This is a genomic window from Candidatus Omnitrophota bacterium, assembly GCA_018830005.1.
Taxonomy (GTDB): Bacteria; Omnitrophota; Gorgyraeia; order JAHJTE01; family JAHJTE01; genus JAHJTE01.
Map to the genome: position 1 here is coordinate 1 of JAHJTE010000003.1, position 57,671 is coordinate 57,671.

50 protein-coding genes (1 of these 50 running past the window's edge) are annotated in these 57,671 nt (G+C 38.2%); 1 reads left to right on the forward strand and 49 read right to left on the reverse strand.

All coding sequences use genetic code 11. The features are described 5' to 3' along the window. Window positions 1-184: 184 nt before the first annotated feature. The 36 genes from infB to KJ593_06765 all read right to left on the reverse strand — a co-directional run bounded on the left by infB (window position 185) and on the right by KJ593_06765 (window position 42,215). Window positions 185-2,344 (reverse strand): translation initiation factor IF-2, encoded by a 2,160-nt coding sequence (gene infB / locus KJ593_06590; GenBank protein MBU2541551.1) that lies wholly within the window; start codon window positions 2,342-2,344, stop codon window positions 185-187. A gap of 19 nt (window positions 2,345-2,363) precedes the next feature. Beyond that, window positions 2,364-3,569 (reverse strand): transcription termination factor NusA, encoded by a 1,206-nt coding sequence (nusA, locus tag KJ593_06595; protein ID MBU2541552.1) that lies wholly within the window; start codon window positions 3,567-3,569, stop codon window positions 2,364-2,366. Between the two features lie 15 nt (window positions 3,570-3,584). Continuing rightward, complete coding sequence (locus KJ593_06600) at window positions 3,585-4,034, reverse strand: hypothetical protein (GenBank protein MBU2541553.1); 450 nt, start codon at window positions 4,032-4,034, stop codon at window positions 3,585-3,587. Between the two features lie 10 nt (window positions 4,035-4,044). Further along, the gene (proS, locus tag KJ593_06605) at window positions 4,045-5,292 is read right to left on the reverse strand and encodes a proline--tRNA ligase (GenBank protein ID MBU2541554.1); all 1,248 of its coding nucleotides are present in this window, start codon (window positions 5,290-5,292) and stop codon (window positions 4,045-4,047) included. A 49-nt stretch (window positions 5,293-5,341) separates the two neighbouring features. Further along, window positions 5,342-6,604 carry a CpaF family protein gene (locus tag KJ593_06610; protein MBU2541555.1) on the reverse strand — a complete coding sequence of 421 codons (1,263 nt, stop codon included), beginning with the start codon at window positions 6,602-6,604 and terminating at the stop codon, window positions 5,342-5,344. Beyond that, window positions 6,594-7,679: a flavodoxin-dependent (E)-4-hydroxy-3-methylbut-2-enyl-diphosphate synthase gene (ispG, locus tag KJ593_06615; GenBank protein MBU2541556.1), complete on the reverse strand. Its 1,086-nt coding sequence runs from the start codon at window positions 7,677-7,679 to the stop codon at window positions 6,594-6,596. Before ispG ends, KJ593_06610 begins: the two co-directional genes overlap by 11 nt. Window positions 7,680-7,683: 4 nt before the next feature. Then, window positions 7,684-8,763 carry an RIP metalloprotease RseP gene (gene rseP, locus KJ593_06620; GenBank protein MBU2541557.1) on the reverse strand — a complete coding sequence of 360 codons (1,080 nt, stop codon included), beginning with the start codon at window positions 8,761-8,763 and terminating at the stop codon, window positions 7,684-7,686. Between the two features lie 14 nt (window positions 8,764-8,777). Beyond that, complete coding sequence (locus KJ593_06625; protein MBU2541558.1) at window positions 8,778-9,932, reverse strand: 1-deoxy-D-xylulose-5-phosphate reductoisomerase; 1,155 nt, start codon at window positions 9,930-9,932, stop codon at window positions 8,778-8,780. Window positions 9,933-9,987: 55 nt separating this feature from the next. Continuing rightward, the gene (locus KJ593_06630) at window positions 9,988-10,788 is read right to left on the reverse strand and encodes a phosphatidate cytidylyltransferase (GenBank protein MBU2541559.1); all 801 of its coding nucleotides are present in this window, start codon (window positions 10,786-10,788) and stop codon (window positions 9,988-9,990) included. 44 nt (window positions 10,789-10,832) lie between these two features. Further along, window positions 10,833-11,549 (reverse strand): isoprenyl transferase, encoded by a 717-nt coding sequence (locus KJ593_06635; GenBank protein MBU2541560.1) that lies wholly within the window; start codon window positions 11,547-11,549, stop codon window positions 10,833-10,835. Window positions 11,550-11,682: 133 nt separating this feature from the next. Beyond that, entirely contained in the window at window positions 11,683-12,324 is a 642-nt protein-coding gene (locus KJ593_06640) for an OmpA family protein (GenBank protein ID MBU2541561.1), read from the reverse strand. A 158-nt stretch (window positions 12,325-12,482) separates the two neighbouring features. Then, window positions 12,483-13,220, reverse strand: a complete 738-nt coding sequence (locus tag KJ593_06645) for a glycosyltransferase family 2 protein (protein ID MBU2541562.1) — start codon at window positions 13,218-13,220, stop codon at window positions 12,483-12,485. 4 nt (window positions 13,221-13,224) lie between these two features. After that, window positions 13,225-14,628 carry a hypothetical protein gene (locus tag KJ593_06650; GenBank protein ID MBU2541563.1) on the reverse strand — a complete coding sequence of 468 codons (1,404 nt, stop codon included), beginning with the start codon at window positions 14,626-14,628 and terminating at the stop codon, window positions 13,225-13,227. Beyond that, window positions 14,628-15,383, reverse strand: a complete 756-nt coding sequence (locus KJ593_06655; protein ID MBU2541564.1) for a hypothetical protein — start codon at window positions 15,381-15,383, stop codon at window positions 14,628-14,630. Before KJ593_06655 ends, KJ593_06650 begins: the two co-directional genes overlap by 1 nt. A gap of 57 nt (window positions 15,384-15,440) precedes the next feature. Continuing rightward, the gene (locus tag KJ593_06660; GenBank protein MBU2541565.1) at window positions 15,441-17,534 is read right to left on the reverse strand and encodes a sodium-translocating pyrophosphatase; all 2,094 of its coding nucleotides are present in this window, start codon (window positions 17,532-17,534) and stop codon (window positions 15,441-15,443) included. 27 nt (window positions 17,535-17,561) lie between these two features. After that, window positions 17,562-18,833 (reverse strand): adenylosuccinate synthase, encoded by a 1,272-nt coding sequence (locus KJ593_06665; protein ID MBU2541566.1) that lies wholly within the window; start codon window positions 18,831-18,833, stop codon window positions 17,562-17,564. 24 nt (window positions 18,834-18,857) lie between these two features. Continuing rightward, the gene (locus KJ593_06670; GenBank protein MBU2541567.1) at window positions 18,858-20,096 is read right to left on the reverse strand and encodes a homocitrate synthase; all 1,239 of its coding nucleotides are present in this window, start codon (window positions 20,094-20,096) and stop codon (window positions 18,858-18,860) included. 27 nt (window positions 20,097-20,123) lie between these two features. Then, the gene (gene serA / locus KJ593_06675) at window positions 20,124-21,704 is read right to left on the reverse strand and encodes a phosphoglycerate dehydrogenase (GenBank protein ID MBU2541568.1); all 1,581 of its coding nucleotides are present in this window, start codon (window positions 21,702-21,704) and stop codon (window positions 20,124-20,126) included. A gap of 161 nt (window positions 21,705-21,865) precedes the next feature. Beyond that, entirely contained in the window at window positions 21,866-22,363 is a 498-nt protein-coding gene (def, locus tag KJ593_06680) for a peptide deformylase (protein MBU2541569.1), read from the reverse strand. A gap of 97 nt (window positions 22,364-22,460) precedes the next feature. After that, window positions 22,461-25,619, reverse strand: a complete 3,159-nt coding sequence (locus KJ593_06685; GenBank protein ID MBU2541570.1) for an efflux RND transporter permease subunit — start codon at window positions 25,617-25,619, stop codon at window positions 22,461-22,463. Further along, a complete protein-coding gene (locus KJ593_06690; GenBank protein MBU2541571.1) occupies window positions 25,619-27,100 on the reverse strand; it encodes a TolC family protein in 1,482 nt (493 codons plus the stop codon). Before KJ593_06690 ends, KJ593_06685 begins: the two co-directional genes overlap by 1 nt. Beyond that, the gene (locus KJ593_06695) at window positions 27,097-27,567 is read right to left on the reverse strand and encodes a MarR family transcriptional regulator (GenBank protein ID MBU2541572.1); all 471 of its coding nucleotides are present in this window, start codon (window positions 27,565-27,567) and stop codon (window positions 27,097-27,099) included. The genes KJ593_06690 and KJ593_06695 overlap by 4 nt, the downstream gene beginning before the upstream one ends. Window positions 27,568-27,721: 154 nt before the next feature. Continuing rightward, window positions 27,722-28,942, reverse strand: coding sequence for a diguanylate cyclase (locus tag KJ593_06700; GenBank protein MBU2541573.1), 1,221 nt, complete (start codon window positions 28,940-28,942; stop codon window positions 27,722-27,724). A gap of 22 nt (window positions 28,943-28,964) precedes the next feature. Continuing rightward, window positions 28,965-29,249, reverse strand: a complete 285-nt coding sequence (locus KJ593_06705) for a DUF4190 domain-containing protein (GenBank protein MBU2541574.1) — start codon at window positions 29,247-29,249, stop codon at window positions 28,965-28,967. Between the two features lie 20 nt (window positions 29,250-29,269). Beyond that, entirely contained in the window at window positions 29,270-29,689 is a 420-nt protein-coding gene (locus tag KJ593_06710) for a response regulator (protein MBU2541575.1), read from the reverse strand. A gap of 13 nt (window positions 29,690-29,702) precedes the next feature. Next, the gene (locus KJ593_06715) at window positions 29,703-32,030 is read right to left on the reverse strand and encodes a PAS domain S-box protein (GenBank protein MBU2541576.1); all 2,328 of its coding nucleotides are present in this window, start codon (window positions 32,028-32,030) and stop codon (window positions 29,703-29,705) included. 106 nt (window positions 32,031-32,136) lie between these two features. After that, complete coding sequence (locus KJ593_06720) at window positions 32,137-32,871, reverse strand: GAF and ANTAR domain-containing protein (protein ID MBU2541577.1); 735 nt, start codon at window positions 32,869-32,871, stop codon at window positions 32,137-32,139. Next, window positions 32,820-33,362 (reverse strand): general secretion pathway protein GspB, encoded by a 543-nt coding sequence (locus KJ593_06725; protein MBU2541578.1) that lies wholly within the window; start codon window positions 33,360-33,362, stop codon window positions 32,820-32,822. Before KJ593_06725 ends, KJ593_06720 begins: the two co-directional genes overlap by 52 nt. Next, on the reverse strand, window positions 33,362-34,015 hold the full coding sequence (pilO, locus tag KJ593_06730; GenBank protein ID MBU2541579.1) for a type 4a pilus biogenesis protein PilO: 654 nt from the start codon (window positions 34,013-34,015) through the stop codon (window positions 33,362-33,364). Before pilO (KJ593_06730) ends, KJ593_06725 begins: the two co-directional genes overlap by 1 nt. Further along, on the reverse strand, window positions 34,012-35,619 hold the full coding sequence (gene pilM, locus KJ593_06735) for a pilus assembly protein PilM (protein MBU2541580.1): 1,608 nt from the start codon (window positions 35,617-35,619) through the stop codon (window positions 34,012-34,014). The genes pilO (KJ593_06730) and pilM (KJ593_06735) overlap by 4 nt, the downstream gene beginning before the upstream one ends. Window positions 35,620-35,626: 7 nt before the next feature. Next, entirely contained in the window at window positions 35,627-36,013 is a 387-nt protein-coding gene (locus tag KJ593_06740) for a response regulator (protein MBU2541581.1), read from the reverse strand. Beyond that, window positions 36,013-37,722 (reverse strand): GAF domain-containing protein, encoded by a 1,710-nt coding sequence (locus KJ593_06745; protein ID MBU2541582.1) that lies wholly within the window; start codon window positions 37,720-37,722, stop codon window positions 36,013-36,015. Before KJ593_06745 ends, KJ593_06740 begins: the two co-directional genes overlap by 1 nt. Window positions 37,723-37,817: 95 nt before the next feature. Beyond that, window positions 37,818-39,866 (reverse strand): tetratricopeptide repeat protein, encoded by a 2,049-nt coding sequence (locus KJ593_06750; protein MBU2541583.1) that lies wholly within the window; start codon window positions 39,864-39,866, stop codon window positions 37,818-37,820. 67 nt (window positions 39,867-39,933) lie between these two features. After that, entirely contained in the window at window positions 39,934-40,788 is an 855-nt protein-coding gene (locus tag KJ593_06755; GenBank protein ID MBU2541584.1) for a glycosyltransferase family 2 protein, read from the reverse strand. Window positions 40,789-40,908: 120 nt separating this feature from the next. Next, a complete protein-coding gene (locus KJ593_06760; protein MBU2541585.1) occupies window positions 40,909-41,268 on the reverse strand; it encodes a prepilin-type N-terminal cleavage/methylation domain-containing protein in 360 nt (119 codons plus the stop codon). 176 nt (window positions 41,269-41,444) lie between these two features. Continuing rightward, window positions 41,445-42,215, reverse strand: a complete 771-nt coding sequence (locus KJ593_06765) for a flippase-like domain-containing protein (GenBank protein MBU2541586.1) — start codon at window positions 42,213-42,215, stop codon at window positions 41,445-41,447. A 196-nt stretch (window positions 42,216-42,411) separates the two neighbouring features. Here KJ593_06765 and KJ593_06770 point away from each other — a divergent pair, with 196 nt between their 5' ends. Then, window positions 42,412-43,290 carry an FkbM family methyltransferase gene (locus KJ593_06770; GenBank protein MBU2541587.1) on the forward strand — a complete coding sequence of 293 codons (879 nt, stop codon included), beginning with the start codon at window positions 42,412-42,414 and terminating at the stop codon, window positions 43,288-43,290. An 11-nt stretch (window positions 43,291-43,301) separates the two neighbouring features. On the opposite strand, the gene KJ593_06775 is transcribed toward KJ593_06770, so the two are convergent. From KJ593_06775 to KJ593_06835, 13 genes are all read right to left on the reverse strand, one after another. Continuing rightward, complete coding sequence (locus KJ593_06775) at window positions 43,302-44,393, reverse strand: UDP-N-acetylglucosamine 2-epimerase (protein MBU2541588.1); 1,092 nt, start codon at window positions 44,391-44,393, stop codon at window positions 43,302-43,304. A 100-nt stretch (window positions 44,394-44,493) separates the two neighbouring features. After that, window positions 44,494-45,708 (reverse strand): type II secretion system F family protein, encoded by a 1,215-nt coding sequence (locus KJ593_06780; GenBank protein MBU2541589.1) that lies wholly within the window; start codon window positions 45,706-45,708, stop codon window positions 44,494-44,496. Window positions 45,709-45,720: 12 nt separating this feature from the next. Beyond that, a complete protein-coding gene (gene tadA, locus KJ593_06785; GenBank protein MBU2541590.1) occupies window positions 45,721-47,430 on the reverse strand; it encodes a Flp pilus assembly complex ATPase component TadA in 1,710 nt (569 codons plus the stop codon). 22 nt (window positions 47,431-47,452) lie between these two features. After that, a complete protein-coding gene (locus KJ593_06790) occupies window positions 47,453-47,875 on the reverse strand; it encodes a hypothetical protein (GenBank protein MBU2541591.1) in 423 nt (140 codons plus the stop codon). A gap of 1 nt (window position 47,876) precedes the next feature. After that, window positions 47,877-48,398 (reverse strand): type 4a pilus biogenesis protein PilO, encoded by a 522-nt coding sequence (pilO, locus tag KJ593_06795; protein ID MBU2541592.1) that lies wholly within the window; start codon window positions 48,396-48,398, stop codon window positions 47,877-47,879. Between the two features lie 9 nt (window positions 48,399-48,407). Then, window positions 48,408-50,111: a pilus assembly protein PilM gene (gene pilM, locus KJ593_06800; protein ID MBU2541593.1), complete on the reverse strand. Its 1,704-nt coding sequence runs from the start codon at window positions 50,109-50,111 to the stop codon at window positions 48,408-48,410. Window positions 50,112-50,127: 16 nt separating this feature from the next. Then, on the reverse strand, window positions 50,128-51,768 hold the full coding sequence (locus tag KJ593_06805) for a general secretion pathway protein GspK (GenBank protein ID MBU2541594.1): 1,641 nt from the start codon (window positions 51,766-51,768) through the stop codon (window positions 50,128-50,130). A gap of 72 nt (window positions 51,769-51,840) precedes the next feature. Then, window positions 51,841-52,365: a prepilin-type N-terminal cleavage/methylation domain-containing protein gene (locus KJ593_06810; protein MBU2541595.1), complete on the reverse strand. Its 525-nt coding sequence runs from the start codon at window positions 52,363-52,365 to the stop codon at window positions 51,841-51,843. 15 nt (window positions 52,366-52,380) lie between these two features. Further along, on the reverse strand, window positions 52,381-52,737 hold the full coding sequence (locus KJ593_06815) for a prepilin-type N-terminal cleavage/methylation domain-containing protein (GenBank protein MBU2541596.1): 357 nt from the start codon (window positions 52,735-52,737) through the stop codon (window positions 52,381-52,383). Between the two features lie 19 nt (window positions 52,738-52,756). Continuing rightward, the gene (locus tag KJ593_06820) at window positions 52,757-53,206 is read right to left on the reverse strand and encodes a type II secretion system GspH family protein (GenBank protein MBU2541597.1); all 450 of its coding nucleotides are present in this window, start codon (window positions 53,204-53,206) and stop codon (window positions 52,757-52,759) included. A 67-nt stretch (window positions 53,207-53,273) separates the two neighbouring features. Then, window positions 53,274-54,503, reverse strand: coding sequence for a type II secretion system F family protein (locus tag KJ593_06825; GenBank protein MBU2541598.1), 1,230 nt, complete (start codon window positions 54,501-54,503; stop codon window positions 53,274-53,276). Window positions 54,504-54,527: 24 nt separating this feature from the next. Further along, entirely contained in the window at window positions 54,528-56,222 is a 1,695-nt protein-coding gene (pilB, locus tag KJ593_06830; protein ID MBU2541599.1) for a type IV-A pilus assembly ATPase PilB, read from the reverse strand. Window positions 56,223-56,249: 27 nt separating this feature from the next. Further along, window positions 56,250-57,671: the 3' portion of a hypothetical protein gene (locus KJ593_06835; GenBank protein ID MBU2541600.1), read on the reverse strand. Its footprint extends 702 nt past the window's final position; the window shows 1,422 of its 2,124 coding nt (coding positions 703-2,124); its start codon lies beyond the right edge, outside the window; it ends in the stop codon at window positions 56,250-56,252.

Consider the following 57,671-nt stretch of genomic DNA (forward strand, 5'->3'; position numbering starts at 1 on the left):
ATTAGTTATTAAGACATTACCGTAGGTATAAGTGCCAGATTCCCAGGTAGTATTAGTAGAAATAGTAATATCTTGGGCAAAGACGGTCCCGAAAGAGGCAACACATAATACTAAAGGAATAAAATAGATAATTAGTTTTTTCATTCTTCTTCTATCAAATTAACCTAGATTTATTATCTGCCTATCAAAGTTTGCGCGCTATTTTCTCTTCTTCAAATGCCTCAATAATATCGCCTTCAGCCATAGCATTAAACCCACTTAGCGTGATACCGCATTCCATACCCTCAGTAATCTCTCTGGCATCGTCTTTAAATCGTTTTAGATTAGAGATCTTTCCCTCAAACAACTTCTCATTACCCCTTAAAAGCGTTACTTTATTATTGCGATGTATCTTTCCCTTTTGGACAATACAGCCTGCTACCTTGCCTGCCTTTGTAAGATCAAATACCTTCTTAATTAATATCCTGCCTAAAAATTTCCTTTTAATCTTAGGCTCTAGCAGTCCTTCTAATGCCGCTTTCAACTCTCTTATTGCCTCATATATAATTCTATAGGTCCTTATTTCTACTCCTTCTCTTTTTGCTATCTCCTTGGCCTGTATGTCTGCCTCAACGTGAAAACCAATAACCACAGCATCACTGGCTGCCGCAAGGATAACATCTGAGGAATTAATAGCGCCTGCCCCAGAATGTATTAGACTAATCTTCACCTCTTCAGTGCCCAATTGAGTTAAAGAGTCTTTAAGCGCCTCAAGAGAGCCTTGAACATCTGCCTTTAATACTATATTTAACTCTTTAACCTTGCCTTCTTGTATCCTCTGATGTAAATCCTCCAAAGTAATATGAGCACGAACCGCTGTTTTCTGCCTCTGCTTAAGCTCTTTGCGTTTTAATACTATCTCCCTGGCCTCTACTTCATCGTCAACAACATAAAACCTTTCTCCTGCTTGAGGCACACCGGATAAGCCCAGTAATTTAACAGCATCCGATGGTCCTGCTTGACTAGTTGCTTTTCCCAAGCTGTCAAACATAGCCTTTGCCTTTCCAAAATGCTCACCCACTAATACAATATCTCCTAAGTGCAAACAACCTTCCTGGATGAGAATAATTACTTCTACGCCACGACCCTTACTTAAATTTGCTTCAATAACAACGCCGTTTGCTGATTTTGAAAAGTTAGCCTTTAATTCTAACATCTCAGCTTCTAACAATATCATCTCCAGAAGCTGATCTATACCCTGGCCTGTTTTTGCTGAAAGTAGCACTGTTACAGTCCTTCCTCCCAAATCCTCTGAGGCTAAATCATACTTTGAGAGCTGTCCCTTTACCACATTAACATTCTCTTGCGCCTTATCTATCTTATTTATTGCCACAATAATAGGTACGCCTGCTGCCTTTGCATGATTTATTGCCTCAATCGTCTGAGGCATAACGCCATCGTCAGCAGCCACTACTAAAACAACTATATCAGTTACAGTTGCACCTCTGGCACGCATGGCTGTAAACGCCTCATGCCCAGGCGTGTCAAGAAAAGTAATCTTACCATTTTCCAGAATAACCTCATAAGAGCCGATATGTTGTGTTATCCCTCCATGCTCTCTGTCTGCCAGTTTTGATCTTCGGATATAATCAAGTATGGAAGTCTTGCCATGGTCAACGTGGCCCATAAAAGTAACAACAGGGTGACGCTGTTTTAAATCGGCCTTAGATTCAAGAGAATGTCTAGCAAGCAGCTTCTCCTCTTGTGTTGGTGAAGATTTCAACTCATAACCAAAGCCGCGCACCAAATCCTTTGCTAACTCATCATCTAATGACTGATTAAGATTTACAAAAATCTTGCGCTCCATCAATTTTTTAATCAGACTTGATGATTTCTCAGACAATCTTACAGATAACTCCTTTACATTTACAGGAAAATCAACTTGAATCTGGGGTAATTTTTTCTCTTCTTTTTTAGGCTTAATTGCCGGCTTTTCTTTGGCAACGCCTACAGGTTTTTTTGCGACCTCCTCTACTACTATTTTAGAAACCTCAGTCGCTGTCTTAGCTACTGTTTTAGAAGGTGTACGCGCCCTCTTCTTTGTGGCCAGCTTTTTGGCTAGCCCTTTTGCCTGTTTCTTCTTTTTTATTTCAGTCTTTTTGATTTTGACAACCTTCTTTTTTCCAGCAGCTGTTTTTGAGGATTTAGGCTTAGCAATAGCCTTTAATTTCGAACGCAGACGTTTAATAAGGCTATCATCAATAACGCCCGTAGGCCCTTTAACATCAGCCCCCAAAGACTTTAAGGTCTCAAGCACTACAGCAGTTGTAACTTTAAGCTCTTTAGCTAATTCACGAATTTTCATAATATTTTTTTGATAAAAATTAAGTCTTGGTATTCTTTTTAGTAAGTTCCTTCGCTTCTTTAATCAGGCCTTCTGCCTTTTTCTTGCCTAACCCTTTAATCTCACTTAATTTTTTAATACTTGCCTTAGCGATTTCCTCTAAAGTTTCAAATCCAGCATCAACAAGAGAGCTAGCTAATTTTTCACCTACACCCTTAAGCGAAATAATATCTCCTGCAACCTTTTTCTTGGCGGCTGGCTTAGGCTTCTCCTCCTCTTTTGGTTTCTCTGCCGCTTCCAGCATCTGCTTTGATCTTATATCTATATTCCAGCCAGTTAGCCTACTTGCAAGACGGACATTCTGTCCGTGTTTGCCGATTGCTAAAGATAGCTGATCTTCCTCAACAATAACGCTTACTCTCTTATTTTCCTTATCAAGCTTCAACTGACTTATCTGGGCTGGGCTTAACGCAGCAGAAATATAACTTTCAGCATCAGGCGACCAACGCACAATATCAATTTTCTCGCCATGTAGTTCTGTAACAATGTTTTTAACACGGTTACCACGCATACCTACGCATGCACCTACAGAATCTACCCTTTCATCTTTACTCCAAACCGAGATCTTTGTCCTTTCTCCTGCCTGGCGAGAAATCGCCTTGATCTCAACTATGCCTTCGTATATCTCAGGCACTTCTAGCGCAAAGAGTTTACGCACCAGATTGGGATGGCTACGGGAAAGTACTATCTGTGGCCCCTTTGATTCTCTCCTTACATCCAATAGATAGGCACAGATGCGTTCACCTTGTCTGAATTCTTCCTTAGGCGACTGTTCAATTTTTGGCAACAACCCTTCAGCCTTACCTAATAAATCTACAATAATATTGCCCTTATCAAAGCGATAAACAGTACCACTAAGGATTGTACCTACCTTACTATGGAACTCTTCAAAAACAACATCCTTTTCTGCTTCACGAATCTTTTGGATAATGACTTGTTTAGCAGTCTGAGCAGCAATCCTGCCAAATTTATCAGAATCTATTTTTTCCTTACCAGCAAAAACTGTTATCTTGCCTGATTTAGGATCTAATTTTACCTTGATTTCCTCTTCCGGACTAACAGTTATGCCAATTGCCTTCCTGGCTGCGCTAACTAAAGCAGCCTCTACAGCAGCAATCAGAATCTCTTTATTAATTCCCTTTTCGCGCTCAATATGTTCTAAAACCGCTAATATTTCTCCATTCATCTGTTTAGCACCTCTTTAATATTTCTCTTTAGCTCTATCAATATTACAAAGATTTATTTTCAGGCCCTCCTGGCCAACTTGCAAAATTAATGAATCTTCTCCAACTTCATTTAAGACGCCTTCTAATTCGAATCTATCCTGCTGTTTTTCTTTTAAAAACAAACGCACCTTACTGCCGACTATACGCTTGAAATCGCGCTTCTCTTTTAATGGCCAATCCATTCCAGGAGAAAAAACCTCTATTGTATATTGTTCCTGCGAAGAATCTTGAGTCTGGAATGAATCTCTTAACTTACTGTTAATATCAGCGCACTCTTTAATAGTAATGCCTCCGGAAGGACTATCAATTAATACTCTTAAAGTTGCTAATGGATGCGTATTGATAAGCTTCAAATCAAATATTACATACCCAGCTTTAGAGGCAATATCTTCTATTTCCTGCTTTACTTGCTCGCTAATTTCCATAAAAGGCTAATTATTTAAGAAGCTGTTTTAACTTTGTTAACAACTGTGTTTCTTCCAGCTTAATTGTTTTTGCCTTATCGTCTCTATAAGATATCTCTATGGTTTTATTTTTAAACCAATCCTTGCCGATAATTATCCGAAGTGGTATGCCGATTAAATCAAGATCATTAAATTTTACACCTGCGCTTATATCTCTTTCGTCTAAAAGAACAGATTTACCTAAAGATTCAATATATGAATGTATCTTATTGGCTAACTCCGCTGCCTTAGGTTTAGTTTCGATGACTATTATCGCAACCTCATATGGAGAGACATCCTTGGGCCAAATTATCCCCTTCTCATCGTGGTGCTGATCAATTATTGCTGGCAAGAGGCGGCTAACGCCAATACCATAACAACCCATAAGGATAGGACGCCGCTTACCTTCATCATCCTGAAATGTTGCATTCTGCACTTTAGAATATTTTGTACCAAGTTTAAAAGTATGCCCTATTTCAATAGCGCCCTTAACATTAAGGGCTTGACTGCATTTCGGACAGGTTAAATCATTTTCTTCTTTATAAGCAAAGGCCTTCTCGCATTTGGGGCAAGCTAATATTTTATCTTCTCCGCTTTCAGATAAGACCATAAATTCATGTGAAAGATTACCACCAATAATACCAGGATCAGCTTCTATCATAATTGAATCCAGACCACAGCGGGAAAATATCCTCTTGTAAGTTTCACAAATAATCTCATAATTTCTATCTAGAGACTGCTCGTCAGCATCAAAGCTATAAGCATCTTTCATAATAAATTCACAACTACGCATCAAACCAGCCCGCGGACGCAGTTCATCACGAAATTTAGTCTGAATCTGATAAAGCATTAAAGGCATCTGCCGGTAAGAAGAAAGGTTATTCTTTACTAAATCTGTAATCACTTCTTCGTGGGTTGGCCCCAGACAAAGCCTACGACCCTTCCTATCCTTAAAGCTGATAAGTGTCTGGCCCAGCTCTTTATCCCTTCCAGTCATCTTCCATAGATCTATGGGTTGCAGTGCTGAAAGTAGCAATTCCTGAGCTCCAACTCTATCTAACTCATCGCGAATAATATCTTCGATTTTCTTCAAGACTCGCCAACCACAAGGCAAATAGACATATACACCAGCGGTTAGCATACGAATTAAACCAGCCCGGAGCATTAAGATATGGCTTACTGAATCCGCCTCCTGGGATAAGGCTCTTAAAGTAGGAATAAATGCATTAGACATACGCATGTTGAGCACCTTAATTTAATAATCTAGCGAAATCCGCCAGAGACGGAAGTTATTCCTTAAAGCTATCCGGCGCTAAATTAATTTTAAGCAATTTAAATTTCTCTAACGATTTTGGTAATTTACCAAGTGCCTTATGAGAACCTAAGACCTTTCCTTTTTCATCATAACCTTGATGATCAAAAACAAAAATGTCTACAAGCTCTATCTCTTCTTTACCTACAGCATCCTCTACCTCAGTAATTGATGTGATTTTACGACTTCCATCATCAAACTGCTCCAGCTGTACAATAATATCTATGGCATTAGCGATATTCTTCCTTACTACCCAAGCAGGAAGAGCTAAACCGCTCATCAAGATCATCATTTCCATTCTATAGATACAATCTGAGGGACTATTTGCGTGAATAACGGCTAGGCTTCCGGCATGACCACTGGAAATAGCCTGGATTAAATCCAAGGCCTCTGTGCCCCTAATCTCTCCTAGGATAATCCTGTCAGGACGCATACGTAAAGAGTTTCTAAAAAGATCTCTTATCTGTACTTCGCCTCTTCCTTCTATGTTTGCTTGTTTTGCCTCAAGTCTTACCACATGTTCCTGCAGGAGATGTAACTCTGCAGTATCCTCAATACTAATTATTCTTTCTTTTTTAGAAATATAGGAAGATAACACATTCAAGGTTGTCGTCTTTCCTACGCCGGTAGCTCCGGAGAACATAATGTTCAATTTTGCTTTAATTGCGGCAACGAGAAAATCTGCCATGCGTTTGTCGAGCGTATTAAGACGCAATAGATCCTCGATCCTGGCAATCTCAGGAGAAAATTTACGAATAGTTATTACCGGTCCTTCTAGAGAAAGTGGTGGAATAATAATATTTACGCGTGAACCATCCGGAAGGGCAAAATCTACGTAGGGCGATGATTCATCAATGCGGCGTCCAGAGGGTGCGATTAATTTCTCTATTGTATGCATCAGCTGATTCTCATCGCGGAATTTAACATCCGTCAAAATCATCGAACCATTCTTCTCAGCGTAGACCCTACTAGGACCGTTAACCATTATCTCGCTAACTTGCGAATCTTCCATTAAGACCTCAAGCGGTCCTAGGCTGATTAACTCGCTTAAGACCTCTTCTAATAATTTTTCTTTTGCGTCTGCGTCTAACTTAACGCGTTCATAACTTGCGGCATCCTTAATAATATTCTCCACTGTCTTACGCAATTGATCTTTTCTTATTTCATCTTTCTTAAAGAGGATATCCTTATTCGAAATCAAAGATTTTCTAATCCTTATCCTTAATTTCTCAAGCATCATTGCCTCCGGATTTTAGATAGCATTTTTTAATTTCAGCGATAAGAAACTTTGCCGCCTTATCCTGCTGTACCTTTTTTACTGGTTTACCTTTCTTAAAAAAAAGACCGTAATCCCTGCCAAAGGCTAGACCTAAATCAGCGCATTTAGCTTCACCCGGGCCATTTACTACGCAGCCCATTAGGGCAACCCTCAAAGGCTCCTGCCCTACATCTAAAGATGGACTAAATGTCTTAATCTCTTTTTCTAAATCCTTCACAATATGAATCAAATCTACTTCACAGCGGCCGCAGGTTGGACAGGCAATTACATCAATTGCATTCCCGATATCTAAGGCAGCTAGAATTCTCTTAGCCGCCCTTACTTCTTGAGCCGGATCTGCAGTTAAGGATATTCTAATTGTATCACCAATACCATCTGCAAGCAACATACCTAAACAGATTGCAGATTTTATATATCCAACCTCAGCTAGACCCGTGGCTGTAACGCCAAGATGCAAAGGATAGTTAACCTTTGAGGCTATCTGGCGATTCGCCTCAACAGTTTCCAGCAGATTTGAAGATTTTAAAGAAATAACGATATCATAAAACTTCAATTTCTCTAACATCTTAACAAAGTTTAACGCTGATTTAACTAAACCGCTCGCTCCTTTAGCGCTGCCTCTGGATAAAGAACCGGAATTTACACCCACCCTAATCGGAATACCCCTCTCCTTAGCACTAGATGCTATTTGAGATATTTCTTTTTCTTTGTAGATATTTCCCGGATTAAGACGAATCTTATCTGCGCCTGAGGCAATTGCCAAAAGAGCCAACCTGTAATCAAAATGTATATCAGCAATCAGGGGTATATCAATATTAGCCCTTATCTCTCCTATGGCATGAGCATCTTGCTTATCCTTCACAGCTACTCTTATTAAATGAACTCCTTCCTCTTGTGCTGACTTTATCTGCTTTAGGGTCCTTGAAATATTCTTAGTATGTGTTTTTGCCATTGACTGGACTGCAATCGGATAATGCCAACCAATAGAGACGTTACCTATTTTAATAACCTTTGTCTTTCTTCTTTTTATTGCCATAGTCTCACAAGAAAGAGAAGAACTCAACTATCTTCTCTATCACTTTATATCTAATTAAATCGTTATAGAAAACAAATGCGACCAGAACAAGCAAAAGGGCCAAACTTGCTCTATTTAACAACTCTTCGGTTTTATCTGAGAGCGGCTTTTTCCTTATGCGCTCGATAAGTAGAAATAAAAGATGTCCTCCGTCTAAAAGCGGTATGGGCAGGAGATTAAAAATTGCTAAACTTACTCCTAAAACAGCAACTACATGCAGTAGTGCAGCTGGCCCAAATTCGAAGGCCTTATTTGTGGCAAAGAATATTCCCAAGGGGCCTGTGACTGACTCCCTTAATGAGAGGCTACCCAGAAGCATCCTAGATAATGCCTGAAGCGTCAAAGAGGTTATGTCAAATAATCTCTCTGTTCCTTTAGCCAATGCAGGAAATAATCCGTAACTTACTTTTACAGTCTCTTCCGAAGGACTTATTCCAATAAGCGCAATAGTTACTTCTTCGCCCAATAAATTTTTTGTTTTCTTAAATTCAGGCCCTACTGTTAGATTAATTTCTTCTCCATCCCGAACTATTCCTAAATTAACTACCTCGCCTTCTTCTTTATCATGGATAATCGAAGCTACATCCTCCCAATATTGGGTATCCTTCCCATCGATAGAAGTAATAATATCGCCAATTTGTATGCCGGCATGTTTTGCCGGCATATCCTCTAATAATCCACCCACGCTTGTAGTTAAAACAGGAAAGCCGATAAAGAAAATACACCAAAAACAAAAGAAGGACATGAGGTAATTAAACAATGGCCCTGTAATTATTACCTTTGCCCTGTCTTTTAGAGGACGTGCGAGAAATTCATAGCGTTTCCCGCTGTAACTCTCGCGGCTATCTCCAGCCATCTTTACATAGCCGCCAAGAGGAATAAGGCAGATTACATATTCTGTCTGTTTTCCCTTTATGCTAAATAATTTGGGACCAAACCCCAAAGAGAATCTTTCTACGCGTATGCCGAGGCATCTTGCAACAATAAAATGACCAAATTCGTGAACAATAATCAATACACTCAATACAGCAAGAAAAATCAACATGGCCTATCTTCCTTTCAATATATTTTCTTTATAAATTCACGGCTGCGTTTGCGGGTAGAGAAATCAATATTCTCAATATCCTCTAATCTTAAAGAATTGGTCCCCTTATGACTTTTGAGTGCCTTTTCTACAACCTTGGGAATACTTGCAAAGTTTAATTCTGAACGCAAGAATGCTGCTACTGCCTCTTCGTTGGCTGCATTTAATACAGTGCCTGCACTTTGCTTCATTCTAGCTGCCTGATATGCTAAAGACAAACAAGGAAAACGCTTCATATCAGGTTGTGAAAAATCTAAATTCTTTATCTTATGAAAATCAAGACTAGGCAAAGGTGACTTAAGACGCTCTGGATACGAGAGTGCAAACTGTATCGGGATTCTCATGTCAGTAATTGATAGCTGTGCTAAAATCGAACCATCAATAAACTCAACCATAGAATGCACTGCTGCCTGAGGATGAATCAAGACCTTAATTTTGGCGACATCAACACCAAATAACCATTTTGCCTCAATCACCTCTAGTCCCTTATTCATCAACGTAGCTGAATCCACGCTAATCTTTTTGCCCATTGACCAGCGCGGATGACTTAAAACATCTTTTTTATCTACCTTCCTAAAATCCTTTCTTTTAAAATAAAGCGGCCCCCCGCTTGCTGTCAAAATTATTGATTTTAAGATTCCTAGATTATCTTCCTTGGCTAGACACTGAAAGATGGCGCACTGTTCACTATCAATCGGAACTAAAGTAGCCTTATGCCGTTGAATTTCCCTCTTAATAATAGAACCAGCGCTTACCAACGCCTCTTTATTAGCTAATGCAATCTGCTTGCCCGCTTTAATCGCTGCCAGCAACGGATATAAAGCGCTGAATCCGCTTGTTGCAACAAGTATAATATCAGCATTTTTCAAGCTTGCTAGCTGCTGGATGCCCTCTATGCCTGCAATAACCTTTGTTTTAGAAGGAACTTTTATTTTAAGCGCCTTTACTAGATTATAATCTGCACAAGCCAGGACCGGGACCTTGAATCTTCTGGCCTGGGAAGCCAAAAGTTCAACATTACTACCAGCAGAAAGACCTACAACAGAAAAGTCTCTTGGAAAACTCTTAATAACTTCTAAAGTGCTTCTTCCGATACTACCTGTCGAGCCCAGAATGACTATACGTTTCATTAAAATAAATATTTTGTGATTAGAGTGATTTTTTTAAGAGATTAAGGACCAAACTCTATTTAAACATAACGCTCATGTAAAAATAAATCGCAGGGGTTGTGAATATAAGACTATCTATAACATCCAATACACCGCCTAATCCCGGCAAAGCACTACTTGCATCCTTAATGCCACAATCGCGCTTGATTAAAGACTCTGAAAGATCTCCAAACAGAGATAGAACGCCAATAAACACAGCAAGAAAAGCAAGATGCCAAAAACTAAACATTGGCAGCATTAGTTTACTCAAAAGGCAAAAGACGATATTGAAACCAAGGCCAGCCAATGCCCCTTCAACTGTCTTTTTAGGACTAATGCGCAAGATAAGTGCATGCCTTCCAAAACGAGAACCTACTAAATAAGCACCTATATCTCCTGCCTTTACTGTAAGAATAAGCATGCCCACAAGGGCTGGACCATGCGGCAGAAAATACAACTTTATCATAAAGCTGAATAACCAGGAAACATAAAGAATACCAAATAAAGTAACTGAAAGAGAAACAACTGAAGTCGTTGCTTCTTTGCGGCTTAATTGCAAAAGGAATAAACAGATAAAGGCAAGTGTAATAAATAATAATTCCCAACTTTTTGTCAACTCAAACTTAAAGAAAATCGATATAGGGATGACGATTCCGATTAAGATGCCAAAATAACGAAAGACCTTTACCCCTTTTGTCTCTACCATTTTAAAAAATTCATTTAAGGCTAAGGCGATTAAGGTAGTCACAACTATGGCAAATAGCCATGATATACGAATAGCTATAACGGTCAGGACAACAAGCGCTAAAGTACTAAAGATTCTTTTTGTAATTTGCATATAAAAATATTGATTTTAGATAAATCGAGATTATCTAGATAGATCTAGATTCCCCCGAACCTTCTTGAACGTTCTTGATAAGCGCAAAGCGCGTTGATAAAATCTTTTTGAGTAAAATCAGGCCAGGGCTTCTGACTAAAGTAAAGTTCACTGTAAGAAATCTGCCAAAGCAAGAAATTGCTAATCCTTTGTTCGCCGCTTGTACGGATAAGCAAATCAGGATCAGGTAATCCTGCACTATAAAGGTATCTCTCAAACATCGGCTCGTCAATGGAACCTGCCTTTAACTTATGACTGATCTTATCATGAATAATTTTATTCACAGCATCAACTATCTCCGTGCGCGATCCATAATTTAAGGCCAGATTTAATATCATTCCTGTGTTCTTTTTGGTTTTTTCTCTTGCCTCTTCAATTGCCTTCAGGAGCACGGTAGGAAATTCTTTAATTCTGCCTATGCATTCAAAGCGAATGTTATTCTCATTAAAATTCTTTATCTCCTTAACCAAGAGCATCTTTAAAAGCTGCATCAATAGCCCGAGTTCTTTCTTTGGCCGTTTCCAATTTTCTGTAGAGAATGCAAAAAGAGTAAGGACTTTTATTTTAAGCCTTGCTGCCTCCCTGACTATTTCCCTGACTCTTGCTACGCCCTTTCTGTGGCCTTCAGAGCGCGGTAGATTACGCATCTTGGCCCAACGACCATTACCATCCATAATTATGGCCACATGCTGAGGTATTGATTTCAGATTAAGGCTCTTCATATTAATGCTGTCTCACTTAACAAAACGGGGGATTAGATATCCCCCAAAGAATTGGTACAGAGCGTATTAAAAAATCTAGTAACAATACTAGCTCATAATTTTAACCCTTCTGAATTTGCTTCTATACAAAAATCTACTTCAGATTTAGAGCAGGCTTCTTCGGACTAGCCTTTTCTGATTTAGAAATTTCAGGTAAAATTACTATTTCAACGCGTCTATTTTTACGCTTTCCTTCTTTAGTCTCGTTGGTATCTACCGGCCTATATTCTCCGTAACCAATTGCAGCCAGCCTCTGAGGCGCTATACCTTTTTTATCAATAAGATAATGAACAACGCTGGTAGCTCTTGAGGTAGATAACTCCCAGTTAGACTGCCAGCGAGAATGTTTTATCGGCTGGTTATCAGTATGGCCTTCCACGCCTACATCTAAATCAGGCACAACCTCATTTACAACATCAGCAACCTTATCCAGTATAGGCATAGCGTCTTTCTTAATTTTGGCCTTACCTGAATCAAAGAGAATCTCAGCTAGAAACGTTACTACCAATCCACGTTCAGCCATTTCTAACTTTACTCCTTTATCTTTAATCTCTTTTGAAAGGCTCTTTCTTAAAGCAGCCCTTGCTCTTTCTAAATCTTCAAGCTTACTCTCTAGTTCTCCAATCTTCTCTACATCAGAGCGCCTACCTTTTTGAAAAATCAAGGTGCAACCAGTAGTTGCAAAAGCTATAAATAATACAGTAAAAACAATAATAATGCCTCTTATCTTTATCATCTCGCTCCTCCTTTTTTAACTATACCTCATCTTCACGCACAACTCATGTGCGTCTATCTATAATAGCTAATTTATCAAGTCTTGTCAATTATAATTGTATCTATAATCAATTGAAAAAGTTGCGATCTCTAGACTTGGCTGTAAGCTATAATGATTAACTATTTGCCATGCCAAATTCTAATTTGAAAGATATTAAAAAACATTCTAAGGGAATCTGTCAGGACATTGACCTTCGAACCTCTGACATGCCTCCATCTTATAGGCACTTCTTTGATTTTGTATCCAAGTTTATTTGCTAGGTAAAGAACTTCCATATCAAAACCAAATCCGTAAATTTTGACTTGAGAAAACAAGGGTTTTATGATTTCTTGCCTAAACATTTTAAAGCCACATTGGGTATCTCCTATCTCCTTTAAGAGAAATCTATGTACACAAAAGTTAAATATCTTTCCCATAAGCCGGCGGTGAATCCTTGCCTTTATTAATTGCTTTTTACCTTTAATGTTCCGGGAACCAATAATAATATCGTAGCCCTCCTGGAAATAGCGGATATTACTTTCGATTTCATCAGGAAGGGTTGAACCATCAGCATCAATAAATAAAACAATGTCTCCTCTGGCCCTAAGAATTCCATATTTTACTGCAAAGCCTTTACCTCTATTGCGCTTTAAGGATGGGACTTGCAGACTAAGATATAGCTTCTTTAGCTCTAGTGCCTCCTCATAAGTCTCATCCGTACTGCCGTCATCCACTACGATTATCTCATATTTTTTTGAACTCTTATTGCAATAATCAAAAACTGCCATTAGAAAACGTGGCAAGCGTTTAGCTTCATTTTTAGCTGGAATTACAATTGAGATATCTATCTTTTCCCTATGAGAGTTTCTGATTGACATTTAATTACCCTGCTAACGCCTTATGTTGAATCTTTCCTGGAAAATTTAACAATATAATAAGAATGACGGCCAATGGAAAGAAATGTAAAATGAGCCTGGAGAGAGTAAATACTTCTAAGATATCATTAAAATTTTTTGTAAATAACGCAACTGAAAAATGTAAACCAAAAAATAAAGCTAAACTTAGAAGTAGTATCTGAATAGTAAAATTTTGCCTTACTTTTTTTAATTGTATTATAATTCCTAAGAGAAGAATAAACCAGATTATATTCCAATTAGAAGTCAGAAAAACTTCCTCTATAAACCTTATTAATATCGTCGGGAGTCGGGCAAAAGAAGCTAACTTAAAATCAAATTGCCACTTCTCATTAACACCTATATTGGCTAATAACTTATACCCAGCATAAAGAGAATAAATTCCAAAGCTGGGAATTACAAATTTAATAAGTTTAGAAAATGCTTCTTTAAAAACATTGAATTTTTTATGTATAAGAATAAATATCAATAAGATTGTGTGGATGATAAGATATGCTAAACCCTCTAACTTTAGAAAGGTCCCAAACCCTGAACACAAAGATGCCAAAATCAAATAGCCATCTTGCTTACGATCATTCCATATGAGTAAAAACATTAAACATAAACAATTGTAATAAAGCATGGATAAATCTCTCATTGAAACTGTCGCATGTTCAAGCAATAAATCCGAAGAAAAAAGCAAAAGACAACCTAAAAGAGCCCACTTCTTATCAGTATAAGACTTAAGAAAATGATAAAATACGGTTAGGAAAGAAACAAATGTCAAAGGGAAGATTATCTTTAAATATTGGTCGTTCCATTGGCCAATATTAATTGCAAGCCAGGTTAAAGAAAATGGAATTTGAAGCGGGAAAGAAGCATGGGGAACATATGCTAGATTATCTAAGGATCGCTCGTAATAAAATACCTTGGCATTAAAGGCAGCTGTGGCAATAGAATCCCAGGCATATATGGGCAGCGTCAAGCTTCGGAATAATATGTAAAATATGCCGTAGGATACATAAAGGAGTCCTAAAACTAAAAAGATGCATTTTAAAAAATTAAAAAGTCCTGTACTGTTATCTTTATTTGACTCTAGAATCCGATCATCGAAATAGGTATATTCTCGAATCGGCTTATTTTTGATAAGTATATAAAAAAACAAGCAGAATATTAATACTGCGAGATTTATACTTATTACATTAAATTGTATGCCTAAAGCTGCCAAAAAAAGCATGCAATGTGCTAAAATTGCCATACCTAAACCATAGGAAACTGCAAGAGACACAGCTGTGCTTATCTTTATCCCTGAACATACATAGCAAAATAGTAAGTAACCCGAAATAAAAGGCAATACTAATGCCAAAAAAATCTTTATTCCAAAAAGAGACATCAGTTCCCCTTAACTCTTGAGCTTAACAAGCTCTCCTCGTCTAATTTGTATCTTATAATCTCACCCTCAGGAACAAAGGCTCCTGCATTATCTTTTTGATAAAATACATGGACATCAACGGCTTTATGAGGTGGGTGTACTCTTATATCAATGGGATATAGGAAATAAGCTAGTCGTCTTTGAGTCGTCATACCAGGATCCCTATCTAATTTCAAATCTGTGTCAAATTCTGCAACATGCATCCCAGGTAAATATCGCCTGCATTGCATTGCAAACGCATAAACAGAACCAAATAGAAAATATCTTTTTTCAAAAGAACTCATAGACCTGAATCTAATATCCTTGCTCAAGAAGTTATTTATATTATGAATTGATTGAACGCTTATTGTAGAAATAAAAACTATCATAGCAATTATAAATGGCCTGTTTAAATAAGAACCTAGCAACTCTTTATCTTTTCTTTTACAATTTTTAAAGCGAAAATTAGCAAGGATAGCTATTAAAGAGGAGAAACTAATAATTAAATAGAGATAGAAATAAGGATGCCTATCGTTGATTAGTTTGCTATAACAGCTATTATAGGAACGCTCTACTTGTAGATTTTTAAAAAATATTAAAATTATTTCTAGAAAAGGAAGTTTCAAATGCTGGGCTAATAAAAGGAGTAAAATTAATGAAGTGATTAAAACAATAGAAAAACAATAAAAGACTTCTAATAATAAGGTCTTCCCGGGAGCCTGTCTAGAAATAGTCATATTTAAATTTTATATAATCGGTGTGGGTAGGAATTTTTTGTATGAAAGTGCTATCGGCTATTTGAAAAGAGTGTATTTTATAATAAAGGCCGTAAATACAATAGAAACCATGGACATAAGCTTTATCAAAATATTAAGCGAAGGTCCGGAAGTGTCTTTAAACGGATCTCCGATTGTATCTCCTACTACTGCTGCCTTATGGGCAGGTGAACCTTTTCCGCCCAGATTGCCTTCCTCTATAAATTTTTTTGCGTTATCCCAGGTGCCGCCGGCATTAGCCATCATAACCGCTAGAATGAAACCAGAAGCTAATGCGCCCATCAATAGTCCCAGTTCAGCTTCAAGCCCCAGTAGTAAACCAACAATTATAGGAGCACAAATTGCCAAAAGAGACGGCAGGATCATCTCCTTCTGCGCTGCAATAGTTGCTATCCTTACACAAGAGTCGTAATCAGCACACGCCTTGCCGCTCATAATTCCTTTTATCTGTTTAAATTGTCTGCGCACTTCAACCACAATCTTTCCTGCAGCATTTCCCACTGCCTTCATAGTAAAAGAGCAGAACAGAAAGGCAAGCATTGATCCAATAAAAATTCCACACACAAGACGAGGATTCAGAAGGCTAAGATCAATTTTCCCACCTAGAATTTCTATCTGTTCTTTATAGGCAACAATTAAGGCAAGGGCAGTAAGTGCAGCTGAACCTATAGCAAATCCCTTACCAGTCGCAGCTGTAGTATTGCCTAAAGTATCCAAGCTATCAGTGCGTCTGCGCACCTCTGGTGCAAGAGACGCCATCTGAGCATTTCCACCAGCGTTATCAGCCACAGGTCCATAGGCATCAGTAGCTAAGGTAATTCCCAACGTACTAAGCATGCCTACGCTTGCAATGCCAATGCCGTAAAGTCCTAGGCTAAAATTCCAGGCCCCTCCAGATAAATAAAAGGCACTTAATATACCAACTACAATGAGCATTACTGGAATTGCGGTAGAAAGCATTCCCACAGACATACCTGCTATAATAACTGTTGCCGGGCCTGTCAGAGTAGCATTAGCAACTTTGATAGTAGGCTTATAGCGGCTGGAAGTAAAATATTCAGTAGAAAGGCCTAGGAATATACCCACCAGCAACCCTACGATTACGGAAAAATATACACCCAGATACTCTCTTCCTAAACTTTTAGTTATAATAAAGTAAGAAAAAATCGCAATAAGAATAGCGGTAATAAAGATTGCTCGCCTTAGTGCGTTTAATAAAACTGCTTGGCCTGCTGCCTCTTTTGTCTTTACCAAAAATATACCGATAATCGAGGCGATAACGCCGCAGGCTGCCATAGTCATGGGCACAACTACTCCTTTTACTCCCAAACCAGCTGCTACAGCTAAGGCCATTGTTGCCACAATTGAACCAACATAAGATTCATAAAGATCTGCCCCCATTCCGGCAACATCACCAACATTGTCGCCTACGTTATCTGCAATAACTGCAGGATTTCTCGGATCATCTTCAGGAATGCCTGCCTCGATTTTACCAACTAAATCTGCGCCAACATCAGCGGCCTTAGTAAATATACCTCCTCCCACCCTGGCAAAAAGTGCTTGGCTGCTTGCACCCATTCCAAAACAAAGCATTGTAGATGTAATTGCGCTTATCTTATCAGTTCCAATAGGAATCGGATGGGTTGAATAAAACCAATCTAGAAAAAAATACCATATAGATAAATCTAGGAGCCCTAAACCAACAACAACAAGACCCATAACTGCACCAGAATTAAATGCAATTCGCAGGCCTGAATTAAGACTCTTAATTGCGCCATTAGCAGTGCGATTTCCAGCACGAACTGCAATAGATAATCCAATAAAGCCAGCAAGCCCTGAAAAAAATCCACCTGACAGGAAAGCAAAAGGAACGAAGATAACTAGATGACCTTTGCTTACCAAGAATAACAACAAGAAAAAAACAATGAAGAAAAATATACCAACTATCTTGTATTGCTGCTTTATGTAAGTATAGGCGCCTTGACGCACATATCCAGCAATCTCAATCATCTTGCTATTGCCTTCAGGTTGCTTAATTATCCAGACAATCAAGGCAAATGCTACAAATAAAGCAAGTAAAGAACCGACCGGTGCAAGAAAAATTAAACTCATTTTTTAATCCTTTCTCCTTATTGACTGTTATTTATATATAATCTCTTCTCTTTTGGAACCTACAGATATAAATTTGATAGGGACTTTAGTTAATTCTTCAATGCGTCTGAGGTAGGATTTGGCCAAAGGTGGCAATTTATTATATTGTTTCGTGGAAGTGGTAAGAGCCAACCAACCTTTATAAGCCTCATAAATTGGTTTAGCCTTATTAAATACCTGCAAATCCTGGGGGATCTCTCTAAAGACTTTACCTTTAAATTTATAGCCTGTGCAAATATTAATCTCGGCTAGTGTATCTAAAACATCTAATTTCATAACAGCAAGTTCTGTTATTCCGTTTATGCGTACACTTAATTTTAGCATAAGAGCGTCTAACCAACCGCAGCGCCTTGGTCTTCCAGTTGTTGCACCATATTCTTTACCTTTCCTTCGAATTTCATCGCGCAGATCCCTACCAAACTCTGTAGGGAACGGACCTTCGCCTACACGAGTCGTATAGGCCTTGGTAACACCTAGGATCCTTTTTGTTTGAGTAAAAGGAACTCCTGTTCCTGTAGTAGCACCTCCTAAAGTGGTGCTACTGCTTGTAACAAAAGGGTAAGTGCCAAAATCGATATCTAAAAATGTGCCTTGGGCACCTTCAAAAAGAATTGACTTTTTATTTTTGACTGCTTCGTTTAAAAACAAGACAGAGTCCACAAGATAAGGACGAATCTGACGACCAAAGGATAGGTAAGTTTCATAGACTTCCTTAAAAGAAAAACCCTTATGTCCGTATACCTTTCTAAATATTTCGTTTTTCTCTCTTAAATTATCTCTCAATTTAGCCTTAAAAATTTTTCTTTCTAATAAATCACCCATACGAATGCCGCAGCGCATAAATTTATCCACATAGCAAGGCCCGATTCCGCGACCAGTCGTACCAATCTTCTGAGTCCGGTTACGTTCACGCAAGGAATCAAGTATCTTGTGATAAGGCATGATCAGATGACTAAGCAAGGAAATCTTCAGGTTATTTTTGACTTTAATCCCCCTGCTCTTCAGGCTGGAAATCTCCTCTAGGAGGACTTGAGGATTTACAACAACGCCGTTTCCAATAACGCAGATCTTGCCACTATGGAGGATACCGGAAGGAACAAGATGAAAAATAAATTCCTTACCATCTACAACTACAGTATGGCCGGCATTATTACCGCCTTGAAAACGAACAATGATATCGACGCGTTCTGATAAGATATCGATTATCTTACCCTTTCCCTCATCTCCCCATTGCATTCCCAAGACTATAATGTTGGACATTTTCTAAATATATTCTTTACTAAATTACGGTTTCATTGAAAATATCTTCTTAGCGATATTCGGATGACTAGAGATAAATTTTAATTCATCTTCGGTTAGCGGCTTTTGATTATGGACATTGGCATAGCGAACAAGTTCCAGAATTTTTGTTGCCTCTTTATCATTTTCGAATTTTATCTCTAGTCTTTCGTAGACATTGCGGAATCCTTTGATGCCTGAGTATTCTCCTGCGGTGATTTTTCTGCCTGTCTCAACTATATCTGGCTCGCCTCTTCCCAATTCCTCAAAATCAAACAATTCATAGTTGCGTCTGTCTTTTAATGCGCCGTCGGCATGAATTCCGGATTCATGCGCAAAGGCATTTGCCCCAATCCCCGGCTGATTTATAGGAATCGGAACCCCTAAGGCATAAGAGGTATAAGTGCAAATCTTCCAAGCCATTTTTAAGTTAATACGCTCATCCAAGACATATTTTCCTGAAATACCGTTAGCGTATTTAATAGCTAAGATTATACTCACAAGGTCAGCATTACCAGCGCGCTCTCCCATGCCGTTAACACAGGTATTTATATAAGCGTCAACACCAGCATCAATTGCTGCCATAGCTCCTGCAACTGAATTAGCTATAACCATTCCTAGATCATTGTGACAATGTACCTCGATTGGCATCTTAACTCTGTTTGCAATTAATTTTATTCTATCATAAATAGTAAATGGCGATTCACAACCTAACGTATCACAATAGCGTAAGCGCTCCGCCCCTGCAGCCTTAGCCGCCTGTGCAAATTCTAATAAATAGTCTATATTGGAACGTGATGCATCCTCAGCATTAACACCGATACTTTTAGCGCCTAATTGCTTTGCGAGCTTCACTGATTTGACCATCTCGGTTATTACGCCTTTATGGTCAAGTTTTCCCCTGAACTTATGGATAATCATCTGATCACTTGTTGAAATAGAAAGATTAACATAACGCAATCTGGGGATATTGCCAAACGCAGCCCTCACATCAGAAGACGTTGCCCGTAACCAGCCGCTAAGCCGAATAGGAGATAGAACCTGCGAAGATGCTAATTCTAAATTTGCACTTAGATAATTCTTTTCATGATTTGTAACCGGAAAACCGAATTCGGACTGAAATACTCCTATCTGATTCAGATAAACATTAATCATTGTCTTCTGCAGCTTAGAAAGACATATGCGCGAAGTCTGCACGCCATCACGATTAGTCACATCAATAATATAAATTTTTGGCTTTTTCATATCCATCACCTGTAATGAAGCGCCTAATTATAATTTGATGAGGCGCACTTTTTTAATATTTTTATTTTTCTTAAGTTGTGAGATTATTTTATCTGAAATCGGGCTATCAATATTTAAAACAGTAATTGCCTCACCACCGGCTGATTCCCTGCCGAATGTCATGGAGGCTATGTTTATATCATTCTTTCCTAGAATTGTTCCGACCGCACCTATAATGCCTGGTCTGTCGATATTATCTATTACAAGCATAAAACCAAAAGGTGAAATCTCAACATAGAAGTCCTTTATTATCACAATCCTTGGTTGCGCATTTTCTGAAAGCGTACCAGAGACCTTTAGTTGACCCTTATCCGTTTTTATTGCCACTTCGATTAAATTAGTAAATCCTTCAACGCGATTAGATTTTGTCTCATTTATCTTTATCCTGCGCTCTTGGGCTAATGTTAAGGCATTTACGAAATTAACATTGTCTTGTAAGACCAAAGAAAGAATCCCCTTTGCTATTGCTAATGTCAATGCCTTCAAATCATATTTTACAATCTCACCGCTGTAGGCTATATTTACTTCTTTTATTCTCCCCTCTACCATCTGGGCCGCAAAAGAGCCTAATTTCTCAGCCAGGATTATGTAAGGATTCATTACCTTGCATACCTCAGCCTCTAGACAGGGATAATTAGCAGCATTGCGAATTCCGCCTCCGCATAAAGTATCCCTTACCTGCTCAGCAATTTGAACAGCAACATTAACCTGTGCCTCAGCAGTTGAAGCGCCTAGATGAGGAGTAAGAACGCAACCATCTAAATTAATAAATTCTTTATTGTCTGGTGGCTCTTTTACGTAGACATCCAAGGCAAAACCGCCTATTTTACCTTCTTTAACTGCCGTAATAAGTACCTTCTCATCAACTATACCGCCTCTGGCACAATTAATGATTCTAACGTTTTTCTTCATCAGCTTTAAAGATTTAGCTGAGATAATATTTCGAGTCTCATCAGTCAAGGGCGTGTGTACGCTAATGTAATCGCTACGGGAAAATAGTACTTTTAATTCTACTAGCTCAACCCCTGACTGCCTTGCCACCTCTTCCGATAAAAATGGATCGTAGGCAATTACTGTCATCCCAAAGCTGAGCGCTCTCTTGGCAACCTCACTTCCAATCTTACCCATACCAACAAGCCCTAAGGTCTTGCCGTAAAGTTCAATGCCCATAAATTTGGAACGATTCCAGTCACCCTTTTTCATAGAGGCATCAGCAGAAGCTATATTCCTAGATAAAGAAAGTATGAGACTCAACGTATGTTCAGCTGTCGAGATGGTATTTCCGGCAGGAGTATTCATAACAATGATACCTTTCCTATTGGCAGCCTGTAAATCTACATTATCAAGACCCACGCCGGCTCTACCTATTACTTTAAGTTTTTTGGCTGCATCAATAATATCTTTGGTAACCTTTGTAGAACTTCTTACAATCAAGGCGTCATAATCTTTAATAATGCTTTTGAGTTCCTTTGGAGAAAGGTCTGTTTTAACGTCAACCTTAAAGCTTTTTTCTGAATTTAAAATCTTTAAACCTCTTTCAGCAAGTTTATCGCTGACTAAAATACGCATTGCATCCTCCGCATCTTAAAATTTACAATGAAAGACCCTAAATCTATATCGTATCCAAGATATTCTACGACAATTCAGAAGAAAAAGCAACAAAATCAGTAAAATTAGTTCTAGTGGATTGAATTAGTAACGGAATGATCAAAACCAGGAAAGTCGCCTAATCAGTTAGACTCACTTTTAGAAGACGTCCTTTTTGATTTCAATTTCCTCATTGCCCCAATCCTTCTATACCAAGGAAGATAATCAATTAATAATCTCCCCTTTAGATGATCAATCTCATGCTGTATAACTACGGCCAAAAGATCTTCTGCAGAAAGCGTAATCTTCTGATTGTGTTCATTAAGGGCTTTGACCTTGATTTTCTTTGCTCGCTTTACCTTGACTCTGATTTCCGGCAAGCTCAGGCATCCTTCTTCTATTGATTGAGAGCCTTGGGCCAGGCAAATCTTAGGATTGGCTAATTTCAATGCCTTATCTCCTAAATCGACCACTAACATCTGTTTATTTAAACCTACCTGGCAGGCAGCAAGGCCCACGCCGCCTGCTTCACGCATCAAGTTGACCATCTCTTGGAAAATGCGCTTTTCCTCATCTGCCACCTCTCTAATCGCAACGCACTTTTTGCGCAAGATGGAATCACCGTATATCTTTATCTGCATAACCATCACCTAATATAAGACTCTTTATAATATCACTCTTTTAGTATTAGCACAATGGGAATAGCTAAAAAGGAAGGATATAACTCTTCATAACAAGTTAGCCTTGGGACTTATTATCTTTTGAGTGGTTCGCCCTTACAGTAGCATGGTGGACTAACCTTAAAGTTATATCATCAACAATGGCATAGATACAAGGCATAACAATAAGGGTAAGAAAAGTAGCAAAAAGCAGACCCCAGGCCATTGTCAACGCCATGGGTTTTAGAAATGGGTCAGATCCGCCGATTCCATAAGCAACAGTACTTAAACCTGCTACAGTGGTCACTGTAGTAAGGATAACTGGCCGTAAGCGCAGGCTTCCTGCCTCCATAATAGAAATACGTCTGTCTACGCCTTTCTTCCTCATCTTATTGATTACATCCACAAGGATTATGGAATCATTTACTACAATACCAGCCAAGCCTACTAACCCGAGTAGCACAAAGAAACTAAATGGCTTTCCATGAATAAGAAGCGCAACCACTACCCCAACTATACCATAAGGAATAGTAAGCATGACCACAAATGGCTGGATCAAGGAATTAAACTGTGTTGCCAGAATCAAAAATATGAGAAAGAAGGCAATCCAGAATGCCTGCATGAGGCTATGCATAGATTTCATGGTCTCTTCAGCCTCACCGCCAAAGACTAAATTATATCCCGGATATTTATTAGATATTTCCTTGAACCTCTTGGCAACTAATTCGTTTGCCTTGCTGGAAGTAATATTTTTATTATCTACTGCCGCAGTTACTGCTATATTGCGCCGGCCATCCAAATGCGTAATAGTACGCATCCCCTTTTGTCGGCTGACGCTTGCTACAGCAGAAAGCCTTACTAATTTACCTTTTTCATTAACTACAAGGAGGTCTTTAAATACATTTAAATTATTACGTTGTGCTTCAGGCAAACGCACCAATACCTTTATTTCCTCCTCGGCCTTTGAACGGGTAATCGTCGAGGCCAGTCCGCCGCCAAAGGCATTGCGTATACTTTCTGCAACCTGACCTAGAGTTAAATCTGCCTTAAGTGCCTTTTCTTCATCAATGCTAATCTGTAACTCATTTACGCCTAAATCATAACTGTCATTAATATCATAGACGCCTTTTAAGGTCCCTAAGTACTGTTTGATCTCGCTAGCTATCTCTAAAAGTGAATGGTAGTCATCTCCACGAATGCTGATATCAACTGCCTTTCCTACAGGAGGGCCTTCCTTAAGCTCTCTGAAATATAACTTCTCTAATCCAGGCAGCTTTTCTTTCAACTCCTCCAACTGAGGCCGCAGACTCTCAACAATCTCTTTAGCAGTCTTATCGCGCTTTTGCGCTGCTGTAAGATAGACCATGATTTGAGCTAAGTTAGTGCCCTCTTTTTGCTGTGGATCAAATCCGCTCTCTTCAGTAAGGACACCGATCTGGGTCTCGTAAGTATCCAAATATTCCTGCGGCATCTGGCTAACAAAGGCCTCAACTGGCTGGATAAGATCCTGCATACGCTCTAAAGATGTTCCTTCCGGTGCCTCCGCCCGAATCATAAACTGCTCAACTCCTTCTGAACCAAAAAGGATAAATGGAACAAAGAACTTAGCAATGACTAGGGCACTAATAAAGACTACAGCCATGCCTATGGCAACCTTATAGCGATAGACAAGTGCCCTAGCCAAAAGTCCCTTATAACTCTTTAGTAAGAACTGGAACCATCTCGAATCTTTTTTTGCCGCAATTTTACCCTGTTTATCTTTTTTAAGCGGCCTCATAAAATCACTCAAATGGCTTGGCAAGATTAAAAACGCCTCAATCAGGCTTGCGCTTAAAGACAGGATGATTACAAGCGGTATTGCCCTAATAAACTTACCTAATATTCCAGTCATAAATAAAAGGGGCAAGAATGCAGCAATGGTAGTCAATACAGTAGCGGTGACGGGGGCTATGACCTCACTTGTTCCTTTAATCGCCGCCTCTTTAGGAGGCATACCTGCTTCAATGTAGCGATAGACATTCTCTGAAATTATTATACCGTCGTCTACGAGTATACCTAAGACAAGAATTAAACCAAACATGGTGATAAGGTTAATGCTCATACCCAATAAATTCATTATCCAGAAAGTAGCAAGCATTGCAATGGGTATGCCCATTGTGGTAAAGATGGCTGTGCGCGGATGCAGGAATAAAAAGAGTGTAAACAGGACAAAGAAAAATGCGATTATGCCGTTTGACCGAACTACATTAAGACGCCTTCTGATATAATAGGAAAGGTCATAAAAGGTAGAGACCTTTACATTCTCTGGCGCATTAATCGCAAAAGCAGTAATTTCCTTCTTAACATCATCCACAATATTTATCGCATCTGCGCTTTCACGTTTTATAACCGTTAAGGTGATTGCGCGACTGCCCACTACCCTATTAATCTCGCGTTCATCTTCAAATGTATGGCGTACCTCGGCAATATCTTTAACCCGCAGCCAGTTTCCTAAATCATTAGCCCTGATAACGCTTTGCTCGATTTCACTTCTGTCTTTAAATTCTGCATCGGTCTTTATGTTAAACTCTATATCGCCATCAGTGAGCCTACCTGCGGGCAGGGTTACGTTGCGCCTGGCAATAGCGTCCATAATCTCCTCAAGCGAAATATAATATTCTTTCATCTTGGAGATATCTGGTTCTACCCAGTATTCCTCATCGCGCCATCCTAAACGCGAGACCTTAGCCACGCCATCAATATCCTCTAATCTTTCTTTGAGTTGATCAGCCGCTTCCCGAAGCTGAAATTCATCTTCCGGGCCGCTTAAGGCCACCTTTATTACTGGAATCTGCTTACTGGAAATCTCTACTACCTGGGGATGTTGATCAACAGCTTTGGGAAAATCACTAACCCTATCTACTGCCTTCTGGATATCATCAACCACCTTGCTCTTATCCGAGGCATCAGGAGAAATCTCAATGCCGATGATTGAGGCGCCATCGATTGAACGCGAGCTGATACTATGCACGTTGTCGACCTCTTTAAGCTCCTTCTCTAACTTGCTAGTCAGGAGCCTCTCTACCTCTTTGGCCCCTGCGCCTTTATAGAAGGTACTAACAATAACAGTATCAAAAGAGACCTCTGGAAATGCCTCACGTCTTAAACTAAGAATCGAGAAGGTCCCGGCAATCACAAAAAAGACAGAAAGTAGATTCACAAACAAAGAATGTTTTACTGAAAACTCAGCGATTTTCATTATAATTCATCCTTCCAGTATTTATCCAGTAACGTATTGCAAGCAACATCTAGATCTATCAACTTTTCTTGGTAGTCGTAGATAGATTGCACCAGAGATAATTTGGCATTCAATACGTCTTCATGATAACTAATTAATGTATCACTATCAGACCTTCCAAAGCCAAAACGCAAATTTTCTGCTGCCAATTTTTTTGCCTCTAAACTAACAATACGTTTGCTGGTTATGGTCTTGCCAATGGCAATATTGACCTGCTTTACCTTATCATGTAGTTCGCTTACTATCTTCTTCTCTACTTTCTTAAGTAGGACAATCTGTTTTGCCTTCTCTAACTGGGCCTGCTTTAATTTTCCTCTAGCATCTCTGTTCTCTAAAGGAAGCGAGAATGAAATGCCAATAAAGGATTCCGGGTTATCTTCTTCTCCTATTAGCTTTGCTGCTGTGCCGAAATTGCTATCTACGCCATTTCGCTTGAATGAAGCATCCAAGTCGATCTCTGGCCATAAATTATTTTTTTTCATCTCTAAATTTATGTCTTTCTTTTCCAAGTGAACCTTCTCTTCTTTGTAGTCCCGCCTGTTATCAATCGCAATTTTCAAGGCCTGGATAAGATCTTTTTTTTCAGGCAAGAATAACAATTCATCCTCTGTCCTGATATCCATATCAAAGCTCTCATCATCAGCATTAATCTCAAGTAATAAATCGTCTCCAGCCAGATTAAGCAAATCATAGGCAGTCAATAGATCTGATTCTCGCTTTAAGACAAGGGTATCTATAGCAAAGATTTCCGGATCCTCCACTAAACCAACGCTATATTTGTTCTTATAAATAGAGGCTAGCTCTTGCGCCTTTTCTAGCATTTCCTTTTTTATTCTCAACTCTTCTTTTCTTAACACCAGTTTCCAGTAAGCCTTTTGCGCGCTAGATAAATATTGCTCAATTTTACCCAGGCTGGAATAATCAGAGGCCTTTATTTGCAATTTAGTTATCTTGACATCACCTCTATCAATAAGACCAAAGAAATTCTTTCCTAAAGACTGCTTAATAGAAAACTCCAGGCTCACATCATGGGAAGGATTAAGGCTGGCAAAAGTAGAATTACTAAAGCTGCGTACATCCTCTGCCTCTATACCCAAGGTGGTTCCAGTAGGCAATTTCTTCTCCAGGCCTATATTTTTTTCTGAGGTTATTGCCTTAGAGCCAAAAATGGTACTTGTTCTTCCAAGTTGATCATCTGTATATCTAATATGGCCTGAAAGTATAGTGTCAAATATGGATTGAGTAATCATATCATCTGCCCGCTTGATATATGCATCTAATCTGGCAATCTGGATATCAAGATTATTATATAAGGCCAGGGCGCTGACATCTTCAATTGAAAGGTATAGAATATCCCTTATCTCCTCAGTCTCATCTGCACGAGAAGACAAAGAGAATATATGAATTACTGCCAATGTTATAATAAAGATATTCCTAATCATTGTGTCTTCTTGTTTTCTTTTCGATGTTCTTCGGAAACAATAACGCTAATCTTCTCTAATATCCTCAAATATTCCTGCCGGTCTTTTTGGTCTAATTTGGAAAAAATACTCATAACTGCTGCCTTCCTTTGCTCCCTGATTTTCTTCACTAAATTCTCTGCCTTAGGAGTTAATGCGATTCTGATAATACGCCTATCTTTTTTATCAAAAAGCCGTTTTACCAAGCCTATTTTATGTAATCTATCGACTAAGCCGCTCATTGCCGGAAGACTTACCCCGATATGTATAGCTAATACGCTCATCTTTAAAGAGCCATAGCGAAAGATTAAATCTAAGACTATAAATTGAGGCAGGCTAACCTTTCCACGGAATAGATCATCTTTCTGTGTGCGCATTACTCCGCGCATGACCGCAGGCATAAGCTCTACAAATCTGCTTACAACTTCTTGTGTACTAAGAGTTTGCATTTTAAGCCCCTACTATAATTAATATTGCTAATAGTTAATATCCTTAATTATTCTTGATATTAACTATACCTTATAGATGCCAAATTGTCAAGTCCTAAATTGGCTATTTGTTTTTTTAGTTAAATTGGCTTGGGTCCAACCCAGAGGAAAGAACTTAAGGAAGGTTTGAACTTAAACCTATATTAAGACCTTTAAAGACTCTTTCGAGTCTTGGCAAACTGAGGATATTCATATCTACTAAAACCTGACCTAAATGCATATTAGTATTCCAATGCCTTAAGAGCGCACTTTCCAGCTGTCGAGGATTAATTAGTTTTTTATCTAATAATATCTGACCTAATGGCTTATAGCTCTTAGCCTTATTCTTGAGACGATTAGTTCGATGACTAGGCACCTCTTTATCTTCATCAAAATTTTGTGCTTGTTCTTTGCTAGCTGTCTTTCTTCTATTGACCAAACTTCTGCTATGTTTGTGCTTTTTAAGATAGCTTTTAATCTCAAAAGCAATCTCAACGAATTCAATCAAATTATTAATATTTCTATGTAAATTATTTACGATAGCGATAGATAACCCCATGAGGGGAAAATTGATTATCTTTCCTAATCTGTCCTTGATTCTTATAAAGCCTTTGTTTCTATCCAGGACAGAGTAGTGAAAAAGGATAAGCTTATCAAATTCATCAATAATGAATCGTGCAATATTTGTTTCGCGCTGCGGCTGCGTTATGACAACAAAATCATCGCCGCCAATATGAAATAGGAAATCCTCGCCCTGGCCAAATTGCTTAACCGCGGAAGTGATAATATGAACTGTCTGCATAATAACCGCATCTCCCAACTTGTAACCATACTTATCATTAAATGATTTAAAATTATTTATATCACAATATAGAAAAGAAAGCGTCTGTTTAGCCGCTAATTTGCCCTGCACAGTCTTCTCCAACATTCTACTGCCTGGTAATTTTGATAAAGGATTGGCGAAAAATTGATGCTCCGTCCTTCGCAAGGCCATCTCTATACGCACCTCTAGATCAATTGGATCAGGAGGTTTAGTCAGATAATCATCAAGACCCTGCTCAATCTGTAAAATATCCCGACGCACATTCTTTTTTCTGATCATCAATAAGAGTGGTATGTGCGCATTATGATAATCAGATTTTAATAACTTAATAACTCCAAAGCCATCAAGACCAGGTAAATCACAATCAATGATAATCAAATCAGGTGCAACTCTTGATATAAGCTCGAATGCTGAGGTTCCATCTTTAGTCCAGAGGACATCATATCCCCAACTCTTAATTAACATGATAATAATCTCAGCGCAATTGGTATCGTTTGAAGCTAATAGAATTTTTTTACCTTTTGACTCTACCATAATTAAATTAATGGATTTAAAATCAAGAGATTGCTTGTAATGAAGAAATTAAATTCTTTATATCCGGCAAATGAGTAAACAGAAAAGAACAAACAAAAATAATATAAAGCGAGGATAAAATAATAGCAACAAATGCAATTTTTCTTCCTCTTTGACTATTCTTTTCTTTAGAACGAAGGGCGAGAATAGCAAAAACAATGGCAACTAACGCCTTCTCAATCCCGAGAAGTTGTACAAATGAGGCAAGTGCAATAACAAGAGAGGCTTGAGCGAATTCATTTACCTTGATATTTCCTGTATCAATCATGATCTAGGCCTTCCTATTTTTTATTTATTGGGTTCTTTTTTTGCCTTAGCAAAGAAATGCAAAATGGACTTTATAATATGATCAGCTTCATAAAAATCCTTTGACTTATCAAAGAAGGCATTTGCCTTTAGCCGATATGCTGCATCTCGGTTCTCTTCTGTGCCGTAAGCAGTGATCATAACCACTGGCAGCTCATCATCCATCTCTCTGATACGACGTAAGGTTTCAACCCCGTCCATCTCCGGCATACTTATATCCAGAAAAACTATGTTTGGTTTTTGCTGCTTGATAATATCAAGCGCGCCCTTGCCGTTAAAAGCTGTACGCACCTTATAACCTTGACTCTTAAGCCAAAATTCCATTGTAGCTACAAAATCCTTTTCGTCATCCACAATAAGTATCTCGATATCTTTATTATGGTTTTCTATTTTCTTCTCCATTTGACCTCCTTATTTAATCCTTTACCTCTTTTTTCTCTTGAGTAGAAAATTTCTTAGGAAGTGTAAAACTAAAAGTACTCCCCTTTCCAATCTCGCTTTTAACCCAAATCTTTCCTTTGTGCAGCTCGACAATTTGTTTACAGATATGAAGCCCTAGGCCTGTGCCGCCTACACCGGCAGGAGAGATCAAGCTCACCTGCTCAAACTTATCAAATATTCGCTGACAATCCTTCTCCTCAATGCCTATACCATTATCAGTGATACCTACTTCAACAGCCTCAAAACTGTTGCCTCCTGAGCCTGCTGTGATATTCTTGCAGGAAATTATAATTTTGCCTTTCTCGGCTATAAATTTAAGCGCATTGCCTATCAAATTAGTTAATACTTGATTTATCTTGTCTCTATCTGCTTCTACATCAATCTCCTTCCCGCCTAAACTTAGATCAATTCCAATTTGTTTATCCTTAACCCAAGTATCTAGAGATTGCATTACCTCTTGTATAAGTGTGATTAAGTTAAAGGTTGCAGGATTAATACTTATCTTGCCAGCTTCTAACTTAGAAAAATCCAATATATCATCAATCAGGCGAGAAAGTCTTGAAAGATTAGAATTAGCAATATTTAAAAACTTGTTTTGATCTTCATTTATATCTCCGCAAGCCTTAGAAATCAGAAGCGAAAGAGATTTTTTTGTGGCGATTATCGGGGTACGCAATTCATGGCTAACATGTGCAACAAAATCTGACTTCATCTTATCCACTTGCTTTTGACGCGTTATATCACTAAGCATCATAACCATACCTACGGTATTGCCATTTTCATTCTCTACAACCGCGGTGCTGGCACGCAGAATGCGTTTGGTTTGTTCATCATTACTGCTAAGCTCAATCTCTTTGCTAACCGCTTCTGCCTCATCAGCCAAATTACCTTTAGCCAATGCAACCAACTGATGGCTGCCTAATCCTTCCTGAAGAAATTTACCTATCTTTTCCTTCTTATCTATACCTAATAATTGCTCGGCAGCAGGGTTTATCATCATAACCTTACCTTGTTTATCTACAACAATCATGCCATCAGCAAGATTTCGTATTACTGTATCAACACGCTCTTTTTCGCCGGCAAGGCGCTTATTTTTTCTTTTCAAATCTTGTGTTGCTTTAGCAATCTCATCGAGCAAAGTCTTGTCAAAAAGCTTGGCCTTATTTTTGAGTTCTTCATATTCTCTCTTTGCTATGCTAATCTTCTTTCTAGATTCTATTGCATCTTCTAATCTTGCCAGGAGTACATCAGAATCTGCTTCCTTTGCGCCCTTTTCTATCAATGCCGCCTTTAGATCTGGAGAAACTCTATTTAATTCTTTACTATCAATTATCAATCTCTTGCTGCGCTGCAGGAATTTGTTAAGATTAGGTTTTGTTACTTCATAAATCTTAGCTAACATATGAATTTTTAAATTATCATCAAATCCAGATATGATCTCATGCAGATTATCGATTTCCTTCTTGATCTGGCTGGCACTACTATCTGTATCGATAGACTTTACAATAGCGCGTTCTAGACTAGCAAGTATCCTATCTGGCTTGCGTTTCTTTTTTATAAGTTCATCACTAAACTCATCGATAATACATTCCCGCAGTTTAGCCAAGACCTTTGCTAGGCTGCCACAGGCAACAGCTGCCTGAACAACGATATTGGCAAGCTGGCTAGGTTCAGATAATAGTTTTGAAATAACATCTTCTTTGTGTCTTTCTAAAATTTCTCCTGTTACTTGGCCTTGTAGATATTGTTCAAGAATAGCCAGTTCACCTTCATGAGGAACATCCTTTTTGATCTTTTCTTTCTTCTCTAGGAATGCCTCTGCATCTTTCGTCACAGATGAAGTAACCTTTTGGCCTTCTTCAACTTTTTCATAATGAACAACATTGGCCTTGATATGACTAAAACCATTGCTTAGAAAGGTTGTTTTAAGCTTCTCTTCATTTTTATCCAATTTCTTGCCAATGCTTAGCAGGCTTAATAAATCAGCTAATTCTGATAATTCCATACCTTGCTTAAAAGATATGCTATCTATCTCCAATTCCCTCATTTTATCAACCAATTCCTTAGATCCCGCCAATGTAGAAGACAGAGAGATGTCGTTTAAAATAAGTTCTTCTCCTCCAACAAAAATAGTCACCTGGGAATTCTCTTTGAGTAGTATAGTAAGATGCTGGTAAAGCTGATTTAGCGACTCTTTAACGATAGGATGTTTTTTGGAATAAAGTGCGATTTTTTTGCTAGTTATAAGAATTAACTTGGCAACTTCTAAGTAGACTTTATCTTTTTTGTCTTTATTCGGCATTTATTGATTGACTTTATTGAAGACCCCTGTGACCCTAAAGAGGAGTCGCTTAAGGTGTTTACGCTAGGTAGGCGTCTTAAGACATATGCGAAGGCGGAATTATAATCTACCTCTTAAGCTGACTGGTCAAAACAATCGCATCTGCTATTTCGCGCATTGATCTGCGTGTATCCATGCTTGTTTTCTGAATCTTACGGAATGCATCCTCTTCGCTTAACCCTTCCTGGCGCATTAATATGCCCTTAGCACGCTCTACAACCTTTCTCGTAGCCAGCTCTTCTTTGATGATGCTAGACTCTACTATGACCCTGGCATGTTCAATGGCAACAGCTGCCTGATTAGCCACAGTAGTCAGGACCTTTACTTCAGCATCACTAAACTTGCGGGGCTTTGACGTGTATAAATTAATTACTCCGATGGCCTTATCTTTAATGCTTAATGGCACACTTAAAAGAGAGCATAGATTTTCAGTCTTAGCAATATCACGATTGAGATAACGCTGATCTTTCTTAACGTTATGTGCTATTATCGGTCTGTTTTCCTTCGCCACCAGACCAGCTATGCCTTCACCAAGTTTTATATTCGGCTTCTTGTTATATAAAGGGCTGATTGATTGTGTGGCGCGCACTACCAATTCGCTCCTAGATTCGTCTAAAAGCATCAAAGAACAAATCTTCGAATTCATAATCTCCGCCGTTACCGTTACAATCAATCGTAAGATATCTGTCAGATAGAGATGTGAGGTAATAGCCTGGCTTATTTCAGATATTGCCTTTAAGGCTTGAGGGCTTACTGCGGAACTCCTTGTAGATTTTCTTTCTTTTCGGATTCTTCTTCCCATAGTCTCAGCATAAATTTCTCGCCACCACTTTCAAGCACAACAAAATTAGCTCTAATATCTTTAATGGTAAATCCGGAAATCTTATCACCCGCTTTTAAATTTTCTTCGTTAATTACAGCTATTGAATCTTTAGGATTATCTTCAGAAATAATCATACCCGAAAGTTCCAATTTTGAAATTTGTTCCATTTTTGCTACCCAATTCTGATCTGAAGAACCGCCGAGACTCCTTTTATCCAAAACAAAAGGGTCTCTACCCCAGTCTAAATCTTTGACATCATAGACGTCTTCCTTTTTTGCTGTATCTTTAACAGACGTCTTAAAATAAACTAATTCTTTGCTTGACTCATCTTTATCTATGACTTGCGCTGGCGCCGATTTGGGACGCTGCGGCCGGCTGCGAGTAAACTTTTTTATAGTAGCAAAAACAGCAATTATCGCTATTGTAACAACTATCACTGCAATAATAAGTTCTTTTTGTTGTTTATCCATTATTTTCTTTTTTTTCTTTTTAAATGCAGATCGACTCCTTTTTCTACATCTGCTTCTAAATTGAGGGCGCCTCCATGCGAAAGGACAAAGGCCCCAAGTAACAACTCAATTTCTAATTCTGAAGCCGAACCTTTTAGCTTGCTTATCTTTAACTCATCAAAACTAAAGGCATATTGTGTGTTCTCAAACATAACCTTTAAGAACTCTGTCAAAGGACGATATCCTGCATTCAATTTTAATTTGATAGGCACTTTATTGAAGATAAGGTCGCTTTTGGTATCTGTTTGTGATTCATATCTCATCGCCTTATCCGGTTCGATAGAGATAATTTCTATATTAAATTTATCTGCCTGATTAAATAGTTCCTGAAACATACCAGGAAGTTCATTCTGAGAAGGGAATTTATCTTGAAGTTTCGTAACCTCGGCTTGCATTTTGGCGATTTCTTTCTCATAGCCTTCTGCCTTTACCCTGACCTCCTCTTCCTTAATGTTGATATCAAAATCCTTAACCTTTTGCAAAATGCTGGTAATATCGCGTCTTTTTGGCAAATATAAGAATTGCCAGAATATAAAAACAACTATAAACATTATTCCGGCAGAAATCAAAATTATGACCTGACGTTTATCAATATTAAATTTTGTGGTGTTCATTCTATTTTTGATAGTTCAACCGTTAACTTAAAATCAATGGCTTCTAGTTGGTCTATCTCTTCTTTTATGGTCAAGAGGAGATTTACATTATTAAAATAAGGCGAATTCTCTAATTTGAGTAAGAAATCAGCGAGGTAATTTTCAGCTGAGTCTCCAGAGGCAAAACTCAAACCTCTGATAAAAAATACCGCCTCCTTTTTAAAGAATTCCATATCTAAGAATTCAATGGATCTGGGTATGATTCGACTCAATTCTTTGAGATAAACGAAAAGTTCTAACTCTGTTCCGATGATCTCCTTAAAGAATCTCTGTCTCTCTATAATATTATCCCTTAATGTCCTCAGTTTTACAAGATTACTGTAATAATCATTGTAGGAAGTAAGTATCTTCTGGTAGCGCTTTAATTGTACTGTCATTGAAAGAAAACTAAATATCATCAACACCAACAGGACAGGAGCGATAATCCGTAATATCTTCTGTTGTATGCCAATTGTCTTTTGAATCTTTACTGATTTAGGCAAGAGATCTACTGTGTCACCTTTTCCTAAACATACACCAATACTAGCAGCAAGTGTTGGTAGGATATTCGATAAATCTTTACCCTTAGGAATCTTAGAGGTAATATTGCTGGGCAGGGTTATAAGCTTAGTAGGAATGCCACCTAAGCCATCACTTACAAAATCAGTCAGATTTTTCAAGTTCGCCCCACCGCCGGCTAGAAAAACCTGATCAATTGCATCAACTTGGAATTCCTCACGGAAATATCTAAAAGAGCTGCGTATGTCAGTTAAGAGTCTTTCTAAAATCGGCCGCATCAAGACTGAAATCTGCGATAAGGGTATATCCTGAAAACTCGAGTTGACTTGTGATTTTGCTGGAATGCCGCATTCTCTTTTTATTTCCTCTGCCTTCTTTGCATCCAGCTCTATTTTTTTAGGAAAGGTAACCACAACACCACTTAAGGCGCGAGTAAAGCTATCCGAGGCTGTGGTAATCTTTCGAATAAATTGCAGTGTCGCCCCTTTAAAAATTAAAATATTTGTCTTATTTAGACCGATGTCAATAACTGCACTTACCTTCTGCACCATTTCCTGCTCTTTCTGCGCAATAAGGTTTGCCAAAGCGAAATGACTTATCGTAATAAATGCTGGCTCAACACCTGCTGCTTGCAGCGATTTTACGTGCCTGTCAATTAACGTATTATGAACCGCTACCGCTAATATCTCATTGCGTTTTATTCCATCGCTGCCAGTAATAGTGTTTAATATTTTTAAGTCAATTTTGCTCTCATCTAAGTTAAAATTTGTCACTTCCTTTAATGACCAGCGCACTGCATCGCGTAAATCTTCCTTGGGCATAAAAGGAACAATGGAACGCTTTAAAACTATGTCCTGGCCAGAGACTAAGGAATAAACTTGCGATTCTGCAGTTCCTAATTCTTCTAATACTTCCTTCAATAGCGATTGCTTAACTTCGTCGCTAGATTCAGAACCAAACTCTTTAATCACAAAATCCAAGATATCGATTCGGCCATCGCTTCTTTCAATCTTTACGGCCTTAATTGAATATTGACCTATATCTATACCGATTAAGTATTTTTCCATACTAGCCCTATTTCAATAACTCGTTTATTTTCTCTAACAAAGTTTCTGGTCTTTCTGATTTTACTATATAACAATCTGCACCCATATCTTTACCCAGTTGTCTATCCTCATTCTGGCCCCTGGCAGTAAGCATAATAATCGGGATCATACGATATTTCTCATCAAATTTTAGAAATCTGCACACCTTATAACCATCCATCTTAGGAAGCATTAAATCCAGAACAATCAAATCAGGTTTTTCGCTCCTTGCCACATTTAAACCTTCTTGTCCGTCAATAGCAACTAAGACAGTAAAATTATTTGCCTCAAGCATTGCCTTAATTGCCATTAAAAAATCAGGCTCATCATCAACAACAAGAATTCTTTTTTTGGTATTTCCTTTATCTTCTGTCATCACTTGCCCTCTTTCTTCGTTAATACCTTATTCGCCTCGTTCACTAGCTCGGTCTCGTTAAGCGCATCATCAGGATAAGTTACAACACCAATCTCAAAATTTAATTTTATTCTACCGCTGGAGGTATTAAACTCAGGCTTTTCCAAAGACTCTCTTACGCGACCCGCTAAGGCATATGCACCTTCCTTATTGGTATCGGCTAAGATTGCTAGAATTTCTCCTTTTTTGAATCTTATCACAACATCATTAGGCCTGCGCACTGTTTTCTTGACAATTGCCTCTAATTCAAACATAAGCCCTAAAATTTCGTCACGTGATAATCGTGTCTTAACTTTAGAGAAATTCTCTACAGCTAATACTACCAATGATAAAGAATTATGTTCAGAGCGTGCGCGATTAATCTCATCAGAAACACGTTCAAAGAAATGCTCCTCTTCGTTGAAAATCGGCAGCGTAAAGAAAAAACTACTTCCCTTATTTAGTTCAGACTCGGCCCAGATCTCACCCTTATGAAGCTTAAGGATCTCCCGGGAGATTGCCAGCCCTAATCCTGTGCCTTTCTCTCTCTGAGGCAGGTCCCTGTCTAGCTGCTCGAATTTACTAAAAATCTTTTCAATGCTATCAGGCTCAATACCTTTACCAGTATCAGTAACTTCTACCCGCAAGTATTTTCTCTCTTGGCCCTTTGCTATGGATTTGCTAATAGTCTTTGCGTCTAACAAGACCTTACTGTTCTTTGGGCTGAATTTTATTGCATTACCTATTAGATTAGTAAAAACCTCTATAATCCTTTCCCTATCCGCATATATATCGGGTGTTTCTTTAGGAATCCTATTTTCAACATCTATTTGCTTCTCTAGTAATAATCCCTCGAATGTACGCAAGACCTCAGTTGAGAGATCTGCCATCTTAATCTTTAACCTTTTTAAATCAAATCTACCAGCTTCGATACGAGAGAGTGAAAGTAAGTTATTAATTAAGCGCGTAAGTCTTTCAATATTAGAATCCATCAACTGCAGGTAGTCTCTCTGCTGTTTATTTATTGCTCCTGCTGCCTCTTTCAACATTAAAGAAGTAAAGTATCTGCAAGTAGCTAAAGGCGTTCCTAATTCGTGAGAGACATTAGCAACAAAATCAGATTTTAGGAGGTCCAGTTCTTTCAGCCGCTCATTTGCGCTTAACAATTCCTGGTAAAGACGTGCATTAGAAACAGCTATCGAGGCCTCATTTGCTAAAGCACTTAAAAGCTCTAAATCATCCTTAGTAAAAATCCTCTTGCCGCGCTTGTTATTGACATTAAGAACGCCGATTACCTGGTCTCTCGCCTTCAAGGGGACACTTAATAGCGACTGGTTATAATATTTACCCTTTTCGCGCGGCCGAAAGCGTCGATCTTTTGATATATCATTGATAAGTAAAGGTTTACCTGTTTTTGCCACCCAACCAGAAACGCCCACACCTATTTTAACTATCGCCTTTTTTATAACCTCTCTGCTTATACCCTTGGCATACTCTATCCTCAATTCTTTCTTTTGCTTATCCAGAAGCATTAAAGATGAACGCTCCACATTTAAGACTTCGACGGTATTGTCAATGATCGATTTAAGGCAACGCTTTAATCCTAGATTAGAGTTTACCTCCTTGGCAATCTTAAAAAGGATTTCCAGCCACTGAACCTTATTCTTGAGGTTTCCTTTACTCTTTGGCATTAAAGGAGTTAAATCAAAGATTCAAAAAATACAATACTAAAACTACCTATAGACTATGTTTTGAATTTATCACAGGCAGAGGCAAAAGTCAAGATTTACTTGAAATCTGGAATCCGCAGTTGCTTCAAAAAGTTCGGATCAACTTTATACCCATATTTTAACGCCAGCTTTGCGTGTTTTCTGGCTAAATCATTTTCCGGAGGTTCTAAGTTTGCATAGGTCACTGCAAGATTGTTATGCGCTGCTGCAAATTTAGGCTCTAAACTAATGGCTTTCTTAAAGGCCTCTACTGCTCTTTTATCACCCAGCTCGCCATAGACAATACCAAGTTTATAATAATCTAAGGCACTGCCATTTAATAGCTCCAAGGCTCTACTTTTAAAGTAAACAGCTTCTCCTAAATTGCCTAATTTTTCATAAATAAACGCCAATCCAATATATGGTTTACTGTAATCAGGATTCACCTTTATTGCTGTTTTTAATGTCTCTATTGCTAGATCAATTTCCCCTTCATAATAATATGAAACTCCTAAATTATTATAAGCCAAAACAAAAGAAGGATCTAATTCTATAGCCCGCTTAAGATGGTAAATTTCTTTGTCTCTCAAGCCTTTCTTAGCAAAAAGAAGGCCTAAATTATTATGTATTTCAGCTATATTTGGATTAATAGCCAGCGCCTCTCTAAGATGCTCTTCTGCTAAATCAAAATCATCTTTTTCTAGATACGTGCTAGATAAATTCAGATGAAGACGAATCTTTAAAGCTCTAGGAATTATTGGTCTCTTCTTAATCTCTTCCAATGCTATAATAAAATAATTCTCAGCCTCATTTATCTTGCCTTTATTTAATGCTGCCAGACCTAAATTATTATATCCAGCCATAGAACTCGGCGAGCACCCAACATTATTTAGCCAAAGAGAATATTCATCTTTCCAGATATTATTGCGTCTAATTGTCAAAACTGAAAAGAAGATGAGAATGACTGTCGCAACACTAGCTATTAATATCTTCAATGCCTGTTTTTTCCTTGCCTCTACAATATAAAATAACCTTTCCAAAAATAAAGTAATAGCAATAAATATTCCGATTGCTGGCAAATATAGATGCTGCTCAGCGGCAAGTAGGCTAAGCGTTGCTATAAATTTTGGCAAAAGATTTACAAAGAACCAAAGAATCGCAAAGCTCAATAACGGGAGTCTTTTATAGGAAGCAATAGAAATAGATATAAGACTAATAATTACTAAGAATGACTGCAGGGCATCAGGATTCAACAATGAGCTAAATTCAGGAAAACGTCTTCCTATGCACAAATTGAGAGGGCAGAAAAACAACTTCAAATAAAAAACGCTGACATGTAACTGCGTGAAGAAATTTGAATAGAGGCTACGTCGCAGGCCACCGATGTTGGCAATTGCGCCGAAAAGATGGTATTTTAATAAGAGATAAATTAAAACTACAAAAATAAATAAAAAATAGCGTTTTATAGATGCCTGGGTATCTTTAAGATTATCTTTGCGAAATAAAAAATCATAAACTAGTAAAATAAGAGGAAAAACAATTATGACCTCTTTGGTCAGTAGGCCTAAGATAAAGACAGCTAAAGAGATCCAGTATGCTTTATCAAAACGGCCAAAGTTACTATGAATGTAGGAAATTAATCCTACAAGAAAGAAGAAACTCGAAAGCAAAGTTGAGCGACAAGATATATAGATTACTGCTTCAGAATTTATCGGATGAACTACAAACAAAAGACTAGTTAAAAATGAAGGCCAAAAAAAGTTATTTTGTAAAAGGGAGCGCAGCAAGAAAAAAACTAAAACAGCATTTAAGAAATGAATAGCAATATTGATTATATGATAGCCGGTAGGATTAAGCCTGCCAAAGAAATAATTAAAGACAAATGTCAGCATTAAAAATGGTCGATACATCCCCTTGGCAATCGGAACGGAAGTCATTTTACCAGATGTAAACAACATATAGACTTTATTAAAATCTTTTATAAAATTATTCTTCACTATCATGCGGCCGTCATCAAAAACAAAAGGAACAGACAGGCTTTTAGAATAAAGTACAAAGCATACCAAAAATATAATAATAACCGCAAGGTATTCTTTGTTTCGGTTAAGTAATTTATTTTCCAGCATCTTCTATTAAATTTTCACTAAATTATCTTTCGGGCCCAGAAGGAAACTCGAATAATTATATTTATTACTAGGGATTATTTTCGGTACGATCAAGCCGTAGCTGCGCAATCTGTTCAGAGATAAGCCCGAGCATAAATATAGTTATGCTTGATGTAAAAAGTAGAGCAGACATATTAGTAAAACTGTGGAAGGAAATAAAAGTGTAGAGGTAATTGCCCATCCCCAAAAAAAACAATAAAAAGCTAATCGGAAGAAATACCCTAAAGGGCGAAAAGACTGTAGCAATCTTTGCAATTATCAGTAAAAATCGTATACCATCAGATAAGGGCTTTATTTTGCTTTTTCCTTTTCTGGCGAGTGCAGTTATTGGAACATACTTAATACTTCTGCCGCTACGAAGTATTGCCAAAGTAAGGGTAGTAGGATAAGAAAAGCCATTAGGTAAAAGGTAGAGAAATTTTAAAGCCAAATCTTTTCTTATCACCCTAAAACCAGATGTTAAATCCTGTATCTTAAACCTTGTTACATAGCTTGCAAACCAATTATAAATTATGTTAGCTGTTCTGCGAGCTGGTGCATGAGAATCTTTACTTCTTGCTCCTACAACCATATCATATTTATCAATATATTCTAAAATCCTGGCTATATCAGCAGGGTTATGCTGTCCATCGCCATCCATGAATACTAATATGTCTGCCTTGGCTACTCTTATGCCTGTTTTTACGCTAGCGCCATTACCCATACGATAGGGATGGCTTATGACAAGTGCTCCAGAATCTCTAGCAACCTTGGCGCTATTATCAGAAGAACAATCATCTACAACTAAAATCTGGAATTCCTTTTTTATACTATTTTTTATTTCTTTTATAACCTGACTAATGTTCTCTTCTTCGTTAAAGATTGGTAAAATTATATCTATCATCTTTAGCTATTACTTAACTTCCTTTATTCTAACAAAAAGGGGAGAAAAAAACCTCCCCTTTTATCTTCAAATTAAAAATCCGTTCGCTCTAAAACCAAAGCAACATAACTAAATAAAAAATTACGGCCAGGCTAAACCACCGCCAGCAGTACCTATTGTACCGGTGGCAGGATTGTAAGTCCAATTAAATGTGCCGGCTGCAACCCCTGTGCTAGCTGTCAACTGAGTTAAGTCCGTATCTAACTGAGCGATTAAAGCAACATCACTAGCAGGAAATACAGGATTACCCGCAACAGCGCCAGAGGCATAGAATAATTGGGCTGAAGCGCGCAAAGCACCCAATTCGGCCATTGCAGTTGCCTGTCTTGCATCATCAGCCAAGTTAACAAATCTTGGAACAGCAACAGCGGCTAAAATTGCTAATAATGCCAGGACTATAACTAATTCAATTAATGTAAAACCGCTTAATCTATTCATCAGATCTCACCTCCCTCACAAAACATAATTATTACTAACTTAACATCCAAGTAGAAACTTGTCAAGATTTTTTTCTCAATAACATTAATTAAAGTATAGCCTAAAAAAATACCTATTGCAAGCAAAATTGTCAATAATTATAACTCGTTGAAAAATAAGGAATTGGAAAAGAAGTTACTTTATGCTTGCCTCTTTTTAAATCTTCTCCTTATCTCTTCTTTTATTAAATCTGAGCCTGTAAAAACACCTAAAAGAAGAGAAAAACCAGTAATTAATATCCTGTCTAAAATAGCTAAAGACAAGGCAACGTTAAGGCTAAGGCCGTTTTCCATTAACAGTAAAACCAACCCTGTATCTTTAAATCCTAAGCCAGCAGGTGCGGGAGATAAATACCCCAAGACAAAGGACATGGAGATAATCTTTAAAATATCTAAAAAATGGGGATGAAAATTAAAAAATTCAAAAAGTAAATAATAATAGAGAACTACCAATGCCATATTCAAAATAACAAACGGCAGGATGCAAAAAACGCTTTTTAGCTTTTCCTTAAAATATCTTAAGGCCTCTCTTATTGATAAAGCAAGTTTGTGCTTTCTTCTTGCAACTATTATCAATAAAAGAATTAATATTATTACAAATGCTAAAGGAACCCTCCTGATGAATCCCGCCCCAAAGTAGGCGCCAAGGAGGAGCCACAATGATACGGAAAGAAACTCTAGAATAATAAAGGCACTTAAGGCATTGGGGAAGGCTAACTTTTTATGTCGAGAAAAATAACTGCTTACAATATAGCCTGCACCTGTAAAAAGACATTTATTCAGGGCCCTGGCAAGACAAGTTAATTTAAAGGATTCGCCTAACTTTATCTCTTTTCCAAGCAGGATATAAAAATTTAGGGCTTGAATAATGGAAATTAAAAACAGGATTAAAATAATAAAGAATGTTCCCATAACAAAGGTTAAAAAATCGAGTCCTTAAACACTCTCAGATACGGAAAGAAGAAATAGTCCTTTATCTATTATACCATCAGAAAAAGCAGAGTTAAGAAATTTCTAAATAAATCCAACCTTGACTACTCTTGTTTAGGAGCCTAAAATAGCTGTTAGAATTAACTAACTACAAGCTTATATAAGGAGATATCATCCCATGCTAGAAATCAGTACAATTAAAGACGCAATATTTATCTTGAAAAGATTTGGGATAAGACATGCTTTCGGAAGATTCGAAGATTTAGTCTTAATTAAAAAAGAAGAAAGAAGAAAAAACAAATTATATAAAAAATTAAAGCCGCAAGGAAGATTAAGGAAGAATATACTTGGAAACACAATGCAATTAGATATGAATGACTTTGGAATACATAGGGATTTATTTCTAGATGGAATCCGAGAGCCGCAGGCTACGCAACATTTAATGCAGCTCTTAGGTAAAGATGATATAGTCCTAGAGGTGGGAGCCAATATTGGCTATTATGTTCTTATAGAATCTCGACTCTGTAAAAAGATTTACGCCGTTGAGCCAATAACTGAAAATATAAATAATCTAAAGATAAATATTGAATTAAACCAATGCAGGAATGTAGCGGTATTTCAAACAGCCTTTGGTGCTGAAAGAACCAAAAAAACTATGTATATATCAAAAAAAAGTAACTGGCACAGTTTCTATCCTAAAAAGAATATAATAAAAAAACTATCTGTTGAAATGGATAGCGTTGATAATTTTCTTAAAGACAAGGAGAAACCTACTTTTCTACGTATGGATGTTGAGGGATACGAACTGAATATATTAAAAGGCATGCAGGAAACCTTAAAAAATATAAAAAGATTATTTATTGAGGTGCATGCCGATATATTAGCATTAGAAGAAACGCAAGAATTGATCGAGATCTTAAGAAAAAATTCATTTCGGCCTGAATTAATAATTAAATATGACCGGCCTAAATTCTCTAAAATTCTACCTAATGATTATATCAATAAGATTTATGACGGAGACAAAGGAGGCTATGAAATATTTTTTTCTAAATTCTAAGGCTGACTACTTTAATATTGCTTGGCAAGAATATAGTCTACTATCTCTTGGGAAGGCCTGCACTTGGCATCTTGAGGCGTTTTTCTTTTGAAGTTTTTATAATTATCCAAAAAAATACTTATCTCTTCTGGTGAAAACTTAGAAAGCACTACATTTTCCCCTAATCCCTCCATTCTTTCAGTATGATTTCTCATAAGCAGGCATGGCTTGTCTAAATAGAAGCTCTCCTCCTGAATGCTGCCTCCATCGCTAATAATAAACTCGCAATTCTTTAGTAAATGAAGGAATTCAGAATGTGAAACAACCGACAGGCAATTAATATTATCAAGCTTATCAATCTCTTCATTAAGATGGAATCTCTTGAGTAAATTAACTGTGGGAGGGTCCTGAATAAAAATTACAGGAAATCTCTTTGCGACTTCCCTGATAAGACCTATCAAAAGTTTCAATCTCTTTTTGCGAAAGATATTCTCCGCCCTATGAAAGGTTACAAGCACATACTTTTCAAAATCCAATTTTAGTTCACTCCCTTTACTCAGAGTATAGGCGGTTGCTTCAAAGGAAGTATTAGCAGAAAGTAAAACTGACTTTTTTTCACAACCAATTTTTCTCAAGTTTTCAAAGGCCCAGGATGAAGGAGCAAATAATATATCAGACCATCTAACAATAAGATTCCTTATAATCTCTTCTGGGAAAGGATTGAAATAATTAAAGGAAAACAGACCGGATTCTATATGCGCTACCTTTAATTTTGCTCTTTTGGCTAAATATAAGGCAATGAGTGAAGAAAGCGGCTCTCCATGAATAAGACAAACGCCAGAGGTGTCTAAGAATATTTCTTTTCTTATGCGTTTGTAAGATAGGCTTTTGAATAATACATCTTTTAACCACATGAATATTTTCAAAATACTGGAAGCATTCTCTCCTTTTGATAGAACTACAGAGGGACCGTCTAACTCAAATTCTTTTCTTAATTCACTCGTGATTAGAGAATGCTGGCCTAAGTCTATAAGATTAAACTTAATGCCTCGCTCTTTGAGCCGCTGCATTACTGGCGCCATCTTTATAAATTGCGCTTTTGTCCCAATAGCTATATGGATCATATTAGTTTAATGAAGAATTTCAGGTATAATTTTCAAAGGAAGGAAAGAATGTTTCTTGATGAGGGTCATCATCCTGAATGTAGCATTTCTTAGATACAAATTATTTCAAGAACAATCTCGACATATTCCACATCGGCAAAAATATCGCAAGGGCTAGACCGAGCACAATCAATGCCAAAACAACTATTAGTATCGGCTCAATCAAGGTCGTCATATTCTTTACTGCGCTATCCACCTCTGAGTCGAAATGTTCAGAAATCTTAATCAATAGAGTATCTACAGTTCCGCTCTCCTCTCCTGCGCCAACCATATGCACGACCATTGGCGGAAATACCTTATGCAAGGCAAGCGGATCAGCCATACCCCTGCCTTCTTTAACATTGTCTCGAACATCATCCAGGGCTTGCATTACAACAACATTGCCTAAAACACTCTTGGTAATATCCAGTGCCTTCAAAACAGGCAGGCCGCTTTGCATAAGCGTACCTAAGATCCGAGAGAATCTAGCCATAATTGCGTTATTAATTATCTTGCCAAAGACAGGTACCTTTAATATAAATTTACTCCACATAATATTACCTATCTTGGTACGCAGGAAAAACTTAAAACCAGTTATTAAAAGGATTATCAGAATCAAAAATATATACCAGTAGCTTTGAAATAGTTCATTGATCTTCAACATAACCCTGGTAGGAAGCGGCAATTCTGTATTGAATTTGGCAAAAAGGGCGGCAAACTTAGGCAAGATAAAAGTAGTAATTCCAATAAATACAGCAAATATAGCTATAAGCACCACCATGGGATAACGTGTTGCTGTTTTTATCTGCGTGCTTGTCGCATCTTCTTTTTCTCCTAACTCCGCAATCCGCAGTAAGATATCGTGCAATTTTCCTGAGCTTTCACCTGCACGCACCATATTAATATAAAGGGTAGAAAACACATTCGAAAACCGCCCCAGGGAATCTGAGAATTCACTTCCTGCTTCTATGTCCTTCTTTATCTTACTAACTATCTCCTTTAATCGCCAGTTCTCTGTCTGATCTTCCAATGCCCTTAATGAAGTCATAATCGGCATGCCTGCGCCTTCAAATGTAGCCAGCTGCCTGGTCATCATATTAATATCTTTCAAACTTATTGTTTTAAGCCTTCTTTTTAAGTTCAAAATGCCTGTTAGGCCTTTCTGTTCACTAATCTTTATCGGCGTATAGCCCATATTTTTGAAATACTCAATGAGCATTTCAGTATTTTTAGCCGAGATTACGCCGCCTATTGCCTTGCCTGTTCTATCTCTTACTTTATAATTGAAATTAGGCATTGTATTTTTGGCTTAGGCCTGTGTCTGTGTCTGGGTTATGCGCAAAATCTCCTCAATAGAAGTCAAGCCCCTTGTTGCCTTCTCTAGGCCATCGTCCCTTAAGGTTATTAGGCCTCCCTTTCTTGCCTCGCGCATTATTACATCACTTGAGGCCTTGGCAACTGCTATCTCTCTGAGTGCCTCATCCATTAACATTACCTCAAAGACTGCGATTCTCCCCTTATAGCCGATATTAGAACAGTGACGGCAACCCACAGCCTTAAAGAATTTATAATCTTTATTCTTTTCTAATCGCAATTCTGTCAATAGCTGCTCACTGGGAGAATAGGCCTGTTTACAATTATCGCAGAGGACGCGCGCCAGCCTTTGAGCTACTACACCGATTAAGGAAGATGAAATCAAAAACGGCTCAGCCCCCATATCGATCATTCGCGTTATTGCTCCGGGGGCATCATTGGTATGCAAAGTTGAAAATACGAGCTGGCCAATTAAAGCAGCGTGGATTGAAATCTCAAGTGTCTCTAAGTCTCTAATTTCACCAACCATAATTACATTTGGATCTTGCCTTAATATCGAACGCAAGCCTGATGCGAATGTAAGGCCTGCCTTGGGATTAACTTGGGACTGTCTAATCAATGGCAATTTATACTCAACAGGATCTTCCAAAGTAATAATATTCTTGCCAATTGTATTTATTGTCTGCAACGTTGAATAAAGCGTAGTTGTTTTTCCGCTTCCAGTAGGGCCAGTAACAAGAATTATGCCGTAAGGATTGCGTATCATCTCTTGGAATTTATCAAGCGCCTGTTTAGAAAATCCTAAATCCCTAAGACCAATAAGAAGGCTACTTTTATCTAGTAGCCTCATCACTATATTTTCACCATGGATAGTGGGAAAAGAAGAAACCCTTAAATCCACTTCAATCTTGCCTAATTTAAAAGTAAAGCCTCCATCCTGGGGTCTTCTTTTTTCTGCAATATCCATTTTAGAAAGAATCTTTACGCGCGAGATTATACCACTCATCAAGAATTTTGGCGGAGACGGCTTCTCATAAAGGATACCGTCTATACGAAAACGTATTCTTAATTGCTGTTCATCCGGCTCGATGTGAATATCAGAGGCCTTCTCTTTTATTGCCTGGACAATAAGAAGATTAACCAGGCGTATCAGGGGTGCTTCTTCAGCCAATTTGGAGGAATCCTTTATATCATCTACTCTCTTGAGCTTCTCAATCATCTTATTTATATCTTCCTCATCAATATCTTCCACAATCTGTTCAATATCACCCTTGACACCATAATAAGAATCAATAGCAGTGCCAATTAACTGACCAATACTCAAAACCGGATCTATGTCACACTCGCTCTTTAAACGTACTTCATCAATAGCGATAATATCAGAAGGATCAGCCATAGCCACAGTCAGGCTATTGCCGACTTTAAACAATGGAATAAGCGTATACTTACTAGCTACTTCTTTAGGAATTAGCTTTAAGACTTCTTTATCAATTGTATAATCAGCCAAGTCAATAAAGGGCACGCCAATTTCTTTGGCAATTATTGCTGCTATCTTTTCATTATTAACCACGCCCTGCTTAATCAGAACCTTCTCCAGAGAAAGGGCATTCTTTTTTGCTTCTTCTTTGGCAAGCTTTAAGCGCTCCTTGGAAATCAACTCCTCATCCAGAAGTATCGCTTCTAAAATCTTCTTACCTTGCGTCATCTTATAACCCCCGCGATTAAAATTATAGTCTCAATTCAAATTCCTTTTCGCCATCATGTAGTATAACACGATCTTTAAGAATATCCACTACTTCATTGCCTTCGACTCTATCTCCAACTCTCACTATTTCTTCGTTGATAATAGCCTGAGGAGAATCAGCGTCCCAAAGGATACCTATGAGATTTAACCCAGTCACAGCGGTTATCCCCTCAGCCAAAACAAAAGGATTTCTACCCCAGTCTTTAAACTCGCTATCATTTCTCTTTTTGATCTCTTTCTTACCCCAGAAAACGAACCTGCTTGCAATATCTTCTTCTCTGGAAACTGATGCTGCTTCACCAGGATAGGTCTTCACTCGCCTAACATTCTTAAATAAAGAAACCCAGACAAAAATCATTATTATAATTAAAATTCCTAAGATTATATTCCGGATATTTTTACCCATGTTAATCAGATCTTAAATATATACCCAATTCCAAAGACGCCTTTAAATTAGGCAGTGACTCTTCAGCTCTGGTAATCTCCAATTGTTTAAGCACAACAACACTCTTCTCCAGGCCTTCTAAAGCTCCCAAGAAGCTACCCAAGGCCTTAAAATCGCAAACTGATTCGATAGCTATAGGTAAAATCTGATAATCCTCTCCCAGGCTTATTATCTTCTCTGGTTTTACAGAATCTAAATTAATACCTAATGTACTTGCTACTTTCGTCAATTCATCTAGGGCCCCTAGTTCATCCTCAGAATAAGAAATAATCCTTGCCTTTATCTTATCGCTGAGAGCAATTTGCTCTTTTACCTTTAGGAGTTCTCCATACTGCTGGTTATATCGTGCATTCAATTCACCTAGACTCTTAGCTAAAGGAATATAGATAAAAATAAGGGAAAATATTAAAATAATAAAGAGGATTCCAGTAATAATGATAAATCTGTTATTTATAAATATCTTCTTTAGGCTAAACTTAGGCATTGGAAAGAATTACTCCACCTGACATTTTAATTTAAATTCTACTCTTGGAAATTTCTCATCCTTTACTCTTTTGCTCTGGATGAGACTAACATTTTTAAAAATTCCTTTCTCTAGAGAAAGCATAAAATCAGAAAGCACATCTTCCGTGCTTTCAATCTTAGAGATAATCACCCCTTCAAAGAGCAATTCTTCCTTATCATAAGAAAGGCGCTCAAGATAAATATTCTTTGGAATGACATTGCTTATTTCACGAAAGACTTCCATCCAGCGCGGCTCTCGCGCATAGATCTGGCCCACTATTCCTTTAAGCGAGGCCTCTTTCTGTCTATAGCGCTGGCTGTAGATTTGAGCCTCAATCGCACCCAGACGCCTAATCATGCCGCTATGGGCAAACTTCATTCCGAGAAATATTACCAGAGCCATTATAACAAATAACGTAATAATCAACTCAGAGGTTAATCTTTTTATAAATAGCTTATTCTGCTCTTTTATCTCTTCTGGCAGCAGATTGATCTCTGGGGTGCCGGTTTTAAACTGATTTATCATGCTTTTGGCAGCACCAATACAGGCAAAGAAAGTTACTGCTTTATTTAGCTCCTCTTGGCTTCTGTAGTCTGAACTAGGAACTTGGCTAAAAGGATCGCCTAGCTCAACCAGAATGCCCAAACTCTGTGCCAGGAAGGCATCCACGCCTTTAAGATTCGCCCCTCTGCCAATTAGGACGAGGCGGCTTACAGAAGATGCCTGAAACTCCTCATAGTAATAATCAAAGGAATGCGTAATCTCGCTAGCTAATTTTTCTATTTCTGGACGGATTAACGATAGCACCTGACTGCAGGTTATATTTTTACCTGCAATTGACTCACTCCCTGCTTTGGGTATTCCGCACTCTTTCTTAATCTGCTCTGCCTCGGCGAAACTTAAGGTAACCCTCCCCTTTTGTGTTTCCAAAACTGTAGTCATTGCCTTTGTAATACTGCTTCCTGTAACTGGCAGCTGACGAGAAAAAACAAACTTACTGCCTCTATTTATAATCAGTTGCGTATGAGACGTTCCTAGATCAACAAAGGCCACTGTCTCATCGCCTGCTGTATCAGGCTTCAATAAATTATACTCAATACAAGTTGAGAGACTCACAAATGATGACGGAGTTACCTTGACCTCTTTAAAAAGGTACAGGTAATGATTAATCGTATCTTTTGAAAAAGCAACAGTGAAAATTTCATCTTTAGTCTCACCTTCTACATCTACCTTACCAATAATCTTAAAATCAATACAGGCTTCTTCTAATGAAAAATTAATAAAATCCTTCATCTTCCAATGTATTGCCTGTTTAAGCTCATTATCGCTAATTAAAGGAGTAAGGATTCTTTTTTCAATACCCTTAATATCGCCCACCACGCAAATCACTTTTGTCCTTTTAAGATCCTTATCCGCAAAGACCTTTTTTAGGGCCTTTATTATCTCCTTATTCTTTTCCTTATCTGTCTTATCGTTACCTCTTGTAGAAGAAATAGCTATCATCTCAGAGCTTGAAAGATACCAATCGCCTCCTCTGCGCTGCCTCTTAAACTGAACAACCTTTATATCTTGGCATCCAATATCTACAGCCACAATCAGCTCTACCTCAAGGCCTACAGGAAGAACCTCACCCAGCAAGCTTATAGAAGTCGCCTTGATTTTACTAACTAATTTTGCAACATCAATCTTCATATAATTCTTCTGACCCTTAAGGGATTTCTCGCCAGTATTTCTGCAAGTTAGAATCTTCTAAAAATGTATCTAAATACTTATTGCCGTCGTCTTTAATCACCATCTTCACGCGTCGGGAAACATTGCCTTTTTTACCTACAGCATCTATCAGGAAACTATTTGTATAGTAGGAAAATTCCGTTGAGTTACAATTTACATAGGTATCTGGCATATCTGCTCTGGGTGCTAACCAAGAGCTATCAGCATAATTTAATATCCTATTCTTTTGATCATCAGTTAAGGAAAGTCCCATAATAAAATCATAAAAATCAGTAGTTACTGAAGAATCGGAATTGTAAAAACAGGTGAATGGAGCGATATTTCTTTTATTGATAATTTCAGTAGCCAAGGTTCTGGATAAGGTTGTCCCGAGAAACGTATCAAATATTGCCTCTAAGACTAGACTTGAAGCGGTATTGATATTAACCGGCGCCCTAGCAGCGTCTCTTTCGAATCTATTGCTTCCCAGATCAGGACGACGTACAGCGTAACCATTTACATAGGAATAGACCGTAATATAATCTTTAATTTGCTCAAATTCTGCCTGGCTCAAAGCAGGATCTAGAGATATATTTTTTATTTCTTCGATTGAGCCAAAAGGTTTATCATCTGAACCCAGCCAACCCAACTCATCTGTCTCGTCAGTAAATCCATCTGCATCGTCATTAACACCAGCTACACCAGGCCGTAGATCTGGGCCGTTTCGGTAAGCTACAACTGCTGTGGCAATATTCGCTGCTCGTGTTGAACCTATCCCGGCCTTTCTGAACAGCCATTGCAAAAAAGCGATATTACCATAACGCGAAGCATAATTTATATTCACCTTGCTTGATTCGTCAATTATATCTACGGATTCTATTTCACCCTCACTTAAAGTAATATTATTGAATCCCGAATACCAATCTTCAGTATTGGTATCTATCTCATATTCCACTCTTAAAAAGAGGTAATCCAGCTCTACATCCCTATTGCTAGAACCACGCGCCAAGGCCCTTATTCTAAAATTTGGACTGTTTATAATCGACCAATCCCAGCTCCTGTCGCGAGTTATATCTACATATCCAAAGCTATAAGAGGTTGAACTAACCTGAAATCTACCAGTTCTATTTCCTGGTTCTGGAAATACACCTGTTGTTGTATATGATATATCTAACCTTGGATTTTTTCCTCCACTAGAACTCTTTCTAAATCTTACTCCAATCTCCACATTTTTTATGCGCGTGCCCAAATAATTTCTATCAAAATCATAGACTATTACATCAGTGCCCGGATTTTGCGCATCCATAGTAAGATATCCATCAACTGTCTCTGCATAGTAGCGCACGCGATTTCTTTCTGCCTCATCTGCCCCTGCAGAACCTTCTGTTCTGACTCCTCTTAAATCCGCAGTGCCAGTCTGAGTAGTAGTTAAGACATCATCTCGAATCTCTCTTATGCCCTGCTCTATTCCTGCCTCAGCCAAGGCAAGTGCCTTAGCATAATCAAGATTGTTAGCTGCCTGGCGCATTTCAGTAGTAGCAATAAACAAATACACCGCAACAATAACAGTCAATAAAACAAAGAACAAAAGGATTGTAATTAGTATAAAACCGCTTCGGTTAGCGGAAGGAAAATACATTATCTAAATTCCAAAATCCCTGCTCTTGAGAACAGACAGGCAAATGGTAAAATTCACTTAATTTTTCTTGATCTATAAATTCCTCAACTTAACATTAAACCGTAATTTAATAACCTCATCATCAATCTGGCTTTGGATATCAACCTTAAGCGCTCGGATCAAAGATAGAGTTATGGGCTGGCTAAGAGGTTGACTATTCTGATCAAAATAAGTGATTGAAAAAATATCTACATTTTCTAAAATTTCTTGATTTAAACCAGGACCTTGACTGCGATAAAGCCCATCTCCTGCTAGGCCTGACCAAGAAAAAGCTATATCTTCTAGAGCTGTCTCTTTCAGGCCATTGTCATTTAAATCTTTCCAAAAAGTAATTTGATTATCACCCGCATCACTAATCTCAAGGCCAGCTCTTAACTCCTTAAGCATGCTTTCAACTACATTTGAAGCTGTAAGCCTAGCCTCAGTATGGCCAGATTCAACTGGCCAGGAGCGAAAAAGCGACATGCTTATCAGAGTTACGGCTGAAATCAAGACGCTAATCAGCCCAACACTTACAAGCACCTCAATTAAGGTTAAACCGCGATTGGAAATAGACATTTTGCGACTTTGCTATTAAATATCCGAAACGTAACTTGCTAAACTAATGCTAACCTCACCGCCCTTAGCCTGCCAGAAAACATCTATTTGGACTTCTTTCAATCCTGACTGTATTGCCGAAACCTGCACTTCTCGTTCGTAATCAGAAAAGTCAGGGACCTGGGCTCTAGTCTCATTAGCTACGTTGGCAAAGGTGAGATTTCTTATATCTTCTAATTTCTCCTCAAGCAAATTCTTTGCTTGCGCAAACTCCTTTACCTGAGTGCTTTCTGAAAGACCGATGGAAAAAGAATTTACTAAACCCACAAGACCTATAGAAAGCAACACTGTTGCCAAGAGCAATTCCAGGAGACTAAAGCCTTTTTCTTTCACTTCTTGAATATCTCAAAGATTAAGGCTTAGTACCGTTTGTTGCATAGACATCATCGCCAATAGTACCTGCGATTACACCAGTTGCTGAGCTTATGCCAGTAATGGTTGAAGTACCATCCGGACCATCAGACCATATTACATAGAATTCTCCTCCTCCATCAGTGTCAAATTTATATTCAACACCAGTATTACTAAAAGGGTCAATAAGTTCACTTTCGATAAGCTGTGGGCTTGTTGCTACTAATTCATCCTGCCAGTCATCTGCGTTGGCATCATCAGGAAACACGCCATGGTGTATCCTATATGCCTCAACCGCAGCCTTTAAAGCAGCAGTTTCTCCTGCTGCCACAGCAGTATTTGCCTCATCCCGCATACCCAGGAATCTGGGAACAGTAATCCCTACGAGAATTGCAATAACCGCAATGACAATTAACAACTCAATCAACGTAAAACCTGCTAACCTTCTCATAAAGCCACCTCCATAAGATTTAGCGCCGATTGTCATCTGATCGAACAGATGACCTTAATCGACGAATTTAATGTTTTAGGGCCCTTATTACCTTCACCATATCAAATACAGGCATTAACATCGAGGCCATAATAAAAGCAACTATACCGCCGATTATCAACAAAAACAAAGGCTCAATAAAACTAATCAACCGTCTCAGATGATAATCGATAAGACGCTCGTAATAATCAGACAGCTTAAAACACATTTCAGCTATGTTTCCGCTTTGTTCGCCCGCTGAAATCATCTGCAAGACATCAGCAGGAAAATGACCGCTCATCTTCAAGGACTCAGAAAGCATAGCGCCTTCTTCTACTAATCGCATGCTTGCCTCAATTGTCCTTGAGATCACTACATTACCCATCACCTCCTTTGAAACCTCCAAAGACTTTAATATCGGTACACCACTTGCTTCCATGGTTGCCAGTGTACGGCTAAAACGAGAAATACTTAAACGTCGAAAAATAGATCCTAAAAGCGGCAGTTTTAATTTTAATCCATCAAAATAAATTCTGCCTTTTTTAGTATTAATAATCCATTTTAACACAAAGATTAAAATAAAAATAGCAATTAAAAACAATAACCAGTGACTTCGTATAGAAATGCCTACGTTATTCAAGATTCTAGTAGATAGAGGCAAGTTAATATTTGCCTTTTGAAAGATTGTAATAAAATTTGGAACCACAAAGCTGGTGATGAATATTATTAACGCTGCGCTGGCAACAGTTAAGAGCGCAGGATAAAACAAGGCTGATTTAACCTTGGAACGCAGCTCGAAATCTGACTCAGCAAATTGAGAAAACCTGGCTAAGACGTCAGACAACTTTCCGCTTGTCTCCCCTGCCTTAACCATATGCACTAGAAGCTTGGGAAAAACTCGACCTTGATTATCTAGGGCCTTGGATAGGCTCGAGCCAGATTCGATTTGCCGAGCAATATTTTCTAATACAGCTTTAAAACGCTTATTTGTAATCTGTCCGGCCAAGGTAGTGAGTGTGCCTAAAATTGGAAGTCCAGAATGAATAAGATTCGCAAATTGAATATAAAATATAAGTTTCTCTGTTTGGCTGATAGAGGAAAACCTGTTGAACCAATCATTGATATTGATTCCAGCTACGCCCTTAGCCCTTAAATCAATGACTAAATAATCCATCTTATGCAGTTTATCAATCGCCTCATTCTGCGACTCGGCCTGGAAATTACCCTTTATTAAATTGCCTTTTTTGTCTCTAGCTTTATAAACAAAAACTCCTGACATAAATCTCCTTTGGCGGTATTTATATTATTCTTCCGTAACCCTCATTATTTCTTCAATAGTGGTAATACCAGAGGTGATTTTGTTTAAACCTGCTTCTCTTAAACTACGCATGCCTAATCTTGCAGCAGTTAGACGGATAGCACTGGTAGATACCTTATTTATAGCGAGGTCTTTAATCGCCTCGTGCATAATAAGCAGTTCAAAAATCGCTGCCCTGCCGTGAAAACCAGTATCAAAACACTTCTTGCAGCCCTTTGCCTGATAAAAATTCTTTGTAGATAACTCTTTTTTCTTTGGAATATTAAGACTTGCCAGGACCTTATCAGAAACATTATAGCTGGCTTTGCAGTCCGGACAAAGCCGCCTTACCAACCTCTGCGCAATTATACCAATAACTGATGAGGCGATCAGAAAAGGTTCTATGCCCATATCAATAAGGCGCGTTATTGCTCCTGGCGCGTCGTTTGTATGCAAGGTCGATAACACCAGATGCCCTGTTAAGGCAGAATGTATGGCAATCTCGGCTGTCTCTTTATCGCGAATCTCTCCTACCATTATTATATCCGGATCCTGGCGTAAAATCGAACGCAATCCATTTGCAAACGTAAGATTTACCTTTGGATTGACCTGAATTTGACGTACTCCTTCAAGATGGTATTCTACAGGATCCTCAATAGTAATAATATTCTTATCCGCAGAGTTTATCTTACTTAAAGAGGCATAGAGCGTAGTTGTCTTTCCACTACCTGTTGGTCCTGTAACCAGAATAATGCCGTGGGGCCTTGTGATTAATTGGGAATATTTTTCCAGTTCCTCATTTTCAAAACCTAAATCTGTCAAACTAAAATTTAGCTGTGTAGTATCAAGTAATCTTAAAACGATATTCTCCCCGAAAACAGTAGGAACAGTCGAGACCCTAATATCAATGCGCCTATTTTCAAGTTTTACCTGAAAGCGGCCATCCTGAGGAATTCTGCGCTCTGAAATATCAAGATTGGCAAGTATCTTTATGCGAGAAATCACTGCCTGCTGCAAGTGCTTTGGCGGAGACTCTACTTCATGCAACATGCCATCAATGCGATAACGCACTCTTATCGTATCTTCTTCTGGCTCAATGTGGATATCGCTTGCCTCTTCTTTAATTGCCTTCATTACAAGAAGATTTACTAGTCTAATAAGGGGCGGTTCCTGCGCCAGATTCTGGAGACGTTTGACTGAGACTTCTTTACCTGCCTTTAAATCATTTTCTACTTGCTCTAATTCTTCTACAATCTGATCAATGCTTGTCTTGGCTCCATAGTAAGACTCAATCGCCTTGCGGATATCGGATTCCTTAGCGACTACAGCCTCAATAGTAAGTCCAGACATCATGCGAATCTTATCCTGGGCAACAATATTTAGTGGCTCGGCCATAGCGCAGGTTAGAGTGTTGGCGATTTTAAAAACCGGCATAAGTTCATATTGCTGCGCAACCTCTCTGGGCACAAATTGTAATATCGCAGGGTCAATCAAATAACTGCTTAAATCAATACTGGGAATCCCTAAATGCGAACTTAAAAAAGAGACAAAAGAATCTTCATCTATAAATTCCAGCTTAAGAATTGCTTTGCGCAGGGAAATACCAGCTCTTTTTGCTTCTTTTTCAGCCTGTTTAACCTGTTCTTGAGTAATCAGTCCTGTCTGGACCAAACTCTGTATTAAAGACTTCTTTTCCTTCATAGGATCCTTCCTTTAACCGCCTTTTAATTAATCCGCAGCCTTGGGTACCGTAAACATTTCATCAATGACGCTATCAATATCTCTCTGCATACCTCTTCTATACCATCCGGGAATCCTGCGCTCAAGTGAGCGCTTAAAATCATTTCTGACCCAACTCAGTCTGGGAGTATGTATCGTGCCTCTTAAGGTAAAAGGAAACTCTACAAATGGTGAAACATCTCCAATTACCTTAAGTAATTTCTTAAATTGAGCCGATTCTGCCAAGACCTCCTGACTAAATTGCGCGCTAAAGTAACCAGAGACCTGATTATCATTATTAATATGCATATTTGTTTTTAAAATTGCGTCTTTTCCCCAGCTCTTGAGTCCATATCTGTAAATTCCTTGTTCTAGAAATGAAAAATTTAACTGCATTCTATCAAAATCAATAACCTTTAAAGATTTAATCTTCATGTATTCTGATAAACCTAATAAAATAGCTGTTTCTTTAAGCTGGCCGTCTTGTATTAATAATACACCTTCGCAGAATTGATTGCCTTGCGAACGGACAAATAACTTTGCAGAGACTTCACCTAAAAGATTGTAGGGCAAATTAAGGCTGGTCTGAATCTCGGCAGCATTGATTCCTTCTGCATGCAATCGTAATGTATGCTTATAGACTGGAGAGGATTCAATATTAAGATCGCCGGAAACCTTACCGTTAAAACCAGAAAGAAGAATGTTTTTAATCTCAAGGCCTTTTTCGTTAAAATCCAGATTAGCAGACAGATTAGAAAAATTCAATTGCTTATCCTTCTCCCCCTCTGCCTTCTTAGCCAGGACTGAAAAGATTATTCCATTGATCGACAATAAACCTTTATCTTCCTCCTGCGAAAACTTAAAATCCTCAATCTTCAAAGAATTTAAATTGTTATCTGCTGACTCAAAAGTAACCTCTGCGTTGCCTAGAATACAAGGACCCTTCTTCTTGAAAAGAGCCTTTGCCTCTATTGAACGCGGCAAGAAGGCAATGGCCTTATCAGGGTCTTTTATGATGATATCTGCGGTTAACTTTATTATATCTTTCTTTTGGCGAATTTCACTATTTAATCTAAGCGGTATATCATTGACAATGAAGAACAGATTATCTACTTTTAGCCCCCTATCTGTCAAATAGACCTTTCCTACAATATTTTTAACTAATGGCAAGGGCGCATAATGAGAACTCGCACCCAAGAAATTTAAGGCTAGGACAAATTTCAAATCATCAACAGGGCCTCTGACATTAGCAGCTAAATTAAAGGTACCATGTGTGCCAAAATCCTTAACTAGAGATTGTATGTTCTCAATAGAAAGATTGCTGGAATTGATAATGACATTAATCAAGGGTGTCTTGCTTTTAAAATTTTTAACCAGGGCATTACCCGTAATATGATCATAGCCTAGGGACAGATCGAATCTCTCAACAAG

Bases quoted from the DNA above. Each gene is read 5' to 3' on its own strand.
- KJ593_06710 (MBU2541575.1), bottom strand. From the start codon at position 29,689: ATGGAGAAGAAAATAGAAAACCATAATAAAGATATCGAGATACTTATT.
- tadA (MBU2541590.1), bottom strand. From the start codon at position 47,430: ATGACGCAAGGTAAGAAGATTTTAGAAGCGATACTTCTGGATGAGGAG.
- KJ593_06770 (MBU2541587.1), top strand. From the start codon at position 42,412: ATGCTAGAAATCAGTACAATTAAAGACGCAATATTTATCTTGAAAAGA.
- KJ593_06805 (MBU2541594.1), bottom strand. From the start codon at position 51,768: ATGTATTTTCCTTCCGCTAACCGAAGCGGTTTTATACTAATTACAATC.
- rseP (MBU2541557.1), bottom strand. From the start codon at position 8,763: ATGTTGATTTTTCTTGCTGTATTGAGTGTATTGATTATTGTTCACGAA.
- KJ593_06610 (MBU2541555.1), bottom strand. From the start codon at position 6,604: ATGATGCTTGAGAAATTAAGGATAAGGATTAGAAAATCTTTGATTTCG.
- KJ593_06810 (MBU2541595.1), bottom strand. From the start codon at position 52,365: ATGTCTATTTCCAATCGCGGTTTAACCTTAATTGAGGTGCTTGTAAGT.
- KJ593_06655 (MBU2541564.1), bottom strand. From the start codon at position 15,383: ATGACTATTTCTAGACAGGCTCCCGGGAAGACCTTATTATTAGAAGTC.
- infB (MBU2541551.1), bottom strand. From the start codon at position 2,344: ATGAAAATTCGTGAATTAGCTAAAGAGCTTAAAGTTACAACTGCTGTA.
- pilO (MBU2541579.1), bottom strand. From the start codon at position 34,015: ATGAACACCACAAAATTTAATATTGATAAACGTCAGGTCATAATTTTG.
- pilM (MBU2541580.1), bottom strand. From the start codon at position 35,619: ATGGAAAAATACTTAATCGGTATAGATATAGGTCAATATTCAATTAAG.
- def (MBU2541569.1), bottom strand. From the start codon at position 22,363: ATGCAGATAAAGATATACGGTGATTCCATCTTGCGCAAAAAGTGCGTT.
- KJ593_06625 (MBU2541558.1), bottom strand. From the start codon at position 9,932: ATGAAACGTATAGTCATTCTGGGCTCGACAGGTAGTATCGGAAGAAGC.
- KJ593_06670 (MBU2541567.1), bottom strand. From the start codon at position 20,096: ATGAAAAAGCCAAAAATTTATATTATTGATGTGACTAATCGTGATGGC.
- KJ593_06700 (MBU2541573.1), bottom strand. From the start codon at position 28,942: ATGGTAGAGTCAAAAGGTAAAAAAATTCTATTAGCTTCAAACGATACC.
- KJ593_06790 (MBU2541591.1), bottom strand. From the start codon at position 47,875: ATGGGTAAAAATATCCGGAATATAATCTTAGGAATTTTAATTATAATA.
- KJ593_06720 (MBU2541577.1), bottom strand. From the start codon at position 32,871: ATGGGAAGAAGAATCCGAAAAGAAAGAAAATCTACAAGGAGTTCCGCA.
- KJ593_06695 (MBU2541572.1), bottom strand. From the start codon at position 27,567: ATGCAAACTCTTAGTACACAAGAAGTTGTAAGCAGATTTGTAGAGCTT.
- pilM (MBU2541593.1), bottom strand. From the start codon at position 50,111: ATGAAGATTGATGTTGCAAAATTAGTTAGTAAAATCAAGGCGACTTCT.
- KJ593_06635 (MBU2541560.1), bottom strand. From the start codon at position 11,549: ATGAAGAGCCTTAATCTGAAATCAATACCTCAGCATGTGGCCATAATT.
- KJ593_06715 (MBU2541576.1), bottom strand. From the start codon at position 32,030: ATGCCGAATAAAGACAAAAAAGATAAAGTCTACTTAGAAGTTGCCAAG.
- KJ593_06725 (MBU2541578.1), bottom strand. From the start codon at position 33,362: ATGGATAAACAACAAAAAGAACTTATTATTGCAGTGATAGTTGTTACA.
- ispG (MBU2541556.1), bottom strand. From the start codon at position 7,679: ATGGCAATAAAAAGAAGAAAGACAAAGGTTATTAAAATAGGTAACGTC.
- KJ593_06765 (MBU2541586.1), bottom strand. From the start codon at position 42,215: ATGGGAACATTCTTTATTATTTTAATCCTGTTTTTAATTTCCATTATT.
- KJ593_06650 (MBU2541563.1), bottom strand. From the start codon at position 14,628: ATGTCTCTTTTTGGAATAAAGATTTTTTTGGCATTAGTATTGCCTTTT.
- KJ593_06600 (MBU2541553.1), bottom strand. From the start codon at position 4,034: ATGGAAATTAGCGAGCAAGTAAAGCAGGAAATAGAAGATATTGCCTCT.
- KJ593_06780 (MBU2541589.1), bottom strand. From the start codon at position 45,708: ATGCCTAATTTCAATTATAAAGTAAGAGATAGAACAGGCAAGGCAATA.
- proS (MBU2541554.1), bottom strand. From the start codon at position 5,292: ATGCGTATGTCTAATGCATTTATTCCTACTTTAAGAGCCTTATCCCAG.
- KJ593_06665 (MBU2541566.1), bottom strand. From the start codon at position 18,833: ATGTCCAACATTATAGTCTTGGGAATGCAATGGGGAGATGAGGGAAAG.
- serA (MBU2541568.1), bottom strand. From the start codon at position 21,704: ATGCGTATTTTAGTCAGCGATAAACTTGCTGAAAGAGGTTTAAAGATT.
- nusA (MBU2541552.1), bottom strand. From the start codon at position 3,569: ATGAATGGAGAAATATTAGCGGTTTTAGAACATATTGAGCGCGAAAAG.
- KJ593_06820 (MBU2541597.1), bottom strand. From the start codon at position 53,206: ATGAGAAGGTTAGCAGGTTTTACGTTGATTGAGTTGTTAATTGTCATT.
- KJ593_06740 (MBU2541581.1), bottom strand. From the start codon at position 36,013: ATGACAGAAGATAAAGGAAATACCAAAAAAAGAATTCTTGTTGTTGAT.
- pilB (MBU2541599.1), bottom strand. From the start codon at position 56,222: ATGAAGGAAAAGAAGTCTTTAATACAGAGTTTGGTCCAGACAGGACTG.
- KJ593_06750 (MBU2541583.1), bottom strand. From the start codon at position 39,866: ATGCTGGAAAATAAATTACTTAACCGAAACAAAGAATACCTTGCGGTT.
- pilO (MBU2541592.1), bottom strand. From the start codon at position 48,398: ATGCCTAAGTTTAGCCTAAAGAAGATATTTATAAATAACAGATTTATC.
- KJ593_06630 (MBU2541559.1), bottom strand. From the start codon at position 10,788: ATGCAAATTACAAAAAGAATCTTTAGTACTTTAGCGCTTGTTGTCCTG.
- KJ593_06685 (MBU2541570.1), bottom strand. From the start codon at position 25,619: ATGAAAATCGCTGAGTTTTCAGTAAAACATTCTTTGTTTGTGAATCTA.
- KJ593_06645 (MBU2541562.1), bottom strand. From the start codon at position 13,220: ATGTCAATCAGAAACTCTCATAGGGAAAAGATAGATATCTCAATTGTA.
- KJ593_06775 (MBU2541588.1), bottom strand. From the start codon at position 44,393: ATGATCCATATAGCTATTGGGACAAAAGCGCAATTTATAAAGATGGCG.
- KJ593_06640 (MBU2541561.1), bottom strand. From the start codon at position 12,324: ATGATAAAGATAAGAGGCATTATTATTGTTTTTACTGTATTATTTATA.
- KJ593_06825 (MBU2541598.1), bottom strand. From the start codon at position 54,503: ATGTCAGGAGTTTTTGTTTATAAAGCTAGAGACAAAAAAGGCAATTTA.
- KJ593_06690 (MBU2541571.1), bottom strand. From the start codon at position 27,100: ATGATTAGGAATATCTTTATTATAACATTGGCAGTAATTCATATATTC.
- KJ593_06705 (MBU2541574.1), bottom strand. From the start codon at position 29,249: ATGATTGATACAGGAAATATCAAGGTAAATGAATTCGCTCAAGCCTCT.
- KJ593_06755 (MBU2541584.1), bottom strand. From the start codon at position 40,788: ATGATAGATATAATTTTACCAATCTTTAACGAAGAAGAGAACATTAGT.
- KJ593_06660 (MBU2541565.1), bottom strand. From the start codon at position 17,534: ATGAGTTTAATTTTTCTTGCACCGGTCGGTTCTTTACTTGCTTTATTT.
- KJ593_06745 (MBU2541582.1), bottom strand. From the start codon at position 37,722: ATGCCAAAGAGTAAAGGAAACCTCAAGAATAAGGTTCAGTGGCTGGAA.